We start from the raw sequence: 57671 nt of genomic DNA, 5'->3' as shown, positions 1-57671 counted from the left end.
CCGAGGCCGCCGGCGGCGTGCCGCCGAGGTCGCGGATGGTCCGGGCCGCGGTCTCCCGGCGCGCGCGGTGGGCCTCGTACGCGGCGCGCGCCTCACCGGCCCGGTCGTCGCCGATCCGGGCGCCGATGACCCCGTAGCCGTAGACGGCGGCGTGCTCGCCCGCGAGCACGGCCTGGGCGGCGGCGAGCGACGCGCCGGACGCGTCGGCGGCGGCGGCGTCACTCATCCGGCGGCTCCCTTGCTGAGCAGATACGCGTGGACGGTACCGGCCGCCGAGACGGAGGCCAGCAGCCGGGCCAGCTCGCCGGGGGCGTCGGCCAGGGTACGGGCGTGGGCCTCGGCCGCCCGCCTGGCCGCGGCGGCCAGCTCGGTACGGGCTTCTCCGGGCTCCGCGGGGACGACCGGCGCGGCCGGCGGTGTGGGGCTCGGCGAGGGGGACGCGGAGCCCTTGGCGTCCTGCGTGCCGCCCTTGCCGCCCTTGCCGCGCTCCCCCAGCGCGGCCACGTGCGCGGCCGCCTCCGCCCGCAGCGGCGTCAGGCGCGCCGCCAGCGCGGGATGGGCGGCGATCGTCGCGTCGTACCGGCGCAGCAGCTCCTCGGCGTCCGTCCGCGCCTGCCGCCGCAGCCGCTCCTCCCGCGAGGGCCCGGACGGCCCCCGGGCAGCGCTCCCGCCCCGCTCCGCCGACTGGCAGCCGGTGACCAGCGCCGCGGCGCCGACGGCGGCGCCCTGCAGCAGTCTGCGGCGGCCTGTGGGCCGCGTCGTCCCCGTGATCAGCACGACCCGAGCGTACCTGTGGGCGTCGCCGACGTCGTGGAGCGGATACCCTTTGACCTGACACGACTGTCTGAGACCCGATCCCACAACAGCACACGCGGCCGAGGAGTCACCCGGATGAGCACCACCCAGAACGAGAGGCTGCGCGGGCTGCTTGACCCGCTGGTCGCCGAGTTCGCACTGGAACTGGAGGACCTCGAGGTCGCCACGGTGGGGCGGAAGCGCATCCTGCGGGTCGTCGTGGACTCCGAGGACGGTGTGGATCTCGACGCGTGCGCCGAGCTGAGCCGTGCCGTGTCGGAGAAACTCGACGAGACGGGCGTGATGGGCGAGGCCCCGTACGAGCTGGAGGTCGGGTCCCCCGGCGCCGAGCGGCCGCTGAAGGAGCCGCGCCACTTCGAGCGCGCCCTGGGCCGGCTGATGCGGGCCAGGCTGACCAAGGAGGCCGGCGGCGAGGAGATCGTCGCGCGGATCCTCGGCGTGGACGAGGACGGCCTGGACACCGAGGTGCAGGGGGTCAAGGGACGCAAGTCCAAGCCCCGCCGGCTGGCCTACACGGAGATCGACAAGGCCCGGGTCGAGGTCGAGTTCAACCGCAAGAACGACGAAGAGAAGGGCGAGGAGGCGTAGCCGTGGACATCGACATGAGCGCCCTGCGCGGTTTGGTGCGGGAGAAGGAGATCTCCTTCGACCTGCTGGTCGAGGCCATCGAGTCGGCCCTCCTGATCGCCTACCACCGCACCGAGGGCAGCCGGCACCGCGCCCGCGTGGTGCTGGACAAGAACAACGGCCATGTGACCGTGTGGGCCGTCGAGGACGACGAGGACGTGCCGGAGGGCCAGGAGCCCCGCGAGTTCGACGACACCCCGACCGGCTTCGGCCGGATCGCGGCGACCACCGCCAAGCAGGTCATCCTGCAGCGGCTGCGGGACGCCGAGGAGGAGGTCACGTTCGGCGAGTACGCCGGGCGTGAGGGCGACGTCGTGACCGGCGTGGTCCAGCAGGGCAAGGACCCGCACAACGTGCTGGTCGACATCGGCAAGCTCGAGGCGATCCTGCCGGTGCAGGAGCAGGTCCCGGGTGAGGAGTACTCGCACGGCACGCGGCTGCGGACGTACGTCGTCCGGGTGGCGAAGGGCGTGCGCGGGCCGTCCGTGACGCTGTCGCGGACCCATCCGAACCTGGTGAAGAAGCTCTTCGCGCTGGAGGTTCCGGAGATCGCGGACGGCTCGGTGGAGATCGCCGCGATCGCCCGCGAGGCGGGGCACCGGACGAAGATCGCCGTCCGCTCGACGCGCTCCGGGCTGAACGCCAAGGGCGCCTGCATCGGTCCGATGGGCGGCCGGGTCCGCAACGTGATGGCCGAGCTGGGCGGCGAGAAGATCGACATCGTCGACTGGTCGGACGATCCGGCGGAGCTCGTCGCGAACGCGCTGTCACCCGCTCGGGTGACGAAGGTCGAGGTCGTCGACCTCGCCGCGCGGTCGGCGCGGGTGACCGTCCCGGACTACCAGCTGTCGCTGGCGATCGGCAAGGAGGGCCAGAACGCCCGCCTCGCCGCCCGGCTGACGGGCTGGCGGATCGACATCCGCCCGGACACCGAGACCGCCGACTGACGCCGGTCGGGCCGCCCCCGGCGGTGTACAAATGAGGGACAACCGTTCGATCTCCCCCCCGGAGGGGTGAGGTCTCGCCGGGGAGGTAGACTTAAACGTGTCTGGCCGGACGCACGCCCGAGCGCGCCCAGAACGCACCTGCGTGGGCTGCCGGGAGCGAGCGGCGAAAGACGGCCTGCTGCGTGTGGCGAGAGCCGAGGACGCCTGCGTCCCCGATCCTCGCGGTACGCTGCCCGGCCGGGGTGCCTATCTGCACCCCGCCAAGGCATGCCTTGACCTGGCGGTCCGCCGCCGGGCGTTCAACCGGGCCTTCAAGGCCGGTGGCCCGCTCGGCACCGAGGCGCTGACCGCGTTTCTGGCCGAGGCGGCAGAAACACCGTAAGAGCACCGCGCGGATCCCCCGCGCGGTCGGTACCTCGCGAGTTGGAAGTAGGTCGAGATTGCGATGAGCACTCGATGAGTACGCGATGAGTACGCCCATGCAGAAGTAGCGAAGGTCCGGCGGACACCCCGGACCAGAAGGAGCGATGTGGCTAAGGTCCGGGTATACGAGCTCGCCAAGGAGTTCGGAGTCGAGAGCAAGGTCGTGATGGCCAAGCTCCAAGAACTTGGCGAATTCGTCCGCTCGGCGTCCTCGACTATCGAGGCGCCGGTTGTACGGAAACTGACTGACGCATTCCAGGCGGGCAATGGCTCTCCCGCCACCAAGAAGGCTGCCGCGAAGCGGCCGGCCGCCCCCGCCAAGAAGACCGCTGCGGCCCCCCGTCCGGGTGGCGCCGCGGCCCCCGCAGCCCCGCGACCGGGTGCCCCCACTCCGGGCCCGGCGAAGAAGGCTGCCCCTGCAGCTCCGACGGCGGCCGACGCCGTCGCGTCCAAGGCCGCGCCCACCACGGGTGCAGCCCCCGCCCCGGGCCCGCGCCCGGGTCCCAAGCCGGCCCCGGCGACGCCCGCGCGTCCCGCCCCGGCCGCGCCCGAGTTCACGGCCCCGCCGGCGGCTCCGGCCGAGCGGCCGCAGGCCGCCGCGCCCGGTGGTCCGCGTTCCGGTGGCGCCCGTCCCGGCCCGGCCCAGCCGCGCCAGCAGGGCGGCGGCCAGCAGGGTGCCGCCCAGCGTCCGGGCGGTCCGCGTCCCGGTGGCGCACGTCCGGCGGGTCCCCGTCCGGGCAACAACCCGTTCACGTCCGGTGGCTCCACCGGCATGGCCCGCCCGCAGTCGCCGCGACCGGCCGGTCAGCGTCCGGGCGGACCCCGCCCCGAAGGCGCCGGCCAGGGCGGTCCCCGTCCCCAGGGCGGCGCACGTCCGACCCCGGGCGGCATGCCCCGCCCGCAGGGCGGCGCCGCGTCCCCCGGTCCCCGTCCGGGCGGTCCCCGCCCGAACCCCGGCATGATGCCGCAGCGCCCCGCGCCGAGCGCCCGCCCCGGCGGCGGTCCCGGCCGTGGCGGTCCCGGCGGTCGTCCCGGTGGCGGTGGCGGCGGCGGTCGTCCCGGTGGCGGCGGCTTCCAGGGCCGTCCCGCGGGTCCCGGTGCCGGTGCCCGTCCCGGCGGCGGTGGCGGCGGCTTCGCCGGCCGTCCCGGTGGTGGCGGCGGCGGTGGCGGCTTCGGCGGTCCCGGCGGCGGTGGCCGTCCGGGCTTCGGCGGCCGTCCCGGCGGTCCCGGTGGCCGTGGTGGCACGCAGGGCGCCTTCGGCCGTCCCGGCGGTCCGGCGCGTCGTGGCCGCAAGTCGAAGCGGCAGCGGCGCCAGGAGTACGAGGCCATGCAGGCCCCGTCCATCGGCGGCGTGATGCTCCCGCGCGGCAAGGGCGAGACGGTCCGTCTCTCCCGCGGCGCGTCCCTGACCGACTTCGCGGAGAAGATCAACGCCAACCCGGCGTCGCTGGTCCAGGTGATGTTCAACCTGGGCGAGATGGTCACCGCGACCCAGTCGGTCTCCGACGAGACGCTCACGCTGCTCGGCGAGGAGATGAACTACGTCGTCCAGATCGTCAGCCCGGAGGAGGAGGACCGCGAGCTGCTCGAGTCCTTCGACATCGAGTTCGGCGAGAACGAGGGCGGCGAGGAGGCCCTGGCCTCGCGTCCGCCGGTGGTGACCGTCATGGGTCACGTCGACCACGGTAAGACGCGACTGCTCGACGCGATCCGCAAGACCAACGTCATCGAGGGTGAGGCCGGCGGCATCACCCAGCACATCGGCGCCTACCAGGCGACGACCGAGGTCAACGGCGAAGAGCGCCGCATCACCTTCATCGACACCCCGGGTCACGAGGCGTTCACCGCCATGCGTGCCCGTGGTGCGAAGTCGACCGACATCGCGATCCTCGTGGTCGCGGCCAACGACGGCGTCATGCCGCAGACGGTCGAGGCGCTCAACCACGCCAAGGCCGCGGACGTGCCGATCGTCGTCGCCGTCAACAAGATCGACGTCGAGGGCGCGGACCCGACCAAGGTGCGCGGTCAGCTGACCGAGTACGGCCTGGTGGCCGAGGAGTACGGCGGCGACACGATGTTCGTCGACATCTCCGCCAAGCAGGGTCTGCACATCGACTCGCTGCTGGAGGCCGTGGTCCTGACCGCGGACGCCGCGCTGGACCTGCGGGCCAACCCGGACCAGAACGCGGAGGGCATCGCGATCGAGGCCCACCTCGACCGCGGCCGCGGCGCCGTGGCGACGGTCCTCGTCCAGCGAGGCACGCTGCGGGTCGGCGACACGATCGTCGCGGGTGACGCGTACGGCCGTGTCCGTGCGCTCATCGACGACAAGGGCAACGCGCTGGAGGAGGCGGGTCCGTCGACCCCGGCGCTGGTCCTGGGTCTGACGAACGTGCCGGGTGCCGGCGACAACTTCCTCGTGGTCGAGGAGGACCGTACGGCCCGCCAGATCGCCGAGAAGCGTGCGGCGCGCGAGCGCAACGCGGCCTTCGCCAAGCGGGTCCGCCGGGTCAACATCGAGGACCTGGACAAGATCCTCAAGGCCGGCGAGATCCAGTCGCTGAACCTGATCATCAAGGGTGACGCGTCCGGTTCCGTCGAGGCCCTCGAGTCCGCGCTCATGCAGCTCGAGGTCGGCGAGGACGAGGTCGAGATCCGCGTCCTGCACCGCGGTGTCGGTGCGGTCACGGAGTCCGACATCAACCTGGCCATGGGCTCCGACGCCGTCGTCATCGGCTTCAACGTCCGCGCCGAGGGGCGTGCGACGCAGATGGCCGAGCGCGAGGGTGTCCAGGTCAAGTACTACTCGGTCATCTACCAGGCGATCGAGGAGATCGAGGCGGCCCTGAAGGGCATGCTGAAGCCGGAGTTCGAAGAGGTCGAGCTCGGTACGGCGGAGATCCGCGAGGTCTTCCGCTCGTCCAAGCTGGGCAACATCGCCGGTGTCCTCATCCGCTCGGGCGAGGTCCGCCGTAACACCAAGGCGCGCCTCATCCGTGACGGCAAGGTCGTGGCGGAGAACCTCAACATCGAGGGCCTGCGCCGCTTCAAGGACGACGTCACCGAGATCCGCGAGGGCTTCGAGGGCGGTATCAACCTCGGCAACTTCAACGACATCAAGGTGGACGACGTCATCGCCACCTACGAGATGCGGGAGAAGCCGCGCGGCTGACCCCCGTCCCGTCCGTCGGACCGGCGCCCCGGTCCCTGCCCCTTCGGGGGCGGGGGCCGGGGCGTCCGGCTTTCACGGCGGTACCCGGCCGGCGGATCGCAGCGGTGGGCGCCGGCGGATCCGGCTTCCCGGGCGCGCTGCCGGGGACCCGGGCCCGCGGCGCACCCGGGTCCGCCGGTAAGGCAGAATTGACCGTGGCCGTTCGTACGCGACGGCGATAAGCAGGGTCCGTTCGAAATCGACCCGCCGAAGGCGGAAAAGGTGCCATGCCCACGCTCTCCTCACTCGTCCACCACTCCGCCCTCAAGCTGGGCGTGCTCGCCGGTGCCCACCGGCTGGAGGCCGAGGTGCGCTGGGCGCACACCAGCGAGCTCATCGACCCGGTGCCGTATCTGGAGGGCGGGGAGCTGCTCCTCACCACGGGGATGAAGCTCGGCGTCGACGACCTCGACGCCATGCGGCGGTACGTCAAGCGGCTCACGGACGCCGGTGTCGTCGGGCTCGGGTTCGGCGTCGGGGTCAATCTGGACGCCGTGCCGGAGGCCCTCGTCACGGCCGCCGACGAGGCCGGGCTGCCGCTGCTGGAGGTCCCGCGCACCACGCCGTTCATCGCCATCTCCAAGGCCGTCTCCGCCGCCATCTCCGCGGACCAGTACCAGGCCGTCACGGCCGGCTTCGAGGCCCAGCGCGACCTCACCCGCGCCGCCCTGGGCGCCGGGGGCCAGGACGCCGTCGTGGCGCGGCTGGCCGCGCACCTCGGCGGCTGGGCCGCCCTGTACGACACCAGCGGCGCCCTCGTCGCCGCCGCACCGGACTGGGCCCTCGCCCGGGCCCAGCGCCTCACCGCCGACGTCGAGCGGCTGCGGGACCGGCCCGCGCCGGCCAGCGCGGTCGTGGCCGGCGAGTCCGCGGGCGACGGGAACGAGGACCGCGTCGAACTGCAGAGCCTCGGCTCCGGACGGCGCTGCTGCGGCGTCCTCGCCGTGGGCACCGACGCCGCCCTCGGCACCGCCGCCCGCTACGCCGTGCACGCCGCCGTCGCGCTGCTCACCCTCACCGCCGAGCGCTCGCAGTCCTTCCAGGCCGCGGAGGAGCGGCTGGGCACCGCGGTGCTGCGGCTGCTGCTCTCCGGGCATCCGGGGCACGCCCAGGCCGTCGCCGGGCAGCTGTACTCCGGGCTGCTCGACGCCCCGCTGCGGCTGATCGTCGCCGAGGCGACGGAGCCGGAGGCCGACGGCGACCCCCTCGCCGAGCTGGCCGACGCCCTGCAGACCGCCGCGCTCACCGCCGGGGAGCCCGTGCTCGCGGTGCCCGACCGCGGCCGGCTGCTGGTGCTCGCCGCCGACAGCGGTGCCGTGGCGCGGGCCGCGGAGGAGCACGCCGCGCTGATCGAGGTCCAGTACCCCGGATCCGTCGGCCCGCCCGGCGGGGCGCGCGCCGCTGCCGCCCGTACGCCGCTGCCGCTGACGGTGGGCGTCTCGGCGCCCGCCGGGCCCGCCGCCGTACCGGCCGCGTACAAGCAGGCCGAGCAGGCCCTGTCCGTCGCCCGGCGGCGCGGGCGGGTGCTGGTGGAGCACGAGGACCTGGCCGCCGGGTCGGTGCTGCCGCTGCTGGGCGACGACGCGGTGCAGGCGTTCGCGGACGGGCTGCTGCGGGCGCTGCGCGAGCACGACGCGACCGGCCGGGGCGATCTGGTGGAGTCCCTGCGGGCATGGCTCTCCCGGCACGGGCAGTGGGACGCGGCGGCCGCCGACCTGGGCGTACACCGCCACACGCTGCGCTACCGGATGCGGCGGGTGGAGGAGATCCTCGGTCGGTCCCTGGACGATCCGGACGTACGGATGGAGCTCTGGCTCGCCCTGAAGGCGACCAGCGCGTCCGCGTCCTCCTGACAGCGGCCCGCCCGTCCACGTACTCCCGACCGCTGTGGCCGTTTCGGCGTATCGGAGACCCCCAGTGGGACGTGAGGGACAACAGCGCCGCGCCCTGCGACCGCCTACGGTGGGCAGGAGAACCGAACCGCGTTCCTTAGCCCCCCGGAGGGACACCGTGACTGCCCCGCACCCGTTCTGGCTCGCCGGCCGTCAGGCCACCGGCGACGACACCCTCGACGTCACCTCGCCGTGGGACGGCCGCCCGGTCGGCAGCGTCAGCGTCCCGACCGACGCGCAGGTCGAGGAGGCCGTCGCCGCGGCCCACGCGGTGGCGGACGAGTTCGCCGCCACCCCGGCGCACGTCCGGGCCGCCGCGCTGGACCACGTCTCGAAGCGGCTGGCGGAGCGCACCGAGGAGATCGCCCAGCTGATCTCCGCCGAGAACGGCAAGCCCGTCAAGTGGGCCCGCGGCGAGGTCGGCCGCGCGGTGTCCGTGTTCCGCTTCGCCGCCGAGGAGGCCCGCCGCTTCAACGCCGGCGACGCCCAGCGACTGGACACCGACGCCGGCGGCGTGGGGCGCCTCGCGCTCACCCGCCGCTTCCCCAAGGGCCCGGTGCTCGGCATCGCGCCGTTCAACTTCCCGCTGAACCTCTGCGCCCACAAGGTGGCCCCGGCCATCGCCGTCGGTACGCCGATCATCCTGAAGCCCGCTCCGGCGACCCCGCTGTCGGCGCTGCTGCTGGGTGAGCTGCTCGCGGAGACGGACCTGCCCGCCGGTTCCTGGTCGGTGCTGACCGTCGCCAACGACAGGATGCCGGCCCTCGTGCAGGACGAGCGGCTGCCGGTCATCTCCTTCACGGGCTCCGACAAGGTCGGCTACCAGATCCTGGACTCCGTACCGCGCAAGCACTGCACGCTGGAGCTGGGCGGCAACGGCGCGGCGCTGGTGCTGGACGACTGGTCCTCGGAGGCGGACCTGGACTGGGCGGCGCAGCGCATCGCCACCTTCTCCAACTACCAGGGCGGCCAGTCCTGCATCTCCGTGCAGCGCGTGATCGCGGACGCCTCGGTGTACGACCGGCTGGTGCCGAAGGTCGTCGCGGCGGTGGAGGCTCAGGTCACCGGTGACCCCTCGGACGCGGCCACCGACGTCGGCCCGCTGGTCAGCGAGGACGCCGCCAAGCGGGTCGAGTCCTGGGTGGACGAGGCCGTGGCGGCCGGCGCGAAGCTGCTCACCGGCGGCAAGCGCGAGGGCGCCTCGTACGCGCCGACCGTGCTGGCCGAGGTGCCGGGCGAGGTGACGATCTCCTGCGAGGAGGTCTTCGGTCCGGTCCTCACGCTGCAGCGGGCCGACGGCACGGACGCCGTCTTCGCCGCCGCCAACGCCTCCAAGTACGGCCTGCAGGCGGGTGTGTTCACCCACGATCTGCAGACCGCGTTCCGCGCGCACCGCGCGCTGGAGGTCGGCGGCGTGATCGTCGGCGACGTCCCGTCGTACCGCGCGGACCAGATGCCGTACGGCGGCGTCAAGCAGTCCGGCGTCGGCCGCGAGGGCGTGCGGTTCGCGATGGACGACTACACCTACGAGCGGGTCATGGTCCTCACGGGCCTGGACCTCTGAGAACGGCGCGGTAGCGGCGGCACGCCTGACGGCGCCGCCGCCGCAGCGACCACCGGCGCGGCCGGGAGGCGGTCAACTGCCTCCCGGCCGCGCTGTGTTCGCGGGGCGCCGGCGCGGGTACCCTCCGTTGCCGGGGCGCCGGGGCGGTGCTCCCGGCACGGCACTCGGGGGATGCCATGGCGCGTCGTCGGACCTTGCTGCGGCTGCTGGCCGCCCTCGCGGCCGTGCTCTGGCTGGTCAACGGCGGCTTCGAGGACATCGGCGACCAGTTCCGGTCCGAGCCGCGCCGCCCGCCGTCCCACGCCCTGGACCGGCTGTGGACCCGGGAGGAGCCGCAGAGCCGGCTGCCCGCGGTGCTCTGGTCGGCGGGTGACACCGTCGTGCTGCGGTACGGCGACACGCTGACCGGATACCGGATCGACGACGGCCGGACCGCCTGGCAGCGTCCGCTCCCACCCGGGGCCGAGGGCATCTGCGGGGTCTCCCCCACGGCCGGCAGCGACGGCGCGGGCGCCGTCCAGTACCTGATGCGCGGCCGCGGCTGCACGCGGCTGGAGCTGCTGGACGCCGCGACCGGCGTCGTGCGCTGGCAGCGCGACGTGGAGCAGATCACCGGCCGGGACTGGCAGCCGCCGTCCGCGGGCCTGACGGGCGTGGCCCTGGGCCTGCGCGACCGGGACGCGCGCGACAGCCGCGTGCTGCGCTTCGCCCTGACCGACGGCCGCCCCCTGGCCCCGGTCACACCGGTGCCGGGCTGCGCGCTGGACTCGGCGGCGTACAGCTCGGCGCACGTGGTGCTCGGCGAGACCTGCGCCGGGGACCGGCGGATCACCGTCTACGCCGCGGGATCCGGGCGCCGGCTGTGGAACGAGCCGGTGCCGGCCGGAACGCTGGTCGAGGCGGTGGTGGCGGACGAGCCGCTCACCCTCGTGCTGGGCACGGTCCGCGGCGACCGCCGGATGGAGGTGTACGGCGCCGTCGGCGGCCCCGGGGTGCGGCTGGTGGACGCGGTGGACGCCCGGGACTTCGCGCCGCTGCGCAACTACTGGTTCGTCGACGCCTTCCTGCTCGCCGTCCGCACGAACGACGGCGTCGCGGCGTACGACCTGACCTCCCGGCGCCAGCTGTGGACGTACACCCACGACCCCGTCGCGACCCTGCTGGGCACCGACGCCGGCCGGGCGGTCGTGGCCGGCTGCCAGGGCGCCTCCCCCGCGCATCCGTGCTTCACCGCGATCGGGCTCGCCGACGGGCGGCCGTCCCTGGCGGGCACGCTGCCGGACGTCGGACCGGCGGGCACGCGTCCGCAGACGGCGTTCCATCTGCTGCGCCAGGGCGGTCTGCTGCTGATGGCGCAGCGCGCGGACGGCGGGGAGCGGATCGCGCTCACCGCGTACCGAATGTCGCGCCCCTGACAAAACAACGGTTCCGCCCCTAGGGTTCCCCCGACCGATCTCCGTACCCGCGAAGGGAGTTCTGGATGAGGGGGAAGAGCGCAGCCCGGCGGACCGGGCTCGCTGTCGTACTCCTGTCCCTGCTCGGCACGCTGCTCGTGGGCACCGCGAGCCCCGCGGCGGCCGTCACCAAACCCGTGGTCAACGGGCCCGTGTTCAACGACCCGCTGGGGTCCGCGGCCCAGCAGTCCGCGGTGTTCACCCAGCTGGTCGACCTGATCGACGCGACGCCCGCCGGGCAGACGATCCGAGGCTCGGTGCTGGAGCTGGAGGACACCGGCGTGGCCGACGCGCTGATCGCCGCCGCGCAGCGCGGGGTCGCGGTCAAGCTCATCGTCGACGACAACACCTCCGAGAAGGGCAGCGCCGCCTATCTCTCGCTGAGGAGCGCGCTCGGCACGACGGACACCGCGGCCTCCTGGATCGTGGTGTGCGACGACAAGTTCGAGGACGACGACGGGGTGGACGACGTCTCCCGCGGCTGCGCGGCGACGCCGCCGCCCTCTCCCGCGTACAACCACAACAAGTTCTTCGTCTTCTCGAAGATCGGGCCGTTCGACGACGGGACCAGCTACTCCAAGGTGGTCTTCCAGACCTCGTCCAACCTCAACGACTGGTACAAGAAGGAGTCCTACAACGACTCCGTGACCTTCGTGGACGCGACCGTGTACGACGGGTACGCCACGTACCACGACGATCTGCGGCGGCTGCGCTACCTGGCCGCCGGGAACAACTCCTACTACCGGTCCACGCCCACCGGCTCCACGTACCGCGCCTTCTTCTTCCCGCGCGCCGACCCGAACTACTACAACGGCGCGTCCGACACCGTCGTCAACGCGCTGGACGAGGTCTCCTGCGCCTACACCGGCACGGACGGGCTGCGGCACCAGACCGACATCAGGGTCGTGATGTGGTCGTTCCTGGGCTCGCGCAAGCAGGTGGCGTCCAAGCTGGCGGAGAAGCGGGCGCAGGGCTGCTGGGTGGACATCGTGTACAGCGGCACCGACTCGACGGTCACCACGATCCTGGACGGCGCGGGGATCCAGCACCTGTACTGCAACTTCAGCAACGGGCCGGGTATCGACGTCCGTACGCACACCAAGTTCTGGATGATCGACGGCGACTACGGCGGGGACATCACCCCGCGTGTCTACACCGGCAGCCACAACTGGATCGGCTCGGCGCTGCGGTCGGCGGACGAGGCCATGGTGCGGATCACCAGCGCGTCGTACCACGCGTCGTACCTGTCGTACTTCTACAAGATCCGGGACACCTGCCGGGCCAGGATGGCCGGCTGACACCCCAATGGTGCGCGCGGGCTGGTCGGATCTCCCCGAATCGGGTACATACGGACGAGTAGCACTCTCCGGTAACCCGTCGGCGAGAATCCCCGTGGCGTCCGAGGTGAGTCCCTCATGGCCCAGCCCGCGACTGGATCAACCAGAAACGTGTCAGAGAAGGAAGCCCGACAGGTCGCGGAAGCGGCCCGGGAACAGGACTGGCGCAAGCCCAGCTTCGCCAAGGAACTGTTCCTGGGACGCTTCCGACTCGACCTGATCCACCCGCACCCCGTACCGGCGGACGAGGACGCCAAGCGCGGCGAGGAGTTCCTCGCCAAGCTCCGCGACTTCTGCGAGACCCGCGTCGACAACGCCCTCATCGAGCGGGACGCGCGGATCCCCGACGAGACGATCAACGGGCTGAAGGAGCTGGGCGCCCTCGGCATGAAGATCGACACGAAGTACGGCGGTCTCGGCCTCACCCAGGTCTACTACAACAAGGCCCTGGCCCTGGTCGGCTCCGCGAACCCGGCGGTCGGCGCCCTGCTCTCGGCCCACCAGTCGATCGGCGTACCGCAGCCGCTGAAGCTGTTCGGCACCGAGGAGCAGAAGGAGAAGTTCCTGCCGCGGTGCGCCCGTACCGACATCTCGGCCTTCCTGCTCACGGAGCCGGATGTCGGCTCCGACCCGGCGCGGATGGCGACGACGGCCGTCCCGGACGGCGACGACTACGTCATCGACGGCGTCAAGCTGTGGACGACCAACGGCGTGGTCGCCGACCTCCTCGTGGTGATGGCACGGGTCCCGAAGTCGGAGGGCCACAAGGGCGGCATCACGACCTTCGTCGTCGAGGGCTCCGACCCCGGCGTCACCGTGGAGAACCGCAACGCCTTCATGGGCCTGCGCGGGCTGGAGAACGGCGTCACCCGCTTCCACCGGGTTCGTGTCCCGGCCGCCAACCGGATCGGCCCCGAGGGCGCCGGCCTGAAGATCGCGCTCACCACGCTCAACACCGGCCGCCTCTCGCTGCCCGCGTCGTGCACCGGCGCCGGCAAGTGGTGTCTGAAGATCGCCCGCGAATGGGGCGCGGCCCGCGAGCAGTGGGGCCGGCCGATCGCCAAGCACGAGGCGGTCGGATCGAAGATCGCCTTCATCGCGGCGACCACCTTCGCCCTGGAGGCGGTCCTGGACCTGTCCTCGCAGATGGCCGACGAGGACCGCAACGACATCCGGATCGAGGCGGCGCTGGCCAAGCTGTTCGCGTCCGAGATGGCGAGCCTGATGGCCGACGAGCTGGTGCAGATCCGCGGCGGCCGCGGCTACGAGACGGCCGCCTCCCTCGCCGCGCGCGGCGAGCGCGCCGTACCCGCCGAGCAGGTGCTGCGCGATCTGCGCATCAACCGGATCTTCGAGGGCTCCACGGAGATCATGCACCTGGCCACCGCCCGCGAGGCCGTCGACGCCCATCTGAAGGTCGCCGGCGATCTGATCGACCCGGAGAAGGCACTGTCCGACAAGGCGCGGGCGGGCGCCAAGGCGGGCGCGTTCTACGCCCGCTGGCTGCCCAAGCTGGTGGCCGGTCCCGGCCAGGTGCCCGGCATGTACAACCAGTTCCACCCCAAGGGCCACGTCGACCTCGCCGTCCATCTGCGGTACGTCGAGCGCACCGCCCGCAAGCTGGCCCGGTCGACCTTCTACGGCATGTCCCGGTGGCAGGGGCGGCTGGAGACCAAGCAGGGCTTCCTCGGGCGGATCGTGGACATCGGCGCGGAGCTGTTCGCGATGAGCGCCTCGTGCGTACGGGCGGAGCTGCTGCGGCGCGACGGGGAGCACGGCAAGCAGGCGTACGAGCTGGCGGACGCGTTCTGCCGGCAGTCGCGGATCCGGGTGGAGGAGCTCTTCGGCCGGCTCTGGACCAACACCGACGACCTGGACCGCAAGGTCGTCAAGGGCGTGCTGGACGGGGCGTACACCTGGCTCGAGCAGGGCATCGTGGACCAGTCCGGCGACGGGCCGTGGATCGCGGACGCGACGCCGGGGCCGTCGGAGAAGGAGAACGTGCGCAGGCCGATCCGCTGAGGGCGGCGGGGAGGGGCCGGCGATCAGCGTGAGGTGTCCCACACGTCACGCCGATCCCTCCCCATTACCGACTCTATGACGTGAATAAACCCGTTCGTTCGACCGGTGGGGCGCTTTCTACTGTCGGCACATGACAAGCGCCCCGCCCGGTACTGCCGCCTCAGCGGACTCACCTGCCTCATCCGACGAAACGCCGCTGCTCAGAGGGTGGTGGCCGGTCGACCCGGTCCTCCGCCAGCTCGCGGTCAACACCCTGCTGACCCGCTTCGGCGGCGGTCTCCTCATCGCTGTCAACGCCCTGTACTTCTCGCAGGTCGTGGGGCTCGGGGTGACGGCTGTCGGTTACGGTCTGACGCTCAGCGGTGTGGGCTCGATCCTCTCCGGGATCCCGGCGGGACGCCTGTGCGACAAGTACGGGGCGCGCTATGTCTACTCCGCCGCCTACGCCTGGACGGGACTCGGCATCCTCTCCTACCTGCTGGTCGACTCGGTGCCGGGCTTCCTGATCGCCACGACCGTCGTCGGCGTCGGCTGGGGCACGGTGCACACCGCCAACTCGACCTGGATGGCGGTCATCATCCCGGCGCACGCCCGCACCGAGAGCCGCGCCTACCTGCGGATGCTCACCAACGTGTCGATGGCCGTCGGCACCACCCTCGGCGGTGTCGCCCTGCAGCTCGACTCCGCGCCCGTCTTCCGCGCGCTGATCACGGTGAACGCCGTCTCCCTGCTGCTCGCCCCCGTCCTGCTGTCGCGGGTGCCCAAGGACCGCGAGCTGGCGGCCGCGGCCGAGACGCCGCCGGCCGGGAAGGAGGACCGCTGGAAGGCGGTGCGCGACCTGCCGTTCTTCACGATGACGGTCATCATGGGCGTCTTCGCGATGCAGTTCACGCTGATCGAGGCGGGACTCCCGCTCTGGATGGCGGAGTACACCGACGCCCCGACCTGGATCTACGCGGCCGTGATGGTGCTCAACTGCGTCCTGGTCGCCCTGTTCCAGATCCCCGCGTCCCGGCTCTCCGTGGACGGCCCGCGGGCCGCGCGGGTCACCCGCTGGGCCGGTTTCACGATGGCGGCCGCCTGCGCGCTGTGGGCGGCGGCGGCCGGTGCGGGGGTGTGGGCGGCGGCGGTGTTCATCGTGCTGGGCATGCTCGCGCAGATCGCCACCGAGGTGCTGCAGCAGGGCGCGAGCTGGACGCTGGGCTACGCCCTGGCCGACCGTCGCTCCCAGGGCGTGTACCAGGGCGTCTTCGCCTCGGGCTTCTCCGCGGCGGTCATGCTCTGCCCGGCCCTGTTCACCGCGACGGTACTGGCGTTCGGTGCACGCGGCTGGCTGGTCCTGATCGTCCTGTTCCTGGCCGCGGGCCTGTCGGCCCCGTCAGTAGCCCGCTGGGCAGACCGCCAGGGCGGCGAGTGGCGGGGCGAGCCGGCATAGACAAACCAAACGCCGCCCGGGCTTGAGGCACGAAGCACCACTCAAGCCCGGCCGGCGTCAGAGGCGCGAAGCGCCGATACAGCCCGGCCGGCGTTTGAGGCCGAGGCGCGAAGCGCCGACACAGCCCGGCCGGCGTTTGAGGCCAGAGGCGCGAAGCGCCGATTCGGGGGCCCGGGGGCGAAGCCCCCGCAGCGGTACGCAACCAGACCGCCGCGGGGGCACCCCACGCACACCTCAGAGCTGCGCGGCAAACGCCTCTTCGATGATGTCGAGGCCCTCGTTCAGAAGGTCCTCCCCGATCACGAGCGGCGGCAGGAACCGCAGCACATTCCCATACGTACCGCACGTGAGCACGATGAGCCCCGCCGCGTGACACGCCTTGGCGACCGCCCCGGTCAGCTCCGGGTGAGGCTCCTTCGTCACAGGGTCCTTCACCAGCTCGACCGCGATCATCGCCCCGCGCCCCCGCACGTCGCCGATCACGTCGTACTTCTCCTGCAGAGCGGTCAGCCGCCCCTTCATGACCGCCTCGATCCGCTTCGCCGCGGCGTTGAGGTCCAGCTCCTTCATCGTCTCGATGGAGCCGAGCGCGGCGGCGCAGGCCACCGGGTTGCCGCCGTAGGTGCCACCGAGGCCACCCGCGTGCGCGGCGTCCATGATCTCGGCGCGGCCGGTGACGGCGGCCAGCGGCAGACCGCCGGCGATGCCCTTGGCGGTGGTGATCAGGTCCGGGACGATGCCCTCGTCCTCGGAGGCGAACCACTGGCCCGTACGGCAGAAGCCGGACTGGATCTCGTCGGCGACGAAGACGATGCCGTTGTCCTTGGCGTACTGCGCGATCGCCGGGAGGAAGCCCTTGGCGGGCTCGATGAAGCCGCCCTCGCCGAGGACCGGCTCGATGATGATCGCGGCGACGTTGTCGGCACCGACCTGCTTGCTGATCATGTCGATGGCCTGCGCGGCGGCCTCGGGGCCGGCGTTCTCCGGGCCGGTCGGCCAGCGGTAGCCGTAGGCGACCGGGACGCGGTAGACCTCGGGGGCGAACGGGCCGAAGCCGTGCTTGTACGGCATGTTCTTGGCGGTCAGCGCCATCGTGAGGTTGGTCCGGCCGTGGTAGCCGTGGTCGAAGACCACGACGGCCTGGCGCTTGGTGTACGCGCGGGCGATCTTCACGGCGTTCTCGACGGCCTCGGCGCCGGAGTTGAACAGCGCGGACTTCTTGGCGTGGTCGCCGGGGGTCAGCTCGGCGAGGGCCTCGGCGACCTCGACGTAGCCCTCGTAGGGGGTGACCATGAAGCAGGTGTGGGTGAAGTCCTGCAGCTGCTCGGTGGCGCGGCGTACGACGGCCTCGGCGCTGTTGCCGACGGAGGTCACGGCGATGCCGGAGCCGAAGTCGATGAGCCGGTTGCCGTCGACGTCCTCGAGGATGCCGCCGCCGGCGCGGGCGGTGAACACGGGCAGCGTCACACCGACGCCGTTCGCCACGGCGGCCTGCTTACGGGCGAGCAGCTCCTGCGACTTCGGGCCCGGGATGGCGGTGACGAGACGGCGCTCCTGGGGGAGCGAGGGGCCGCCACTGCCTGCGGCGGCGGGGATGCTGGTCATGAGCGCTCCTCGAGAGGGACGGACAAAGGGGGTTTCTACGGTGCAGGCTAGGTGCCCGCGCGCCCGCTGGGCATGCTCCGATCGGTAGGGATCGGCCGTGTCGCGTTGTCCACGCTGTCCAAGGGACGCCTCCGACGTGGTCACCCACCCGCGTACGGACCCCAAGTGCGGAGCCCGCGCGACCCGGGGGCGCTCAACCGCGGCGAAGCGGTCACGGTGCGTGGTCGGGGCGAGTAGCTTGGTGTGCGGGGTGGGTCGTCGGCCCGGGGGGTGTCATGACCGGCAAGGAACTCGCGTATCGCAGAGGCACGCTGTCCGTCGAGGAGCTGGACCGCGAGGTCGCCGCGTTCTGGGCGGAGCTGGCGGAGTCGGCGGAGCTGCGCGCGGAGGTGGCCGCGCACGGGGTGCCGCCGCGGGACGTACTGGCCGTACCGCCGGGCGAGGCGGTCCGCTTCCGGGTGGAGGGCGCCGGGCTGGACGCGTCCCACATCGCCCTCGTCGTGGCCCTCGCGCCCGCCGCCAACCACGCGCTGACCTCCCTGTGGGACACCGTGGTGCTTCCGTGGATCCGGGGCAGACGCGGCGAGGACGCCGTACGGGATGCCGGGCCCCGGTCCGTACCGGAGGCCGGAGACGACGGCGGGGAGCGGTGAGATGGCCGCGATCCGGCTCGCCCCGAGCGTGCGCAACGCCTTGATGGGGCGGTGGGTCGTCTACGAGGCGCTCGACGCCCTCAAGCCGCAGCTGGTGGCGCAGGGCTGCACGGCGCTCGTACGGGCCGTGGAGAGCGAGGTCGAGGGCCGCACCCGCTACGCCCTGGAGGCCGTCGACCGCACCCCGCTGCCCGACTTCCTGGACGGGCTGGCCGGTGGCCTGCGCGACGCCGTCGGCTACGCGTCGGCGGCGGACCGGCAGCGGCTGGTCGAGCTGTTCGACACCATCGACGCCCGCGTGGTGGTGCTGACGGCGGAGCCCGCCGATCCGCTGCAGCGGCTGTGTGAGTCGCTGCTGGACACGGCGGTGGCCGCGTACCGGCAGCTGCTGCCCCAGCCGCCGCCGCGGCTGCAGGACAGCACCGAGTTCACCATGATCTACGTCGTGAACCGGCCGGAGCTGTCCTTCGCCCCCTTCGCCGGCTCGGCGGTCACCCACGCCCAGGCCGGGCATCCGGACCTGTCCCGGGTGGAGCTGCGGCTCAGCGTGGGCGAGTTCGACCTGCTGTCCTTCAACTCCCTGCCGTACGCCATCTTCCACGAGTGCGTCTGCCATGTGCTGCAGGGCCCGTGGGACGACAGCCGCACCCTGCCCGATCCGGCGTCACGCTACGCGGAGGGCTGGATGGACTACGCCGCGCTGACGCTCTACCGACTGCTGCTGCGCGGCGGGCTGCCCCTGGTGGACCTGCCCGAGGACGACTTCCCCGAGCTGCGCCGCCCGGGATTCGAGGAGGCCGCGGGCGCGCTGCACCAGGCCCGGGTCCGGGAGCTGCCGCAGGACCGGGCCTGGGGCCACCGGTCGATGGGGGCGTGGGCCGCGCACGCGCTGCTGCACCGGCTCGCCCGGATGCCGGGACCCGGCCCCGGCGCGGACGTCGAACTCGCCTTCCTCGAACTGTCGTTCGCCATCAACGCCTCGGCGATGCGCCAGCAGGAGCGTGAGGAGTTCACCCAGCTGATGCACAGCGGGCTGCTGCGCGCCGAGCGGCTGGCGGCGCTGTGGCCGCTGCTCGCCGAGTACTACCGGCACCGGGATGTGCCCCACCTGCTGTCCGGTCTGCGGGCTCTGCAAGCGCGCTGGACGGCCCCGCCGCCCGTCGCCGCGGACGCCCGCAAGCCGTCGTCCAAGGTCTTCTCGTTCCAGCTGTGATCGGTGGTGACGCCGCATGGTGCCCAGGAAGTTCGCCGACGGGCCCGCCGCGACGGCGGCGGAGCTGTACCGGGTGCTGGGTGGGATCCTGGCGCTGGGCGAGTTCTCGCGAGCCGAACTGGCCCGGTTCGCCGACGTCACGACGGCCGTGGCGCGGCGCGTCCTCGACGCGGAGGGCGCGCGCTACGTCACCGGGCGCGGCGACGGTACGGACCCGCGGTACCGGCTGAAGTCCGGCCGGCGTCCCGCGCTCGTCGGGCGGCTGCGGGCGCTGGAGGACGCCGAGCGGGTCAGCTACTCCACCGAGGACGTGGCCGCGGACGGAATCCCCGCGGCGCTGGCCGTGGCCACGCAGATGCTGCTGGAGCAGCTCCCCCGGATCACGGACGCGCTGGAGCGGCAGCACACGATCGCGCTGGCCCGGCTCGCCCTCGACGACGCCCGGCACACGCCGCGGAGCGCCGTGATCGGCGGGTCGGCGCGGGCGGACGCGCACGAACAGGTGGTGGACTCCGCCCTGTTGCTGGCGCAGTCCGAGCTGAACGCCGTCCTCACCGGGTCCGCCGTGCGGCGGGAGTCGCTGGAGCCGCTGCGCGCCTCCTTCACCCGGGCGCTGCACGCGGCCGCGCGGGCGGGTGACGAGTGGCTGGCGGAGCGGCTGTCGATCCGGTATCTGTCCAGCCCCTTCGCCCAGTTCCTGGGCCGGCTGCCCGAACTGGGCGAGGTACGCGTCGAGTTGCGCACGCGGCCCGTGCTGCTCTTCGAGCCGGGCCGGGATCTGCTGCCGCACGGACAACTGGCGGACCTGGACCGGGTACGGGAGTTCATCCGGTCGGCGCTGTCGGCGTCGCGGGTGGCGTTCCAGCCGGTGGCGCTCACGGAGGAGGGGGCGGAGCTGGCCCTCGAGCAGGAGCCGGAGCCGAGCGCGCCGTATCTGACGCCGGACTCCCCGGTCTGCGTGCTGCCGGTGCTGAGCGGCTGGGCGGGCAGCGAGCGCATGCTGCGGGCGTTCAGTGCGGCGTGCGGTGATCAGCCGGACCGGCTGATCGTGAGCGAGGGCTTCGACCCGGGGCTCAACAGCCTCACGCACGAGGCGTACGCACGGTACGTGTCGATGGCGGGGCTGGGGGCGCCGGGCCTGCTGGGAGCGATGTTCCACGGGTGGCGCGCCGGGGGCGCGGGCGGCACGGCCGGCATGGGCGGCGCGGCCGGCGTCGGCCACGCGGGCGCGGGCGGCCCGGCGGGCACGGGTGGCGCGCCGGGAACCGGGGGGCCTGCCGGCGTACCCCTCGGAGGGCTTCGCCGTAAGCCGCCTTCCGGGGCGTACCCCAGGCTCGGCGGGGGCGGCCCCTCCACCCGGCGCCCAGGGGGCGTCCTCGGCGGCGTATCCGGCCCGGGCGTCCCGGCGCACCCTGCCGCCGCCGCGTCCGGACCCGGCATTCCGGCGCACCCGGCCGGCGGGGGGATCGCGAGTCCGCGGCCACTCCCCGGAACGGTCTCCGCGTTCGGAGGACAGCAGACCCCAGCAGTCAGCGGCACGGCAGGCATGACGGTCGGCGGAACGGCGGGTATGGCGATCGGCACCGCGGCCGGGTCGTTGATCGGCAGAGCCGTGGGCTCGATGGTCGGCGGTGTCGCCGGAGCCGCGTTCGGCGTGACGACGGGCTCCGGGGCCTCGCCCACGGGAACCGCCGCGGGCCATCCGGGCGTCAAGGGCACACCCAAGTACGGTGACCCATCGGCCTCCACGGGACTGCGCACCAGCGGACAGAACCCGGCGGCCACCCGGCCCGCAGCCAACCCCTCGCAAACCTGACACCAGCCCGTACGCCCCGCGCGATCACCTCCGCAACCTCGACGGTGACCACCCATCCCACCACCTCCCCCACAGGGTCCGGGGGCGAAGCCCTCGGATATCCCCCGCCGACGCGCAGCACCCGGTGCGCTCCCGCGCGTGACGGGGCGTAACTGTCGCCCTCAGTAGGTAAATTGGCCCCATGTCGACGGACGGTACGCACAGGTCACGCCCCTGGCGGGCGCAGGGGGCCGGGGACGGCCCCGGCGGGATCCCGGGGCAGCGGGGAGCCGCCCCGGCACCGCATCCCTTCGTGACCTGGCTGCGCACGCCACGGCCCGCCGCGCTGCCGGGCATCTGGCGCTTCGGGCACGCGCCGCGGCCCGCGCACGACCCCGACCGGCTGCCGCACCGGCAACTGCTGGGCGGAGCGCTGCTGTCGCTGCTGGGCGCCCTGTTCGTGTGGTCGCTGTACCGCAACGGCGTGATCCCCTTCCGCCGCGCCCCGCTGGAGTGGGTGACACCGGACTCCTGGTGGGAGGGCGACGACCGGCCGAAGGCGGCGGGCATCGCGCGCAGCCTGTACGACACGGGGGTCTTCGTCCTGGTCTGCTGGATCGCGGCCCGCGGCGGCCAGTGGCAGCAGGTCGTACGCCGGTACGTCGAACAGCAGCCGCCGCGCCCCCGCGCGTGGACCACGGCCGCCGCGGCGGGGTTCGTGCTGCTCCTCGTCTGGACGGGCTTCCTCCCCCTGCTGGACCTGGCGTTCACCCTGCTGCCGCAGAGCTGGCTGCGCGGCGGCGACAACCGCTATCTCGCCGCCCTGGTCAGCTACGCCGTGTACGCCGTCCTCGCGTTCGTCGTCCTGTGGCCCCTCGCCCGGCTCGGGCACTGGGCGCAGGTGCTGCGCGGGCACCCGGGTCCCCCCGCGGAGGCCGGTCCCAAGCAGCCCGCCGAGGAGGACCCGGCCGACTGGCCGCAGCTGCGCGCCGCCGGGCTCGCCGACATCGCCGCGCGGCTCGCGCACGACACGCGGTCCGGGACCATGACGGACGTCGACCACGCCCGGATCGGCCGCGCCTGGCAGGGCGTACAGGCGCAGCCGGCCCGCCAGCAGGCGTTCGCCAGCGCCGTGACGTACGACGGGGCCGCCGCCTGCCCGCATCCGTCGGGGCTGCGCGATCTGCCCGTACGCCGCTACGAGCACGATCTGCGCACCGGTCAGGTGCGCATCGGGACCGCGCCGGACAGCCAGCGCAACCCGCACGCCTTCCGGGGCGCGGGCATCGCGCTGGAGCCGGGGGTGCTGGGCACGGGGCTGGTGGTCGTCGGGCCGCCCGCGGCGGGGAAGACGGGGCGGGTCGTCGCCCCGGTCGTCGAGTCGCTGTGCCTGCAGGCCCTCGCCGGCCAGGCGGCCGTGGTGGCCGTCGGCGCGCCGGGGCAGCTCGGCCCGGACGAGGCGTACGACGTGGTGGTGCGGATCGGCGACGAGAGCTCCCCGCACGACCTCGACCTGTACGGCGGCACCAACGACCCGGACGAGGCGGCCGTCCTCCTCGCCGAGGCCCTGCTGGGCGGCGAGACGCCGGTGGTCCTCCGCCAGGCCGTGACGGCGCTCGCGCAGCTGCTCGGCGCGTACGCCGGGGCGTACGGCCGCTTCCCTGCGGTGCCGGAGCTGCGGGCGCTGCTCGACCACGACCCCGCGGCCTTCGACGCGCTGCGGGAGGCGGCTCCCGCGGCGGCGGCCCGCGACCTGGAGGCCCGGGAGCGGCAGGCCGGGCGCGCCGGGGACGTCGGCCCGCTGCTCGCGGACCGGCTGGCGGTGCTGGACCGCCCGGCGTTCGCGCGGTTCTTCGACACCTCGGGGCGCGGCCGGCAGTTCAGCATGCGCGCGCTGGAGTACCCGATGCGGGTGCGGATCGATCTGCCGGAGCGCGGCCACGCGGAGGCGTCGCGGCTGCTGGCCCGGCTGGTGCTGGCTCAGTTCACGGCCGCGGTGCCCGCGCGGGCCGACCACTCGCTGTTCGCCGCGCTGGTGCTGGACGACGCGTCGGCGACGGTCACGCCCGGCACGATCCGGGGCGTCCAGCGGCTGCGGACCGCGCACGCGGGCGTGGTGCTGTCGCTGCGCTCGATGGACGAGGTGCCGGAGGCCCTGCGCAGCACGCTGCTGGCTGCGGCGGGCTGCCGGATGGCGCTATCGGGCGTCTCCACCTGGGACGGCCGCCTCTTCGCCGAGGCCTGGGGCGCGGAGTGGGTGGAGACCCGGGACGTCACGCACACGCCGGACTACTCAGGGGGCGTACTGCGCCGGGCGCTGCGCTCGCTGCGGCGGCTGGTGACGGGGGCGGCGGTGACGACGGAGTCGGTGACGGTACGGAAGGTGCAGCGGGAGCGCTGGTCCGCGTCGGACCTGGCGAACGCGCTGCCGCCGGGGCACGGGGTCCTGTCGGTGACGACGGTGGCGGGCGAGCGGACACCGCCGGTGCTGGTGAACCTCCTCGGGTGAACCGCCGTCGCGGAATCCGCCGATTAAGCGATGCCCTACATCGGTTGGCGCCGGTGCCCGCCTGCCGTGGACTACTCCGACAGGACTCACCACAGGAGGACGGCCATGCGCATGCGGTGGAACCAGCTCGGGAAGAGCGACGTGCGGATCACCGAGCTCGGCTTCGGCGGCGGTCCGCTCGGCGGGCTCTTCGCACCGCTGGACGACAGGACGGCGGCGGGCGCCCTGCGGGCCGCCTGGGACGCCGGCATCCGCTACTTCGACACCTCGCCGCACTACGGCATCGGGCACTCCGAGCGCCGCACCGGCGAACTGCTGCACGGCAGACCGCGCGACGGGGTGACGCTCTCGACGAAGGTCGGCCGGCTGCTCGTACCGCAGGATCCCGCCGGCCGGATGGACAAGGAGGGCTTCATGGTGCCCGCCACCCACCGCCGGGTATGGGACTTCACGCGCGACGGCGTCCGGCGCAGTCTGGAGGACTCGCTGCGGCGGATGGGCGTGGACCGGATCGACCTGCTGCTCCTGCACGACGCGGAGGAGCACTTCGAGGACGCGCTGCGCGAGGGCTACCCGGCGCTCGCCGAACTGCGCGCCGAGGGGGTGGTCGGCGCCATCGGGGCGGGAATGTACGACCACGTCAGGCTGACCCGGCTGGTCGAGGAGACGGACGTCGACGTGGTGATGCTCTCCGGCCGCTACACGCTGCTGGACCACAGCGCGCTGGACGATCTGATGCCCGCCTGTACGGACCGGGGCGTCTCGGTCGTCGCGGCCTCCGTCTTCAACTCCGGGCTGCTCGCCACCCCGAGGCCGGCCGAGGACGCCCCGTACGACTACGCCAGCGCCCCGCCGCGGGTCCTGCGGCGCGCCCACCGCCTCGCCGACGTGGCCGAGGCCCACGGTGTGACGCTCCCGCAGCTGGCGATGGCCTTCCCGCTGCGCCATCCGGCGGTCGCCGGCGTCGTCGTCGGCATGCGGTCGGAGGGGGAGGTACGGCGGAACGCCGAGGCGTTCGGGGCCCGGATACCGGAGGGGGTCTGGTCGGACCTGCGGAGCGAGGGCCTGGTGGACGAGCGGGCGAGCTGACCGCCGCGCTTCGGAGCTGTCAGAGCAGTCAAAGGAGTCGGAGAGTCGGAGGAGTCAGAGCGGTCAGAACAGCACGCTCATGAACGCCCCCACCTCGCGGAAGCCGATGCGCTTGTACGCGGCCCGCGCGGGCGTGTTGAAGTCGTTGACGTACAGGCTCACCACCGGGGCGACCTCCGCGAGGGCGTAGCCGAGGACCGCCGTCAGGCCCGTCTCCGACAGGCCCCGGCCGCGGTGCTCGGGGGCGACCCAGACGCCCTGGATCTGGCACGCCTGCGAGGTGACCGCGCCGATCTCGGCCTTGAAGACGACCTTGCCGTCCTCGATCCGGGCGAAGGAGCGGCCGGAGCCGACCAGCTCCGCGACCCGGGCCTGGTAGATCAGGCCGCCGTCGCCCGCCATCGGGGAGACCCCGACCTCCTCGGTGAACATGGCCACGCACGCGGGCATGATCACGTCCATCTCGTTCCTGCGCACGCGGCGTACGAGCGGATCGGGGTGGATGTCCGGCGGCATGGACGTGGTGACCATGAGCGGCTGGTTGGCGCGGACCTCGCGGGCGGGGCCCCAGACCGGCTCCAGCAGCGACCACAGCCCGGCGGTGGCCTCCGCCGGGCCGACGATGGACGAGCAGCGCCGGCCCGTACGCCGGGCGCGTTCGGCGAAGCCGCGTACCGCCTCGGGGGTGGCGCAGATGGGGACGAGGTTGGCCCCGGCGTAGCAGAGGGACTCCAGCCGGCCGCCGGCGTACCAGCCCCACATCTCGCCGCCGAGGCGCCACGGGTCCAGCCCGGCGGCCGCCACCCGGGCCGCGACGAAGGCGTTAGCCACCGGCTCACGGTCGAGCACCGCCCGCGCGGCGGTGATCTCGGTGGGCTCCACCACCCTGGTGATACCGGTCGTCAACACAGCGGCACTGTACCTGTCAGGTGTTCCGGGTGCGCGACGGCGGGCCGACCCGTGGGGGGCGGCCCGCCGTCGTGCGACGTACGAGGTCGGTCGGGGTCTCAGCCCGCGACGCTGACCGTGGGCTCGCCGGAGGCGATGCCGTCCTTCTCCATCTGCTCGGCGATCTTCATCGCCTCGTCGATGAGGGTCTCGACGATCTTCGACTCGGGGACGGTCTTGATGACCTCGCCCTTGACGAAGATCTGGCCCTTGCCGTTGCCGGAGGCGACACCGAGGTCGGCCTCGCGGGCCTCGCCGGGGCCGTTGACGACGCAGCCCATGACCGCGACGCGCAGCGGCACCTCCATGCCCTCCAGGCCCGCCGTGACCTCCTCGGCCAGCTTGTACACGTCGACCTGGGCGCGGCCGCAGGACGGGCAGGAGACGATCTCCAGGGTGCGCTCGCGCAGGCCCAGCGACTGCAGGATCTGCAGGCCGACCTTGACCTCCTCGGCCGGCGGCGCGGAGAGCGAGACGCGGATCGTGTCGCCGATGCCCTGGGAGAGCAGCGCGCCGAAGGCGGTGGCGGACTTGATCGTGCCCTGGAAGGCGGGGCCCGCCTCCGTCACGCCGAGGTGCAGCGGGTACTCGCACTGCTCGGCGAGCAGCCGGTACGCGGAGACCATCACGACCGGGTCGTTGTGCTTGACGGAGATCTTGATGTCGCGGAAGCCGTGCTCCTCGAACAGCGAGCACTCCCAGAGCGCGGACTCGACGAGCGCCTCCGGGGTGGCCTTGCCGTACTTGGCCAGCAGCCGCCTGTCGAGGGAGCCCGCGTTGACGCCGATCCGGATCGGCGTGCCGGCCGCGGCGGCGGCCTTGGCGATCTCCTTGACCTTGTCGTCGAACTGCTTGATGTTGCCCGGGTTGACCCGGACGGCCGCGCAGCCCGCGTCGATCGCCGCGAAGACGTACTTCGGCTGGAAGTGGATGTCGGCGATCACCGGGATCTGGGACTTCCTGGCGATGGTGGCCAGGGCGTCGGCGTCGTCCTGGGTGGGGCAGGCCACCCGGACGATGTCGCAGCCGGTGGCGGTCAGCTCGGCGATCTGCTGCAGGGTGGCGCCGATGTCGGAGGTCCGCGTCGTGGTCATCGACTGGACGGAGATCCGGGCGTCACCGCCCACGGCGACCGAGCCGACCTGCAGCTTGCGGCTCTTGCGGCGCTCGGCGAGCTTCAGCGGTACGGACGGCATTCCCAGCGAAATGGCAGTCATCTGGCGGCAACCCCACGGTTGGTTTTGATCGGCCCCCGGCGAGCGGGCTCAGCCTTCGAGATTACGTCACGCGGATGTCGGACAGCACACCGCGGCCGGAACGTCACCGGTTCTGTCGACGAACCGCGACACAAACCCGGCAGGAGCCCGACAGTCCGCTCCGGGCCTGTCTTCCGGATCTTGCCGGGGTGCGCGCCGCCCGGCACGCGCATCTGCCGCGTTGTCGTCGGTCGCCGACGCTCCGCGTCGACTCCCTCCTCCGCCTTGCAGCTGCACGCACCGGACGACGCGCCCTTGCCTGACCCGTCGCGGTCAGCCACCCCGCACCACATGACCCAGTCACAGGCGACAAGACCCGAAAGACAGGCCCTACCCCGTCAGCCGCACCGGGTTCACCACGTCCGCGACCAGCACCAGCAGCGTGAAGCAGACGAAGATCCCGGCCACGACGTACGCCACGGGCATCAACTGCGCGACGTCGAACGGGCCCGGGTCCGGGCGGCGGAACAGGCGCGCGGTGTTACGGCGGACGGACTCCCACAGCGCACCCGCGATGTGGCCGCCGTCCAGCGGGAGCAGCGGCAGCATGTTGAACAGGAACAGGGAGAGGTTGAAGCCCGCCACCAGCTGCAGGAAGAAGGCGATCCGCTCGGACGCGGGCAGGTCCAGCGCCGCGACCTCGCCGCCGACACGGGCCGCGCCCACGACGCCGACCGGGGAGTCGGCCTTGCGCTCCTCGCCGTTGAACGCGGCGTTCCACAGGTCCGGGATCTTCGACGGCAGCGCGAGCACCGCGTCCACGCCCTGGGTGACCATGTCACCCATCCGCTCGACGGACTCCCCCGCGGACAGGGCGACGATGCCGCGGCCGGGGGTGAAGCCGAGGAAGCCGGCCTTGATGGTCTCCGGGTCGTCACCCGGGTTATCGGTGTCCTTGACGACCTCGTTCAGCTTGACGGTGGCGTGCAGCTCCTTGGGCTGCCCGTCCCGCTCCACGGTGATCGCCACGTCGCCGCGGCTGTCGCGGATCAGCCCCTGCAGGGTCTTCCAGTCGCTGACGGGGACCCCGTCGTACGCGACGATCTTGTCGCCCGCCTTCAGCCCGGCCAGCGCGGCGGGGGCCTTGGGGTCGCTCGCCTTGCAGGTGTCGCGGTCCTCCTTCTGGGAGATCACGCAGTCGGCGACGGAGGAGACCGTGGTGGTCTGCTTCGGCACGCCGTACAGCATCCACACGCCCATGAAGATCGCGACCGCGAGGATGAGGTTCATGAACGGGCCGCCGAACATCACGATGACGCGCTTCCACGGCTTGCGCGTGTAGAACATCCGCGTCTCGTCGCCGGGCTTCAGCTCCTCGTACGCCGCGGCCCGGGCGTCCTCGATCATCCCGCGGAACGGGGAGGTGGAGCGCTGGCGCACCTTGCCGTCGTCGCCGGGCGGGAACATGCCGATCATCCGGATGTAGCCGCCGGCCGGGACGGCCTTGATGCCGTACTCGGTGTCGCCCTTCTTCCGCGACCAGATGGTCGGGCCGAAGCCGACCATGTACTGCGGCACGCGGATGCCGAACAGCTTCGCCCACGAGAGATGGCCGAGTTCGTGCCACGCGATCGAGAAGAGCAGCCCGATCACGAAGACCACGACACCGATCAGCCACATCAGGGTTGCCATCTCAGTGTGCCTCCGCTGCTGTCACGGGAATCCCGGCGAGTTCACGGGCCCGGGCGCGCGCCCAGGTCTCCGCTTGGAGGACGTCCTCGACGGTGAGCGGGGTTCCCGTGGCCGGTGTGCCGTGCTCGGTCACGACGTCAGTAACAGTGTCCATGATTCCGTTGAAGGCGAGACGGCCCGTGAGGAACGCGGCGACGCATTCCTCGTTCGCGGCGTTGAACACCGCCGGCGCCGTACCGCCCAGCGCTCCGACGTGGCAGGCCAGCGGGACGGACGGGAAGGCCTTCTCGTCCAGCGGGAAGAACTCCCAGGTGGACGCCTTCGACCAGTCGAACGCGGGCCCGGCGTCGGGCACCCGGTCGGGCCAGCCCATGCCCAGCGCGATCGGAACGCACATGTCGGGCGGTCCGGCCTGGGCGAGGGTGGAGCCGTCGATGAACTCGACCATGGAGTGGACGTAGGACTGCGGGTGGACGACGACCTCGATGCGGTCGAAGGGGATGTCGAAGAGCAGATGGGCCTCGATGACCTCGAGCCCCTTGTTCACCAGGGTGGCGGAGTTGATGGTCACCACCGGCCCCATGTTCCAGGTGGGGTGGGCCAGCGCCTGTTCGGGTGTGACGCGCTCCAGCTCCTCGCGGGTACGGCCGCGGAAGGGGCCGCCGGACGCGGTGACCAGCAGCTTGCGCACCTCGGCCCGGCTGCCGCCGAGCAGGGCCTGGTAGAGCGCCGAGTGCTCGGAGTCGACGGGGATGATCTGGCCGGGCCGGGCGACGGCCTTCACCAGCGGACCGCCGACGATCAGGGACTCCTTGTTGGCGAGCGCGAGGGTCCGCCCCGCCCGCAGGGCCGCGAGGGTGGGCGCGAGGCCGATCGATCCGGTGATGCCGTTCAGCACGGTGTGGCACACGGACGCGGCGAGCTGCGTGGCCGCGTCGGGCCCGGCCAGGATCTCCGGCAGCGGCTCCGCGCCGTAGAGCGCCGCGAGCGCCTCCCGCAGGTCGCCCGCCTTCGACGCGTCGGCCACCGCCACCGCGGCCGGCCGCAGCCGGTGCGCCTGCTGGGCCAGCAGCCCGACCCGGCCGCCGGCGGCGGCGAGGGCGGTGACGCGGAACCGGCCGGGGTTGCGCAGCACGATGTCGATCGCCTGGGTCCCGATGGATCCGGTCGACCCGAGGATGACGATGTCCCGGGGCCCGGCGGGGTCGCGCTCGGCGGCAGGACGCAGATGGGGATCGGCGAGCGAGGTGGCGCTCTGTGAGCTGACGGTCATCCCCCCATTCTGTCGTTTCCGTGTGGCGGGGTGAGAGGGGCATGGCGGTTTACTCCGGTCACGGTCGCCCGGTCTTTGACATGCAACCCCTGGGTTGCGTATTTTCGAAGGAAAGGAGGCGCCCCGTGGACCGCCGTACGGACCCCCGCATGGACACCGTCTTCCGCGCGCTCGCGGACCCGTGCCGGCGGCAGCTGCTCGACCGCCTCAACGCCCGCGACGGACAGACGCTGACCGAGCTGACCGGCGATCTGGCCATGAGCCGCCAGGCGGCCACCAAGCATCTGACGGTCCTCGAGGCCGCCGGCCTCGTCACGACCGTCCGCCGGGGACGGGAGAAGCTGCACTACCTCAACCCCGTCCCGATCCACGACATCGCCGACCGCTGGATCCGCGGCTTCGAGCGCGGCCGGATGGCGGCCCTGGCGAATCTGAGAGAGGCCCTGGAAACGGGGGCCACCCCGAAGGGAACACCCATGAGCAAGCCCGAGTTCGTCTACAGCCTGTACATCCACACCACGCCCGAGAAGCTCTGGGAGGCGCTCACCACCCAGGAGTTCCTCGACCAGTACATGACCGGCTGGGCCCCCCGCTCCACCTGGCGCGAGGGCGACACCGTCTACTGGCCCACCGAGGAGAACGGCGAGCCGCAGGACCTCGGCCAGCGGGTGACGGAGTCCGTCCCCGGCAAGCGGCTGGCGTACACCTGGCACACGCTGATGCCGATGCACCAGGAGATGTTCGGGATGAGCGACCAGGAGTTCGCCGAGGCGCGCAAGGAGCGCTCGAAGGTGGCGTTCGACATCGAGCCCGCCGAGACGCCGGAGCCGGGCGTGAAGCTGACCATCACGCACGACGGCTTCGACACCCCGGAGAGCAGGATGCTGGAGGGCGTCAGCGGCGGCTGGGTGATGATCCTCTCCGAGCTGAAGACGGTTCTGGAGAAGCAGCCCGCGTAGCGGCCCGCCGGGCACGAAGCCGCGGCCCCGTTCGTCGTACGCGACGTGAAGAACGTGTGGGGGCCCGATGATGGACAGGTGATGCGCCTGTCCGTGGGCGGCGAGCTGCCGTACCGTTTCCGTACAGAACCTCCTCACCGATCGGAACCCCGCTCGCCCCACACCCCCCGGGGCGAGCGGTCTGTAAGGGCCGTCCGCCCGCGAGCTGTCCCCCCGGCTCCCGTGCGGACGGCCCTCTTCTTGCGCGTGGTGCCGTGGTGCGCCGCCGCGCTGCTGGCTGTGATCAGCTGGCAGGTCGGTGCGGGCGGGCCGCTCGTGGACTCCGACGAGGCGCTGGCCGAGGGGATGGGGCGGCACGCGCCGCCGGCCGGCTTCGGCGAGTTTCTGGCCGATCTCGGCAACGGACTCGTCGCCGTCCCGTTCCTCGTGGCCGCCGTCGCGTACGCCGTGCACCGAGGGCAGCGCCGCGCCGCGTTCGCCGCGGGGGTGGCGATGGCGCTGGTGCCCGCGCTCGTCGTACCGCTGAAGGAGGCGTTCGCCCGGCCCGGGCCGACCGTCGATGTCGTCACCTCGTACGCCGGCTTCTATCCGAGCGGCCACGCCGCCACCTCCGCGGTGGCCTACGGGGGCGCGGCCGTGCTCGTCGCCGGGTGCGCGACCCGCCCCTGGGTGCGGCGGCTCGCGGTGGTCCTCGCCGCGGTGCTGGTGGCGGCCTGCGGTCTCGGGCTGGTGTGGCGCGAGTACCACTGGCCGCTGGACGTCGTGGCCAGCTGGTGCCTGGTGGCGGTGCTGCTGCCGGGTGTGGCCCTCAGTCTGCGGCGGTCCGGCCCAGCAGCGCCGCCGCCTCGTGCATCGCCAGCTCCAGCAGCACCGGATCGGTGAGCGTGCCGGAGCCGTCGGGCGGCACCACCCAGCGCACGCCGCCGCTGGACCGTCCCGGATAGGGCACCACGATCCAGGTGCCCCGGCCCGCGCCGCGCACCCCGGTGGCGAGCCAGCGGGCGGCGGTTCCGGGCGGTACGAAGAAGCCGAGCCGGGAGCCGCCGAAGTCGGCCAGCACCGGACCCGGGCGCTCCACGCACCGGACGATCACATCGAGGGTGGGATGGCCGAGCTCGCCGGGCACGATCAGCACGTCCCAGAGGCGTCCCGCCGGGAGGAGCGCCACCCCGAGGGGGTTGCGCTCCCACTCCCACCGGCAGGACTCCGGATCCGTTGCCGCCGCGACCAGCCATTCGACAGCGGTCTTCGCCCCCGCGCCTGTCATGTCAGTGCCCCTCTGCCGTCGCCGGTCCTGGCTGGACCGGCCGTCACGAGGGAGAGGGCGCCGGGCCCGGTTCCTTACACACCTTCGCGGAAATCCCCCGGTGGCGTGCGTCACACGGCCCGGATCAGGCGTACGCGGGGGCGTACCCGGGGCGCGCGGGGGTCAGCGCGGACTGCTGGACGCCGTCGGCCGCGGCGGCGTCCGTCGTCCAGTACGCGTAGTCGTACGCCACGCCCGGAGCCAGCTCGATCTCGACCTCGCCCACGTCGGAGGGCAGATCGAAGACGTAGGTGCCGGTGACGGTCTCGTCGTCCGACACCTGCGACGGCAGGCCGTCGGTGTCGTCCGTGCCGAGCAGGTCGCTGGGGTCGTCGGTGTCGTACGCGTACACCTCGGCCTGGGAGAGGCTGACCGAGAAGCCGGTCTCGTTGTGGACGCTGACCTGGACGACGAGCGCGTCCTCGGACCGCAGCTCCTCCGTCACCGTGACCTCGACCCCGTCGTCGTACGTGACGGTCTCGCCGAAGGGCTGGGACGAGGTGGTGTCGGGCTGGATGGTGCTGAAGTTCTCGCTGAAGCCGTAGACGAGGAGGACGAGCACCGCGGCCGAGACCAGGAGCGCGATCGGGCCGAGCACGACGCCGCTGATCGCCTGGCCCTTGTTGGTGGCCTGGCCGCGGCGGGCGCGGCGCAGGCCCACGATGCCGAAGATCAGCGCCAGGATGCCGAGGGGCAGACCGATCAGGAAGATCGACAGCACCACGCCGACGATGCCGACGATCATGGCCGCGGTGCCGATGCCGTTCTGCGGGGCGGGCGGCAGCTGCATCCACGGGTAGGGGTACGGCGCGTACGGGCCGCCGGGCTGCGGGCCGCCCGGGTACGGGTAGGGCTGCGGGTACGGGCCCGGGCCCTGCTGCGGGTACGGGCCGGGTCCCTGCTGGGGGTACGGGCCGGGGCCCGGGTGGGGGAACGGACCGGGTCCCTGCTGCGGGAAGGCGCCGGCGCCCGGCTGCGGGTACGGGCCGGCCGGCGGCTGGTCGGCGGGCTGCCGCGGGCCCTGCCGGTCGGGGGCGAGCGGCACGGGGGGCACCTCGTACTCCGGGCGCGCGGGCGGCACGGCGCCCAGCGGTGCCGGCGGGTCCTGGGGTGCCGGCGGGTCCTGGGGTGCCGGAGCCCCCACAGGTGCCGGGGCGTCCCCGGACGCCGGTATCTCCTTGGACAAGGAGACGTTCTCCTCGCTCGGCTGCTCGCTGCTCAACGGATCCTCCTGGTCGACGCCCCCAGCGTACGGTCGTACCCCCGCGCGGGGGTACGCCGGTGCGCGGGGGTACGCCGGTGCGCGGGGGGTACGACCGTACGCGCCCACCCGTGCGCTCTACCATGGCGGTGATCACCGAAGCCGCAAACGCAAGGGGTGCCCGCCGTGCTCGAGTCGTTCATCGCCGGACTGCCGAAGGCGGAACTGCACGTCCACCACGTCGGCTCCGCGTCCCCGCGCATCGTGGCCGAGCTGGCCGCGCGCCACCCGGACTCCCCGGTGCCCCAGGACCCGGAGGCCCTGAAGGAGTTCTTCACCTTCAAGGACTTCGCCCACTTCATCGAGGTCTACCTCGCCTGCGTCGACCTGGTGCGCGACGACGAGGACGTGCGGCTGCTGACGTACGAGGTGGCCCGCGACATGGCGCGGCAGAACATCCGCTACGCCGAGCTGACCGTCACCCCCTTCTCCTCCGTCCGCCGGGGCATCCCGGACCTGGCGTTCCTGGAGGCCATCGAGGACGCGCGCAAGTCCGCCGAGTCCGAGCTGGGCGTGGTGCTGCGCTGGTGCTTCGACATCCCCGGCGAGGCGGGCCTGCGGTCCGCCGAGGAGACCGCGCGGATCGCGCTGGACCTGGGCTGCGACGGACTGGTGTCGTTCGGCCTGGGCGGACCGGAGATCGGCGTGCCGCGGCCGCAGTTCAAGCCGTACTTCGACCGCGCCCGCGCCGCCGGACTGCACAGCGTGCCGCACGCCGGCGAGACCACGGGCCCGCAGACGGTGTGGGACGCGATCCGCGAACTGGGCGCCGAGCGCATCGGGCACGGCACCAGCTCGGCGCAGGACCCCGAGCTGCTGGCGTACCTCGCCGAGAACCGGATCGCGCTGGAGGTCTGCCCCACGTCGAACATCGCCACCCGGGCGGTGCGGGTGCTGGAGGAGCACCCGATCAGGGCGTTCGTGGACGCCGGGGTGCCGGTGACGGTCAACAGCGACGACCCGCCGATGTTCGGCACGGACCTCAACAAGGAGTACGCGGTCGCCGCCCGGCTGCTGGACCTCGACGAGGCGGGCGTGGCGGGTCTGGCGAAGAACGCCGTCGAGGCGTCCTTCCTCGACACCGCCGCAAAGGCCCGGCTGACGGCCGAGATCGATGATTACCTGACCTCGTGGACACCATCGCGGTAGCGCATCGCGGCGACCCGTACGCCGCCCCCGAGAACACCCTGCCCGCCCTGCGCGCCGCGCTCGCGGCGGGTGCGGACGCCGTCGAGTTCGACGTACGCATGACGCGCGACGGCGTCCCCGTACTGCTGCACGACGCGACGCTGAAGCGGATCTGGGGGCACGACGTGCCCCTGGCCTCGCTCACGTTCGTCGAGATGGAGCGGCTGACCGGGGGGCGGGTGCCGACGCTGCGCGAGGCGCTGAACCTGATGTCGACGGCCCCGCCCGGGGTGCGCTCCTTCATCGATCTGCCCGAGGTCGCCGCCGCCGCGCCCACCGCCACCGAGGTGGCGGAGTGCGGGGCGGGCGACCGCGTGTACTACTGCGGCAGCACCAGCGCCATGCTCGCCGTGAAGCGGGCGGACCCCGCGGCGGAGACGGCGATCCCCTGCAAGAGCTGGGCGGTGTACCGCCCGCCGCTGCTGGCCGAACTGGCGCCGCGCTGGCTGAACTACCGCTTCGGCCTGATCACCCCGGACGTCGTGCGCCACGCGCACGACAACGGGTACCGCGTCTCCGCCTGGACGGTCGACTGGCCGCGCAACATGCGGCGGCTCGCGGCGATGGGCGTCGACTCCATCACCACGAACCGCGTCGCGACCCTGCGCAAGGTCCTCGGCTAGCGCACGGGCACTACTGCTCCCGCAGCCCCCACGGCGACCCGTACGCCGTCAGCAGGTCCAGGAACGGCTTCGGGGGCAGGGCCTCCGGGCCGAGCACGCCCCGGCCCGACCAGGCGCCGGACGCGAGGAGTTCCAGGGCCACCACCGGGTTGATCGCCGTCTGCCAGACGACGGCCTGGCTGCCGTACTCGCGCATCGTCTCCTGGTTGTCAACCACGTGGTACAGGTACACCTCGCGCGGTGCCCCGTCCTTCACGCCCTTCACCCAGGTGCCGGCGCAGGTCTTGCCGTGCATCCGGTCGCCGAGCGTCGCCGGGTCGGGCAGGCACGCGGCCACGACGTCGCGCGGGGAGACCTTCACGTCGCGCACGGCGACCGGGTCGGTGCGGTCCAGGCCCAGCTTGTGCAGGGTCTTCAGGACCTCGATGAACTCGTCGCCCAGGCCGTACTTGAACGTGACCCGCCTGGCGTCCACCCAGCGCGGGATCAGCAGCACCTCCTCGTGCTCGACGTTCACGCACTCCACCGGGCCGATGCCCTCGGGGAAGTCGAAGACCTCGGGCTCGGAGAAGGGGGCGGTGGTGAACCAGCCCTTGTCCTTCTCCCAGACGACCGGCGGGTTGAGGCACTCCTCGATCGTCGTCCAGATGGAGAAGGACGGCGCGAAGTCGTAGCCGTCGACGGTGAGGTTGGCGCCGTCGCGGACGCCGATCTCCTCGATCTCGTCGAAGAGCTCGTCCGCGGCGTACCGGGCGAAAATGTCCGACAGGCCCGGCTCGACGCCGATACCGGCCAGCGCGAGGAGGCCCTTGCCCTCCCAGTCGGCCGCGGCGGCGAACTGCTCGTCGCCGAGCTTGACCCCGCACTCCTCGTACGGCCGCGCGGGGTGCGGCCGGGACAGGGACATCGCCATGTCGAGGTAGTGGGCGCCCGCGTCGTACGACGCCTCGAACAGCGGCATCACGAAGCGCGGGTCGGTGGCGTTGAGCAGGTGGTCGCAGCGGTGCTCGCGCAGCAGCGCGGCGACCGCGGCGCGGTCGGAGGCGTCGACGCGGGCGGCGGTGAAGCGGGCGTCGCCGACGGCGGCGACGGCCGCCTCGGCGCGGGCGAGGTCGTAGTCGGCGACGACCATCGCCTCGAAGAAGTCACGCCGCGCGGCTATACGGGTGACCGCGGTGCCGACGCCGCCGGCGCCGACGAGAAGGATGCGCATGAGGTGTCCCTAGAGCGAAGGAAGACGGTGTCAGGAGTCGAAGCCCAGACCGACCCGGTCCAGGGCCTTGAGCCACAGGTTGCGCCGGCCCTCGCGGGCGTCGGCCCGCGCCAGCGACCAGCGGGTGAGGCCGATCCCGGCCCACGCGAACGGCTCCGGCGGGAACGGCAGCGGCTTCTTGCGCACCATCTCCAGCTCGGTGCGCTCCGTGCGCTCCCCCGCCAGCAGGTCGAGCATGACCTCGGCCCCGAAGCGTGTGGAGCCGACGCCCAGACCCGTGTAGCCCGCGGCGTACGCCACCTTGCCCTTGTGGGCGGTGCCGAAGAACGCCGAGAAGCGCGAGCAGGTGTCGATCGCGCCGCCCCAGGCGTGGGTGAAGCGCAGGCCGTCCAGCTGCGGGAAGGTCTGGAAGAAGTGCTCGGCCAGCTTCAGCTGCGTCTCCGGCCGGGTCTCGTACTCGGCCCGGACGCGTCCGCCGAAGTGGTGCACGGCGTCGTAGCCGCCCCACAGGATGCGGTGGTCGGGGGTGATCCGGAAGTAGTGGAACTGGTTGGCGCTGTCGGACAGCCCCTGCCGGTTCTTCCAGCCGACCGCGGCCAGCTGGTCCGCGCTGAGCGGCTCGGTCATCAGCGCGTAGTCCCAGACGGGGACGATGTACGGGCGCACCCGCCGGACCAGGTTCGGGAAGGCGTTGGTGCCCAGCGCCACCCGGCGCGCGCGGACCCGGCCGTAGGGCGTGCGCACCGCCATACCCGCGGCGGTCTCGGCGAGGGCGGTCGCGGGGGTGTTCTCGTAGACGCGGACCCCTGAGTCCAGGCACGCCTGCTTCAGGCCCCACGCGAGCTTCGCCGGGTTGACCATGGCGACGCCCTCGCGGTCCCACAGGCCGCCCAGGAAGCGCGGCGAGTCGACCTCCGCCCGCAGGGCGTCGGCGTCCAGCCACTCCCCCGCGTCCAGGCCGTGCTCCTTCGCCTCGGCGGCGAACTCGCGCAGCCCGTCGACCTGGTACGGCTCGGTGGCCACGGTCATGTCGCCGGTGCGCTCGTAGTCGCAGTCGATGCCGTGGCGGGCGACGGCCTCCCCGATCGCGTCGAGGTTGCGGGCGCCCAGCTCCTCGAGCTTCGCCAGCTCGCCCGGCCAGCGGGCCAGGCCGTTGCCCAGCCCGTGGGTGAGGGAGGCGGCGCAGAAACCGCCGTTGCGGCCGGAGGCGGCCCAGCCGGCCTCGCGGCCCTCGACGAGGACGACGTCCCGGCCGGGGTCGCGTTCCTTGGCGATCAGCGCCGTCCACAGTCCGCTGTATCCGCCGCCGACGACGAGGAGGTCCGCCTCCTCGTCGCCGGCCAGCGCGGGCTGCGCGGCGGGCCTGCCGGGGTCTTCCAGCCAGTACGGCGTGGGCTTCGCGTCAGCGAGCGACCGGGCAGGATCCATCTCTTTCACGACCCTTGGGTGTCGGTGTTGTGGTGGTGCGGTGGTGCTGTGGTGCGTCACGGGCGTGGCGTCACGCCCGTGCCTTCTTGCGCCCTCCGATCAGCTGGGCGCCCAGGACCAGGGCGACGGCGATGAGGAGCATCGCCGAGCCGATCACGTTCACCTGGACCGGGATGCCGCGCTGGGAGGCACCCCAGACGAACATCGGGAAGGTGACCGTGGACGGTCCCGAGTTGAACTGCGTGATGATGAAGTCGTCCAGCGAGATCGCGAAGCTGAGCATCGCGCCGGCCGCGATGCCCGGCGCCGCCAGCGGCAGCGTGACCCGCAGGAACGTCTGCAGCGGACCCGCGTACAGGTCCCGCGCGGCCTCCTCCAGCCGCGGGTCCATGCTCATGACCCGCGCCTTGACCGCGACCACCACGAAGCTGAGGCAGAACATGATGTGGGCGATCAGGATGGTGGCGAAGCCGAACTCGAAGCGCATGTTGAGGAACAGCGTGCCGAGCGAGGCCGCCATCACGACCTCCGGCATGGCCATCGGCAGGAAGATCATCCCGTTGGCCGCACCCTTGAGCCGGAACCGGTAGCGGCCCAGCGCGAACGCGGCGGCCGTACCGAGCACCGTGGCGCCGATCGTGGCGTACACCGCGATCTGCAGGCTGAGGTTCACCGAGGTGCAGATGTCGGAGACACCGCAGGGCTTCTGCCACGCCTCGGTGGAGAACTCGTTCCACTCGTAGTTGTACTTGCCCACGGGGTTGTTGAACGAGAACAGCAGCACCACGAGGTTCGGCAGCAGCAGATAACCGAGGGCCAGCAGGCCGGCAAGGACCACGAGGTTGCGTCGTATCCAGCGCATCAGACGACCTCCTCCGTTCCGGCCTTGCGCAGGTACACGGTGACCATGACCAGGATCGCCGCCATCAGTACGAACGACATCGCCGCGGCGGTTGGGTAGTCGCGCACGTTGAGGAACTGTTTCTGGATGGCGTTGCCGACCATCTGCTCGCTCGGCGATCCCAGCAGCTGCGCGTTGATGTAGTCACCGGACGCCGGGATGAAGGTGAGCAGCGTGCCCGCCACCACACCGGGGAGCGACAGCGGGAAGGTGACCTTGCGGAAGGTCGTGGCCGGGTTGGCGTACAGGTCCTGGGACGCTTCCATCAGCTTCGGGTCGATCCGCTCCAGCGAGGTGTACAGGGGCAGGATCATGAAGGGCAGGAAGTTGTACGTCAGACCGCAGACCACCGCCAGTGGCGTGGCCAGCACCCGGTCGCCGGTCGTCATGCCGAGCGTGCTGGTGAAGTCCAGGATGTGCAGCGTGTCCAGGGTCGACACCAGCGGACCGGAGTCGGACAGGATCGTCTTCCAGGCCAGCGTGCGGATCAGGAAGCTGGTGAAGAACGGCGCGATCACCAGCACCAGCATCACGTGCCGCCAGCGCCCCGCCCGGAAGGCGATGGTGTACGCCAGCGGGTAGGCGATGACCAGGCACAGCAGGGTGGCGATCGCCGCGTACCCGAAGGAGCGCAGGAAGTGCTCGCCGTACTCGCTGAGGGCGTTCGTGTAGTTCGACCACTCCCAGGTGATCTCGAAGCCCTTCTCGATCGACCCGGACTGCACCGAGGTGGAGGCCTGGTAGAAGAGCGGGGCGGCGAAGAACACCGCGAGCCACAGCATCGCCGGCAGCAGCAGGAGGTACGGGGTGAGTCCCCGGCGCCGGGCCGGCGGCGGTTCCGCCCCGGCCCCGGCCGCGGGCGTCACCGGGGTGGCGACGGCCGTCACAGCGCGCCCTCCCCCGTACCGGCGTCGATGTCCTGGTGTCCGTCGAGGCCGAAGGTGTGCTCCGGGTCCCAGTGCAGGACGACCTCGGTGCCCGGGGCGAAGCGGTCGCGCTCCACGTTCTGGGCGAAGACGGCCAGCTCGGGGCACCAGGGGCTGTTCACGACGTACTGCGTGGAGACACCGGTGAAGGAGGTGTCGACGACCGTGCCGGTGAGCCGGTTGCGGCCGGCGGGGATGCCCGCCTCCTCGCTCCGCGCCACCATGGCGATCTTCTCCGGGCGGATGCCCGCGAGGACCCTGGCGCCGACGGCGGTGGAGCCCGCGTGGGTACGGGCCCGGGGCAGGGTCAGCTTGGCGTCGCCGACCCGCAGCAGCAGGTCGGACCCGCCGGTGCCGGCTATCTCGGCGGCGATCAGGTTGGACTGGCCGAGGAAGTTGGCGACGAACGCCGTCTTCGGGTTCTCGTACAGCTCCACCGGCGCGCCCAGCTGCTCGACCTGGCCGGCGTTCATCACCGCGATGGTGTCGGCCATGGTCATGGCCTCCTCCTGGTCGTGCGTGACGTGCACGAAGGTGATGCCGACCTCGGTCTGGATGCGCTTGAGCTCCAGCTGCATCTGGCGGCGCAGCTTGAGGTCCAGGGCGCCGAGCGGCTCGTCGAGCAGCAGCACCTCGGGCCGGTTGACGACCGCGCGGGCGAGCGCCACGCGCTGCTGCTGGCCGCCGGAGAGCTGGCTGGGCCGGCGGCGGGCGAGGTGCCCGAGCTCGACGAGCTCCAGCACCTCCTCCACCTGCTTCTTCACGGACTTGACGCCGCGGCGGCGCAGGCCGAAGCCCACGTTGTCGAACACGTCGAGGTGCGGGAAGAGCGCGTAGCTCTGGAACACCGTGTTGACCGGCCGCTTGTGCGGCGGCAGCGCGGTGACGTCCCGCTCCCCGAGCACGACCCGCCCGGTGGTCGGCTGCTCCAGCCCGGCGATCATGCGCAGGGTGGTGGTCTTACCGCAGCCGGAGGCCCCCAGCAGGGCGAAGAAGGAGCCCTGCGGGATGGTCAGGTCGAGCGGCTGTACGGCGGTGAAGTCGCCGAAGGTCTTGCTGATGCCGGTGAGGGTGACACCGGCCCTGGTGCTGGCAGCCATGTATCAGGCCCCGATCAGCTTCGCGAATTTGTCCTCGTACCCGGACGCCTTGTCCTCGGCGAGGTTCATGAACACATGACCCTTGGAGATCATCGCCTCGTCGGGGACGATCAGCGGGTCGGAGGCGAGCGCCTCGTCGATCTTCTTCAGCTCCGGAACGACCTTGTCCGCCGACAGCGGGCAGATGTAGTTGATCCAGGCGGCGGCCTCGGCCGCGTTCTTGGGGTCGTAGTAGAAGTTGATCAGGGCCTCGGCGTTCGCCTTGTGGCGGGCCTTGACCGGGATCAGCATGTCGTCGGTGGAGTAGAGGTAGCCCTTCTCCGGGATGACGAACTCGATGTCCTCGTTCTCCGCCTGCATCTGCACGACGTCGCCGGCCCAGGCCAGGCACGCGCCGATGTCGCCCTTGGAGAGCTCCTCGATGTAGTCGTTGCCGGTGAAGCGGCGGATCTGCTTGGAGTCGACCGCCTTCTGCACGGCGGCGAGCGCGGCGTCGAAGTCGTCGTCGGTGAAGGACGCGGTGTCCTTGCCGAGGTCGAGCATCGTCATGCCGATGGTGTCGCGCATCTCGGTGAGCAGCGCGACCTTGCCCTTGAGGGAGGAGTCGCTCAGCAGCTGGGTGACGCTCTCGACCTTCTTGCCGTTGGTGGCCTTCTTGTTGTACGCGATCACCGTGGACAGACCCGTCCACGGGGCGGTGTAACGGCGGCCCCGGTCGTGCGCGGCGGCGAGGAACCGGGGGTCCATGTTGGCCTGGACGTTCGGCGTGTTCGCCTGGTCGATCTCCAGCGCCCAGCCGGAGTTGATGAAGCGGCCGGCCATCCAGTCGGTGACGACGATCAGGTCGCGGCCGGTGTCCTGGCCGGCGGCCAGCTGCGGCTGGATCTTGCCGAAGAACTCGACGTTGTCGTTGATGTCCTCGGTGTACTTGACCTTGATGCCCGTCTCCTGCTGGAAACGGTCGAGCGTCGGACGCTTGTTCTCGTCCTTCTCGTCCACGTCGATGTAGAGGGGCCAGTTCGAGAAGTTGAGTTCCTTCTCCGTCTTGGAGTAGTCCTTCCCCTTCTCCTTGGTGGCACCGCCCTTGTCAGAGCTGTCATCGGTGCCGGGGATACCGCAGCCCGCGAGGGCGGTGCCGGCGGCTATCGCACCGGTGGCGGCGAGGAAACGACGGCGGGAACTCGCGGCGCGGCCGCTCGTGAGACTGCGCTCCCACGCCTTGGCGAGGGGCTCGGGCAGTCCAGCGAACAGATCCATGGGGTCGGCCTTCCAGGGAGGGAGGGACAAGGAGCCGTGGGGGGTGTCCTGGCCAGGGGTTTTCCGTCGGGTTCCCGTCGGAAGACCTCTGAGCGGAACGGATCGCTCAGAGAGCGAAGATCGTACGGTGCCAGTCCTTGCGGGCGGCACCCGTTGTGTCCTGCATCACATGCTTGACCTGCGTGTATTCCTCGAAGGAGTACGACGACATGTCCTTGCCGTAGCCGGAGGCCTTGTAGCCCCCGTGCGGCATCTCGCTGATGATCGGGATGTGGTCGTTGACCCACACACAGCCCGCCTTCAGTTCTCGGGTGGCCCGGTTCGCGCGGTAGAGGTCGCGCGTCCAGGCGGAGGCGGCGAGGCCGTACGCCGTGTCGTTGGCCAGCGCCAGGCCCTCGTCGTCGGAGTCGAAGGGCAGCACGGCGAGCACGGGTCCGAAGACCTCGCTCTGCACGATCTCGCTGTCCTGCGCGGCATCCGCGACGAGGGTGGGCTCGTAGTACGCGCCCTTGAGGTCCGCGGGGATACGGCCGCCGGTGACGATCCGGGCGCCCGCGGCGGCGGCGCGCTCGACGAAGGCGGCGACGCGGTCGCGCTGGGCGTACGAGATCAGCGGGCCGAGGTCCGTGGCCGGGTCCATCGGGTCGCCGAGGCGCACGCCGGCCATCAGGTCCGCGACACCGGCGACGAAGGCGTCGTACAGGGGGCGCTGCACGTACGCGCGGGTGGCGGCGGTGCAGTCCTGGCCGGTGTTGATCAGCGCGCCGGCCACGGCGCCGTGGACGGCGGCCTCGAGGTCGGCGTCGTCGAAGACGACGAAGGGGGCCTTGCCGCCCAGCTCCAGATGGAGCCGCTTGACGGTGCGGGTGGCGATCTCGGCGACGCGCTTGCCGACGCCGGTGGAGCCGGTGAAGGAGGTCATCACCACGTCCGGGTGGCCGACCAGGCGCTCGCCGGCGTCCGCGCCGGCCCCGCTGATGACGTTGACGACGCCGTCGGGGATCCCGGCCTCGCTGGCCGCCTCGGCGAACATCAGCGAGGTGAGCGGGGTGAGCTCGGAGGGCTTGAGCACGATGGTGTTGCCCGCGGCGATGGCCGGGAGAATCTTCCAGGCGGCCATCTGCAGCGGGTAGTTCCACGGCGCGATGGAACCGATGACGCCGAGCGGCTCGCGGCGGATGTACGAGGTGTGGTCGCCGCTGTACTCGGCGGCGCCCTTGCCCTCCAGATGGCGGGCGGCGCCCGCGAAGAAGGCGGTGTTGTCGATCGTGCCCGGCACGTCGAACTCGGTGGTCAGCCGGATCGGCTTGCCGCACTGCAGCGATTCGGCGTACGCGAAGTCCGCCGCCTGTGCCGCGAGCACGCCGGCCAGCCGGTGCAGCGCGTCGGAGCGCTCGCCGGGGGTGGCGCCGGACCAGCCGGGGTAGGCGGCGGCCGCCGCCGCGACGGCCTCGTCCACGTCGGCCGGGGAGGCCAGTTCGTAGCTGAGGACGTCCTCGCCGGTCGCCGGGTCGACGACGGACTGCGGACGGCCTGCGTTGCCTGCGCGGAGCCTGCCGCCGATGTACTGAGCGCCCGCTGAGAAGCGTGCCTCCACATCGAAGCGATGTGCCATGGGATGAACACTCCGGGATGTCGTATCGGCCGGGGTTGATGGCTGATCCTGACAGGCGAAGTGGCGTCCGGCAAGGGATTCCGTCGTTTCCTTTTGGTTACGCGACGAATTTAGTCTTGGAGCGAGCCCACGAGCCTTGGCATCGAAGGCCCAACAACCCTTCCGGAACCGGCTTCCCCCTACGACCCCCCACATCCCCGTGGATCCACGGCACTACGGATCCGGTTGCCCCCACCCGCCCCGGCGCCCGCGTCACACCCCGGGACGGCCCACCAGTCGCCCCGTAACGGCGCTCCCGGCGCCCCCGAACCCCGCCCCCGACACGCGGCTCAGCGGCGACCCGCAGCCCCCAAGCAACCCACCCTGCCCCGCAGGGTCAGCGGGAAGGAGCCCCACAGGGACTCGGGCCGAGCCCCGTCCCCTTCCTCCAGCGCAATCCGCCGGAGGTGCCGCGCGCCCGGCGGCGTACAGGGGGTCAGCGGGCGGCGTCGCCGCCTGTGTCGGGGTGGAGGGACCACTGGATGCAGCGGCGTTGGAACTCGCGTTCCTCGCCGAGGGCCGTGAGGCGCTGGCGGCCGAAGGCGCGTACGTCGCGGGTCATCCGGACCGCCTCGCCCCGGCCCACCAGGAACTGCCTGCGCCGCAGCCCGTCGAAGGCGTGTCCCACACCGGCGGCGGGCAGCCGCTCGTCCGCGCACACCTCGGCGGCCCCGGCCCGGGTGAACGTGCCGGGGAAGACGCTGGCCCGCGCCCACAGCAGCCGCTCGTCGGCCGTGCACAGCCGCAGGCTCCAGCGCAGCGAGTCGGCGAGGGTGCGGTGGCGCTCCGGTCCGCTGCCCTCGGGGGCGTCCATGACCAGGCCGTTCTCGGGCCGCGACAGCTCCGCGAGCAGGTCCTCCGCCGTGCGCCGGGTGAGCTGCTGGGCCACGACCCGCGCGGCGAGCGGCAGCCCGTCCAGCAGCTCGCAGATCTCCCGCACCGGCTCCTCGTCGTCGATCCGGCGGGGCGCGTTGAGATGGAAGATCCGCAGGATCTCCTCGAACTCCAGCGGCCCGAGCACCACCTGCGACGGCACGTCCACCGGCGCCCGGCTGGTCAGCACCGCGTGCAGCCGGGGATTCTCCGCCACCATCCGGGTCAGCGTGCCCGCGACCGCCCCGGCGACCCGGTCGCAGGTCTCCGCGACGATCAGCACCGGCCGGCCCCCCTCCGCCGCGCGGGTGCCGCGCAGCGCGTACGAGAGCCAACGCGTCACCAGCGCGGGATCGGACACGGGAGCGAAGTCCACCATGCGCACCTGCGGCCCGGGCCGCCAGGCCAGCCGCCGCACCACCTCGGCCACCAGCGCGCTCTTGCCGATCCCGCCGGGCCCGACCACGGCGACCAGCCGCTCCCTGCGCAGCAGCCGGTCGAGTTCCTGGCACTCCGCCCAGCGCCCGATGACACCCATGGGGTCTCCAACCTCCGTGGCCGTGATCCGTCCACAGGCCACGATCGGGGCGCGGACGGTGCCCGGGCATCGGTGTCCGGCGGGAATCGGTATACGTACCTTCGCGGGGGACGGCCGCGGGTTACGTACGTAGGGTCAGGTGTTCGGCCCCGCCGGCGGGCTGACCAGCCCGCCGTCGCGGGACACGAGCGCCGCGATCTCGGACCGGGAGGAGAACCCGAGCTTCGCCAGGATGTGCTCGACGTGCGCGTCCGCCGTCCGCTTGGAGATCACCAGCCGCTGCGCGATCTCCCGGTTCGACAGCCCCTGCGCGACCAGCGCGGCCACCTCGCGTTCGCGGCGGGTGAGCGCGTCCGTACGGCCGCCCGAGGCGCCGCGCGGAGCGCCCGGCGGCTGGTCGGCGGGCAGCGCGTCCGCGTCGCCCGTGACGAACTCGACGGCGCGCGCCAGGTCCAGCCGGGCGCCCTGGGCGTAGAGCTGGACGTACCGCTGCTCGCCGAGGTGCTCGCGGGCGGCGGACACCAGGTACTCGTGGGTGCGCAACTGCAGCCGGTTGCCAGCGAGTATGCGCTGGCCGACCAGCGCCCACTGGGCGCCCGCCGCCCCGAACAGCCAGGCGGCCCGCCGGTGCCTGCCCTCGCGTACGGTGATCCAGCCGAGGTAGGACAGCGCGTTGGCCAGCCCGTGCACGTCGTCGCGCTGCCCGTGCAGCTCCGCGCAGCGGCGCAGGGCACGGCCGGCCTCGGGCAGCTCGCCGCGCAGCATGTGGGCGACGCCGCGGACGTTCAGGGAGTACGCCTGGACGAAGGACTCGGGGCTGCCCTCGCCCAGCACCTCCATCGTGCGGTCGCAGGCCGCCAGCGCCTCGTCCGGGCGCAGCGCGTGCAGGTGCACGATGCTCAGCCGCAGCGAGGTGTTGGCGAGGACCAGCGGATCGCCGTACGCCCGGGCCAGCTCGTCGGCCTGCCGCAGCAGCGCGGTGCCGGAGCGGGCGTCGCCCGCGTAGGTGCGCGCGATGCCGAGGGCCGCGCAGGCGGCGGCGCGCAGTCCGTCGTCGCCGAGGCCGTCGGCGATCCGCACCGCCTCCTCGGCGGCCCCGGTGCCGTCGGAGGCGGCGGCCAGCGCGGTCTGGAACGCCGAGTACCAGACCAGCGTGGCGACGCGGTCGGCGGGCGCCCCCGCGTCCGCGGCCAGCGCGGGGCGCATCCAGTGCACCGCCTCCGCCGGGCTGCCGGTCAGCGTCCAGTGCGCCCACATCACGGCCGTGAGGGCCAGTGGCCGGCCGCCGCCCGCCTCGGCGGCGTAGCCGAGGGCCGCGCGCAGGTTCTCCTGGTCGGCGGCCAGCTCCCGGTGCAGGGTGAGCTGCTCGGGGGTGAGGAAGCGCTCGACGAGGTGCCTGAGCCGCGAGCGGTACAGCGCGATGTGCCGCAGCCGTACGGCCTCGCCGCCGCCGGCGGAGGACAGCCATTCGGCGCCGTACTCGCGGATGGTGTCCAGCAGCCGGTAGCGGGTGCCGTTCTCCCCGACGCGCAGGACGACGGACTTGTCGACCAGGCTGATGAGGTGCTCCAGCACCGAGCCCGCGGGCAGCTCCGCGTCGGCGCACACCGCCTCCGCGGCGGCCAGGTCGAAGGAGCCGGCGAAGACCGACAGCCGTGCCCACAGCAGCCGCTCCTCGGGGCTGCACAGCTCGTGGCTCCACCCGATGGTGGTACGCAGCGTCTGGTGCCGCGGCAGCGTCGTCATCCGCCCGCCGTCGAGCAGCGCGAACGTGTCCGTCAGCCGGGCGACGAGCTGCTCCAGCGGCAGGGCGCGCAGGCGTACGGCGGCCAGCTCGATGGCCAGCGGGATGCCGTCCAGCCGGCGGCACAGGGCCGTCGCCTGCTCCCGGTTCGCGTCGGTGAGGGTGAAGCCGGGGACGACGGCGGCGGCGCGCTGCGCGAAGAGGGTCAGCGCCTCGCAGCCCGTCCCGCTCCGGTCCGGCAGGGTGAGCGGCGGTACGGGGAGGATGTGCTCGCCGGGCACGTCGAGGGCCTGGCGGCTGGTGGCGAGCAGGGTGAGCCGCGGCGCCTGGGGCAGCAGCAGGTCGGCGAGCAGCGCGCAGGCGTCGAGCAGATGCTCGCAGGTGTCCAGGACCAGCAGCAGCTCGCGCTCGGCGACGTGCTCCACGACCGCGTCGATCTGCGGGCGCCCCGCCTGCTCGGGCAGCCCCAGCGCCTCGGAGACGGCGTTGGCCAGCAGCCCGGCGTCGGAGTGCCCCGAGAGCTCGACGAGGTGGACGCCGTCGGCGTACGCGTCCCGCAGTTCGCGCGCGGCGCGCAGCGCGAGGCGGGTCTTCCCGACGCCGCCGGGGCCGACGAGGGTGATCATCCGCGCTCTGCGCACCAGGCCGTGCACCTCGGCCAGTTCACTCTCGCGTCCGACGAAGCTCGTGACGTCCGCCGGAATCCGACCGCCCCGCGCGTACCCCATGCACACCTCCGCCCGCGCCCCGTTGGAGCCCTTCCCCAGCGTAGCGATCGACACACGCTGAGCGAGTGGTTTGCATGGGGGCTGCACCCTTGCAGTTGACGGGAGTTGGGAGGTCTGGTTCAGATGTTGCGGGCCCCGTCCGACACCCCGCGCCCGGACACCAGCGCGGCGATCTCCGAGCGGGAGGAGAAGCCGAGCTTGGCGAGGATGTGTTCGACATGGGCGTCGGCCGTCCGCTTGGAGATCACCAGCCGCTCGGCGATCGCCCGGTTCGACAGTCCTTCCGCGACGAGGGCCGCCACCTCCCGCTCCCGGCGGGTCAGCGCGTCGGTGCGCGGTTCGGGCAGCGGGGCGCCGGTCTCCGCGGCGGCCGGCGGCGTGTCCAGGTCGGCCACGGCGCTCTCCACCGCGCGCGGCGACGGGAGCGCGGCGCCCCGCTCGTACAGCGTGTCGTACCGGGGCGCGCCGAGGGCGTCGCGGGCCGCGGCGACCGCCTCGGCGCGCAGCGCCTGCAGGCTCCGGATGCCCGCGAACCGTTCCCTGCCCAGCAGCGCGAACAACCGGTCCGCGGCGCCGAACAGCCAGGCCGCACGGCGGTGCCGGCCCTCGCCGACGGCGACCCAGGCGAGGAAGTCCATGGTGTTGGCGGTCCCCAGGACGTCCTCCCGGGCCCCGTGCAGCTCCACCCCGTGGCGCAGCTCCGCCCCGGCGCCCGGCAGATCCCCGGCCAGGAACAGGGCCGTGCCGCGGATCAGGCAGGAGTAGCCGTACAGATAGCTCTCCTCGCTGGTACGGCCGATCAGGGCCCGCAGCTCCTCCGCCGCCGCGAGGGCGCCGTCGGCGTCCGCCGCCAGCCGGATGACGCCCCAGTGGGTGAGCATCAACTGCAGCTCGTAACGGGCTCCCAGCCGCTCCAGCGGGTCACGGACCTCCTCGAACACCGCGCCCGCCGCGGCCGCGTCGCCGCCGAAGCCGAGGGCGGCGCCCTCGAAGCTGCGCGCCACGACGGCCGTGAACTCGTCGCCGTGGGCGCGCGCCATCGCGCCCGCCTCGCGCGCCAGGCGCGCGGACTCGCCGTGCGCTCCGAGCTGGGTGAGGAACTCGGCGTACCAGGCCAGCAGCTTGGCCCGCCCGGCCGAGGGCTCCGGGGCGGCCTCGAGCGCCTGGGCCAGCCAGTGCCTCGCCTCTGTGGGCTGCCCCGAGCACAGCCAGTACGGCCACATCGCCCCGGCCATCGCCGGGAGTTCGCCGGTCCCGGCCGCGTACCCCAGCGCCGCGCGCAGCTCCTGGACGTCGGGGCGCAGCGAGCGGTAGTACGTCAGCTGCTCCGCGGTGGCGAACCGCGCCTCGAACTCGCGTACGAGCGAGCCGTAGTACGCGGTGTGCCGCCGCCGCAGCCCGTCCGGGCCGCCTGCGTCGCGGAGCCGTTCCGCGCCGTACTCACGGATGGTGTCGAGCAGGCGGTAGCGCGTGCCGCGCTCGCCGACGCGCAGGACGACGGACTTGTCGACCAGGCTGATGAGCTGGTCCAGCACCGAGGCGGCGGGCAACTCGTCGTCCGTGCAGACGGATTCGACCGCCGCGAGGTCGAAGGTCCCGGCGAAGACGGACAGCCGCGCCCACAGCAGGCGTTCGGGCGGGGCGCACAGCTCGTGGCTCCAGCCGATGGTCGTCAGCAGCGTCTGGTGCCGCGGGAGGGTCGTCATCCGGGAGCCGGTGAGCAGGGCGAACGTGTCGGTGAGCCGGGTCACCAGCTGGTCCAGCGACAGGGCACGCAGGCGTACGGCGGCCAGCTCGACAGCCAGCGGGATGCCGTCCAGCCGGCGGCACAGGGCGGCCGCCCGCGCCCGGTCGCCCTCCTGCAGCGCGAACCCCGGCACGGCGGCGCGGGCGCGCTGCAGGAACAGCTCCAGGGCCTCGCAGTCGCCGTCGTCCTCCCCCGGTACGGCGAGGGGCGCCACGGGCACGACGTGCTCGCCCGGTACGTCGAGGGCCTGGCGGCTGGTGGCGAGGATCGTCAGCCCCGGCGCCTGCGGGAGCAGCAGGTCGGCCAGCAGCGCGCAGGCGTCGACGAGGTGCTCGCAGGTGTCCAGGACGATCAGCAGCCGGCGGTCGGCGACGTACTCCACGACGGCGTCGACCTGCGGCCGCCCCGACTGCTCGCGCAGCCCGAGGGCCTCGGAGACGGCGTGCGGCAGCAGATCGCTGCTCTTCACGCCGGAGAGCTCGACGAGGTGCGTGCCGTCCGGGAACCGTGCCGCGGCCTGCGCGGCGCCGCGCAGCCCGAGCCGGGTCTTGCCGACGCCGCCGGGGCCGACGAGGGTGACCATCCGGGCCCGGGTGAGCAGCTCCCGCAGGTCGGCCAGCTCGGCCGCGCGTCCGACGAAGCTGGTCACCTCGGCGGGCAGTTGCCCGCTGCGCCGCCACGTCGCCCCGAAAGCCATCCGCCCCCACCGCCTCCGCCTCCGCGCGACCTCCTACCACCGAGCGTAGCCAGCGGGACACCCCCGAACACCCTATTCCGGCCAGGGCTTGCACCCTGGGACGCAGTGTGCGCAGGGCGCCCGGTCACTGGGCGCCAGGGCGCCCGGTCACTGGGCGCGCCAGGGCGCCCGGCGCCGCCCGGCGCCTTCGGCGCGGGGATCGCCCCCACCCACACACCACCCGTGACTGCCCAACCGGGTGACCGCCGGCGCCTCCACCCGAGCCCGCACCGACACGAAGCGCAGGCGGGCACCGCCTTGCGCACCAGACCACCGCAGCCAGGGCACCCGCGCGCAGGCCCCCGCGAACACACCGCCCCCGAGGCCCGCCAACCCCCAGCGCCGCCACGGTGACCCCGTAGACCGGCGCACGGGCGGGTGGGCGGGACATCAACCCTGCGCCGAAGGCGCGGGGGGCGGCGCGCCACCAACGCACCCGCCCACACCGCACAACCGCCCGCGCGGACGGCACCGCACCGCACAACGCGCCGCGCGAGGGCCACCGTACAAACAACAACGAGGGCGGCCGCGGCCGCAGGCCGCAACCACCCCCGCTGAGGGGACGACCGCCCTACAGGGCGGTCATCACGTGCTTGATCCGCGTGTAGTCGTCGAAGCCGTACGCCGACAGGTCCTTGCCGTAACCCGACTTCTTGAAGCCACCGTGCGGCATCTCCGCGACCAGCGGAATGTGCGTGTTGATCCACACACAACCGAAGTCCAGCACCTTCGACATCCGCATCGCCCGCCCGTGGTCCTTCGTCCACACGGACGAGGCCAGCGCGTACTCCACACCGTTCGCCCACTGGGTGGCCTGCGCCTCGTCCGCGAAGGACTGCACGGTGATGACGGGGCCGAAGACCTCGTTCTGGACGATCTCGTCGTCCTGCTTCAGACCGGACACGACGGTCGGGGCGTAGAAGTAGCCCTTGTCGCCGACCCGGTGACCGCCCGCCTCGACCTTCGCGTTGGCCGGAAGCCGGTCGATGAAGCCCGCGACCCGCTCCAGCTGGCCCGCGTTGTTCAGCGGCCCGTACAGCGGGTCGTCCGCGTCGGCGCCGGTCTGCGTCTCCGCGGCGGCCTTCGCCAGCGCGGCGACGAACTCGTCGTGCACCGACTCGTGCACCAGCACGCGCGTGGCCGCGGTGCAGTCCTGGCCCGCGTTGAAGTAGCCCGCGACGGCGATGTCCTCGACGGCCTTGGCGATGTCCGCGTCCTCGAAGACGATGACCGGCGCCTTGCCGCCCAGCTCCAGGTGCACCCGCTTGACGTCCTTCGCGGCGCTCCCCGCGACCTCGATGCCGGCGCGCACCGACCCGGTGATGGACGCCATCGCCGGGGTGGAGTGCTCGACCATCAGGCGGCCCGTGTCGCGGTCACCGCACACCACGTTGAAGACGCCCTTGGGCAGCACGGACCCGAGGATCTCGGCCAGCAGCACCGTGGACGCCGGCGTCGTGTCGGACGGCTTCAGCACGACCGTGTTGCCCGCGGCGAGGGCCGGCGCGAACTTCCACACGGCCATCATCATCGGGTAGTTCCACGGCGCGACCTGCGCGCAGACACCCACGGGCTCACGCCGTACGAAGGACGTCATGCCGTCCATGTACTCGCCGGCGGACTTGCCCTCGAGCATCCGCGCCGCGCCCGCGAAGAAGCGGATCTGGTCGATCATGACCGGCAGCTCCTCGGAAGCGGTGAGCTCCCGCGGCTTGCCGGTGTCCTGGCACTCGGCGTCCAGCAGCTCCTCGCCCCGCGCCTCGATCGCGTCGGCGATCTTCAGCAGGGCGAGCTGCCGCGCACCGGGCGTGGCGTCACGCCAGGCGGGGAACGCCTCCGCCGCGGCGGCCATGGCCGCGTCGACGTCCGCCTCACGGGACAGGGGGGCGGTGGCGTACACCTCACCCGTGGCGGGGTCGACCACCTCGGTGGTCCGCCCGTCGGCGGCATCCCGAAACTCTCCGGCGATGTAGTTGCGCAGCCGGCGCAGCTCAGTGGTCACTGCACCCCTCCTTGTGAATCGTCATCGAAACCATGTCGGTGAACCCACCCTAACCTGGGACATTCATCCGCTGATACGCCTCGCGGCCGAAGATTCTCCGGCCTGCGCCGAAAAGCCCACGGCCTGGGCCGACGTATCACCGAGTGTCCTCCGTCACTCACGAGATTGTCAGCGAACCATGTCCCCCGCAAGGGATTCCATCGAAACGGAGCCGCAACACAACGGATTCAGTCGCATCCACCCTTGCCAGGGCACCAGCCCGTGAGGCAGAGTGACGCTCGTGACCACTCGCGACAAGAACACCTCGGCCCTGGACGCCGTCTCCCGCGCGATCATCGAACAGCTGCAGGAGGACGGCCGCCGTCCCTACGCGGCCATCGGCAAGGCCGTGGGCCTCTCCGAAGCCGCCGTGCGACAGCGTGTCCAGAAGCTCATCGAGCAGGGCGTGATGCAGATCGTCGCGGTCACCGATCCTCTCACCGTCGGTTACCACCGCCAGGCGATGGTCGGCATCAACGCCGAGGGCGACCTCGAGCCGATCGCCGACGCACTCGCCAAGATGCCCGAGGTGGACTACGTGGTCCTCACCGCGGGCAGCTTCGACGTCCTCGTCGAGGTCGTCGTGGAGGACGACGACGAGCTGCTGGACGTCATCAGGCGGATCCGCCTGCTGGCCGGCGTCCGCTCGACCGAGAGTTTCGTCTACCTCAAGCTGCGCAAGCAGACCTATCAATGGGGAGCAAGATAGCCGTGAGCAAGGACCTCAACCGGACCGCTTACGACCACCTCTGGATGCACTTCACGCGGATGTCGTCGTACGAGAACAACCCCGTACCGACAATCGTCCGCGGCGAGGGCGCGCACATCTACGACGCCGGCGGAAAGCGCTACATCGACGGCCTTGCCGGCCTCTTCGTCGTGAACGCCGGCCACGGGCGCCACGAGCTGGCCGAGACGGCGTACAAGCAGGCGCAGGAGCTCGCGTTCTTCCCGGTCTGGTCGTACGCCCACCCGAAGGCCGTGGAGCTGGCCGAGCGGCTGGCGCACCACGCCCCCGGCGACCTGAACAAGGTCTTCTTCACCACCGGTGGTGGTGAGGCCGTGGAGACCGCGTGGAAGCTGGCGAAGCAGTACCACAAGCTCACCGGCAACCCCGGCAAGTACAAGGTGATCTCCCGCGCGGTCGCCTACCACGGCACCCCGCAGGGCGCGCTGTCCATCACCGGCCTGCCCGCCCTCAAGGCGCCCTTCGAGCCGCTGGTCCCCGGCGCGCACAAGGTGCCCAACACCAACATCTACCGCGCCCCGATCCACGGCGACGACCCCGAGGCGTACGGCCGCTGGGCCGCCGACCGGATCGAGGAGGCCATCCTCTTCGAGGGCCCCGACACCGTCGCCGCGGTCTTCCTGGAGCCGGTGCAGAACGCCGGCGGCTGCTTCCCGCCGCCGCCCGGGTACTTCCAGCGGGTCCGCGAGATCTGCGACCAGCACAACGTGCTCCTGGTCTCCGACGAGGTCATCTGCGCCTTCGGCCGCCTCGGCACGATGTTCGGCGCGGACAAGTTCGGCTACGTGCCGGACATGATCACCTGTGCCAAGGGCATGACCTCGGGCTACTCGCCGATCGGCGCGTGCATCGTCTCCGACCGGATCGCCGAGCCCTTCTACAAGGGCGACAACGCCTTCCTGCACGGCTACACCTTCGGCGGCCACCCGGTCTCCGCGGCGGTGGCCCTCACCAACCTCGACATCTTCGAGCGCGAGGGCCTCAACCAGCACGTGCTGGACAACGAGGCGGCCTTCCACGGCACGCTCTCGAAGCTGCTCGACCTCCCGATCGTCGGCGACGTCCGCGGCAACGGCTTCTTCTACGGCATCGAGCTCGTGAAGGACAAGGCCACGAAGGAGTCCTTCACGGACGAGGAGTGCGAGCGCATCCTGTACGGCCACGTCTCGAAGAAGCTCTTCGAGAACGGCCTCTACTGCCGCGCCGACGACCGCGGCGACCCGGTCGTCCAGCTGGCCCCGCCGCTGATCGCGGACCAGCCCCTGTTCGACGAGATCGAACAGATCCTCCGCGACGTCCTGACAGACGCGTCCAAGCTCCTGTAGCAAACCCCCTTGGGGGACGCCACCCCGGCGTCCCCCAAGGACAACCAGAGCCACAACCCGGCATGTGAGACCGAGGCGAGCCGCACACAACAGCCCGACTGGCGCTTGAGACCGAGGCGAGCCACGCACAACAGCCCGACTGGCGCTTGAGACCGAGGCGAGCCACGCACAACAGCCCGGCCGGCGTTTGAGGCCGAGGCGCGCAGCGCCGATATAGCCCGGCCGGCGTTTGAGGCCAGAGGCGCGAAGCGCCGATTCGGGGGCCCGGGGGCGAAGCCCCCGCAGCGCAACAGGACCAGCCGCCCCACGCAGTGGACCGTATGAGCGCATAAGTCGGCGCGCCGCAGACCACCACCCAACCCCCCAAGCGCCGCAGGCCTATCGTGCGCCGAGTGCGAGTGACTCAACACGACTTCGATCGTTCCCCCGTCGAGGGGCGAGGTCCGGCGACCCCGTCCGACGACGAGGCGACCGAGGTGTCCGACATGGCTCCGCCCGACAACGACGTCCTGTGGTCCCGGACCCTGTACTACTCCCACGGCGCGACCCGCGCGCTGAACGGGGTCTCCATCGGCGTCGCCGAGGGCGAGATCCTGGCGATCACGGGCCCCCGAGGCAGCGGCAAGACGACGCTGCTGCGCTGCCTGTCCGGCCAGCTCGCGCCCGAGCAGGGCGAGATCTGGTTCAACAGCCAGCCCGTACACACCCTCTCGACCGCCAAGCGCGAGCGCCTGCGCCTCACCCGCTTCGGCTGGATCGACACGGAACCGCAGCTCGTACCCGAGCTCAGGGCCTGGGAGAACGCCGCGCTCCCCCTCCTCCTCGCCGGCGAGTCGCACCGCCACGCCAAGCGCGCGGCCTGCGAATGGCTGGACCGCCTGGACGTCGGCGATCTGGCGAAGGCCCGCCCCCGCTCCCTGGACCGCTCGCAGGCGCAGCGCGTGGCGATCGCCCGCGCACTCGTACACGATCCGGCAGTGCTGTTCGCCGACGAGCCGACGGCCGCGCTGCACTCCACGGAGGGCGCGCAGGTGCTGCGCACGCTGGTCGCCGCGTGCCGGTCGCACGGGGTGACGGCGGTGCTGGCCAGCCATCTGGCGGAGGCCGTCGAACTGGCGGACCGCGCCGTGGCGCTGGTCGACGGCCGGCGCAGCTCCGGGGTGCCCGTACCGGTGTACTCGGCCGATCCCTCGGGGGCGTCGTGCTCGCTCTCCGTCTAGCCCGCGGCGCCGGTTCGACCGTCACGCTCCGCCGGCTGCTGGTGGCGTGCGCGTCGGCCGGGGTCGGCTTCCTGCTGCTCACGGCGCTGGGTAAGGCGTCCGTTCCGCTCCTGCTCTGGTGCGTCGTGCCCATGCTCGCGGCGGTGCACTTCGCGGTGGCGGTGGCGCGGGCGGACCCGTACGCCCGGCCCTCGCGGGGGATGTCGGCGGTGGCCTTCGGCCCCGTGAACGTACCGCTGCTGGCCGCCGTGTCCACGCTCGTCTCCTGTCTGCTGGGCAGCTCGGTCGCCCTGCTGCTCTTCCTCCACCTCCGCGGCGAGATCGCCGGCCTGCCGTTCGACGGCGCGGCGGCCCGGATGCTGGGCGCCGGCGGCTCCCTGCCGCTCGCGGCGGCGCTGACGCTGCTCTTCTCGCTGCCGGTGGCGGCCGCGGCGGCCAGCGCGTACAGCCTGCGCCCGGCGCACACCAAGGCGGCTCCCCGCCCGGCCGCCGAGGCGGACCGGGCCGAGCCGCTGGCCCTCCCGACCCCGTCGGACCTCCCCTGGGGCGCGGCGATGGCGGCGACCGGGCTGGCGATCGGGGCGTACGCGAGCCGCTCCACGGACACGGCCGCCGCGCTCACCCTGCCGGGCGGGTTCGGGCACGTGCCGCCCGCGGTGCTCGGCAGTTGGGGACTGATCGCGCTGGGCATGGTGCTCGCCGGTCCGGGCCTGGCGCATCTGGCGGGCCGGGCGCTGTGCGTTCTGCGGCCCGGCGCGGTACGGCTGCTCGCGGGCCGCGGCCTGCAGGAGGAGGCGCGGCGGATCGGCCGCCCGCTGGGAGCGCTCGCGGCGGTCGTCGCCGGGGTGCTGGTGGCGGCGCAGCTGCGTGCTGCGGAGGACGGCGGCCGGCTGGGGCCGATCGCGGCGACGGGCGCGCTGATCGTGGTGGCGTGCGCGGCGGCGACGACGCTGATGGCGGCCCTGGAGATGCGTCGTGCGCGCCGGGACACCACGGCGGCGCTGCTGCGCCTCGGCACGTCCCGCAACACGCTGCGCGCGGCGGCCGCCCTGCGGGTGGCGGCGCTGGCCGCGGTGTTCCTGCCGCTGGCGGTCGTGGTGGCACAGCTGGCGGCGCTGCCGCTGCGGTGAGGGCGGTAAGGGGCTGGACCCGCGCGGGTGTTCGCGCCGGCGCGGGCCGGGGACCTACGGTGTACGGGTGTCGCACTCACCGTACGAGATCGAGACCCTCGAGGAATTCGACCAGGCCGTCGCCGCCGGACTGCCGCTGAGCGGCTTCCGCGTGCAGTCCGTCGACCTGACCGAGCGGACCGGGATACTGCTCGGGGCCGACGTGCACGGCGCGGTGTTCCTGGGCTGCGCGATGCCGTGGGAGGCGGAGTTCCGGCTGCAGCAGGCGGGCGCGCTGGTCTTCCCGGTGATCCCGGACCTGCCGTTCGACCCGTACCGGGGATCGCTCTACTCCCCCGGCGAGCTCTACGCCGGGCTGGACGAGGACTACGCCGCGACGCCGGACGCCTGTTCGTACGACTGGTTCCAGCGGACGAAGGCGGAGCACGACATCTTCGGCGCGGTGGTGCGCGGGATGCACGACGAGTCGATGTCCAACGCGCTGGACGAGTTCCTGCGCGGCTGCGAGGTCGTCGGGGTGATGGGCGGCCACGCGCTGGCCCGCGGCAGCTCCGGCTATCTGGCGGCGGCCGAGCTGGGCCGCACGCTCACCCGCACCGGCTTCACCATCGCCACCGGCGGCGGTCCGGGCGCGATGGAGGCGGCGAACCTCGGGGCGTACGCGGCGCCGTTCGAGGACGGCATGCTGCCGGAGGCGGCGCGGCTGCTGGCGAAGGACCCGTCGTTCGAGCCGTCGGTCACGGCCTGGGCGCGCTCGGCATTCGAGGTGCGGGAGCGCTGGCCGGGCGGGGGCGGTTCGGTGGGCATCCCGACGTGGTTCTACGGCCACGAGCCGCCGAACGCGTTCGCGGGGCACATCGCGAAGTACTTCGCGAACGCGGTACGGGAGGACGGCCTGCTGGCCCGCTCGACGGCGGGCGTGGTGTTCCTGCCCGGCGCGGCGGGCACCGTACAGGAGGTCTTCGACGCGACGACCCCGAACTACTACGGCTCACGCGGCGAGCCCCGCCCGATGGTGCTGGTGGGCCGCGCCCACTGGACGGACCACCTCCCGGTGTGGCCGCTACTGCGGTCGCTGGCGGCGGGGCGGTCGATGGAGCGCCGGATCGCACTGGTGGACGACGTGAGCGAGGTGCCGGGGGCGTTGGGGGGGATGGTTCGGAGGGGGTGAGGGGGTGGGGGCCGGTGGGCGGTTGCGCGCTGGGGGCTGGGCGGGGGTTCGGGGGCTCTGCCCCCCAGGGCGCGGCGCTGGGTGCGGTGCGGGCTTCCGGGCCGGCGCCTCCGGATATGCGCGAGTGAGGGACAGCTCACGCTTCGTCGCTCC

General features: G+C 72.7%; 44 protein-coding genes (1 of these 44 running past the window's edge). 24 read left to right on the top strand and 20 right to left on the bottom strand.

Annotated elements, in window-relative coordinates; genetic code table 11:
• Both AB0M28_RS13935 and AB0M28_RS13930 read right to left on the bottom strand, forming a co-directional pair.
• A protein-coding gene (locus AB0M28_RS13935; RefSeq protein WP_365402908.1) for a ferritin-like domain-containing protein crosses the window boundary here: on the bottom strand, positions 1 to 226 show its 5' end (the start). Its footprint begins 230 nt before the window's first position; 226 of the gene's 456 nt are visible here — the first part of the coding sequence; the start codon lies at positions 224 to 226; its stop codon lies beyond the left edge, outside the window.
• Positions 223 to 777: a hypothetical protein gene (locus AB0M28_RS13930; RefSeq protein ID WP_365402905.1), complete on the bottom strand. Its 555-nt coding sequence runs from the start codon at positions 775 to 777 to the stop codon at positions 223 to 225. The genes AB0M28_RS13935 and AB0M28_RS13930 overlap by 4 nt, the downstream gene beginning before the upstream one ends.
• Positions 778 to 891: 114 nt before the next feature.
• Between AB0M28_RS13930 and rimP the strand changes: the two genes are divergently transcribed.
• The 10 genes from rimP (at position 892) to AB0M28_RS13880 (ending at position 15728) form a co-directional block, all read left to right on the top strand.
• Positions 892 to 1404, top strand: a complete 513-nt coding sequence (rimP, locus tag AB0M28_RS13925; protein ID WP_365402902.1) for a ribosome maturation factor RimP — start codon at positions 892 to 894, stop codon at positions 1402 to 1404.
• A gap of 2 nt (positions 1405 to 1406) precedes the next feature.
• Positions 1407 to 2390 carry a transcription termination factor NusA gene (gene nusA, locus AB0M28_RS13920; RefSeq protein WP_365402899.1) on the top strand — a complete coding sequence of 328 codons (984 nt, stop codon included), beginning with the start codon at positions 1407 to 1409 and terminating at the stop codon, positions 2388 to 2390.
• Positions 2391 to 2487: 97 nt separating this feature from the next.
• Entirely contained in the window at positions 2488 to 2772 is a 285-nt protein-coding gene (locus AB0M28_RS13915) for a YlxR family protein (RefSeq protein WP_365402896.1), read from the top strand.
• A 147-nt stretch (positions 2773 to 2919) separates the two neighbouring features.
• Positions 2920 to 5985, top strand: coding sequence for a translation initiation factor IF-2 (infB, locus tag AB0M28_RS13910; protein WP_365402894.1), 3066 nt, complete (start codon positions 2920 to 2922; stop codon positions 5983 to 5985).
• Between the two features lie 266 nt (positions 5986 to 6251).
• Positions 6252 to 7877, top strand: coding sequence for a PucR family transcriptional regulator (locus tag AB0M28_RS13905; RefSeq protein WP_365402891.1), 1626 nt, complete (start codon positions 6252 to 6254; stop codon positions 7875 to 7877).
• 157 nt (positions 7878 to 8034) lie between these two features.
• Positions 8035 to 9480 carry an aldehyde dehydrogenase family protein gene (locus AB0M28_RS13900; protein ID WP_365402888.1) on the top strand — a complete coding sequence of 482 codons (1446 nt, stop codon included), beginning with the start codon at positions 8035 to 8037 and terminating at the stop codon, positions 9478 to 9480.
• 176 nt (positions 9481 to 9656) lie between these two features.
• Complete coding sequence (locus AB0M28_RS13895; RefSeq protein WP_365402885.1) at positions 9657 to 10895, top strand: PQQ-binding-like beta-propeller repeat protein; 1239 nt, start codon at positions 9657 to 9659, stop codon at positions 10893 to 10895.
• 65 nt (positions 10896 to 10960) lie between these two features.
• The gene (locus tag AB0M28_RS13890; protein WP_365402882.1) at positions 10961 to 12232 is read left to right on the top strand and encodes a phospholipase D-like domain-containing protein; all 1272 of its coding nucleotides are present in this window, start codon (positions 10961 to 10963) and stop codon (positions 12230 to 12232) included.
• A 117-nt stretch (positions 12233 to 12349) separates the two neighbouring features.
• Positions 12350 to 14293 (top strand): acyl-CoA dehydrogenase family protein, encoded by a 1944-nt coding sequence (locus AB0M28_RS13885; protein WP_365402879.1) that lies wholly within the window; start codon positions 12350 to 12352, stop codon positions 14291 to 14293.
• A 130-nt stretch (positions 14294 to 14423) separates the two neighbouring features.
• On the top strand, positions 14424 to 15728 hold the full coding sequence (locus AB0M28_RS13880; protein WP_365402877.1) for an MFS transporter: 1305 nt from the start codon (positions 14424 to 14426) through the stop codon (positions 15726 to 15728).
• A 234-nt stretch (positions 15729 to 15962) separates the two neighbouring features.
• Here AB0M28_RS13880 and gabT read toward each other — a convergent pair whose 3' ends face one another.
• Positions 15963 to 17333, bottom strand: coding sequence for a 4-aminobutyrate--2-oxoglutarate transaminase (gene gabT, locus AB0M28_RS13875; protein ID WP_365402873.1), 1371 nt, complete (start codon positions 17331 to 17333; stop codon positions 15963 to 15965).
• Between the two features lie 275 nt (positions 17334 to 17608).
• On the opposite strand from gabT, the gene AB0M28_RS13870 reads away from it, so the two are divergent.
• The 5 genes from AB0M28_RS13870 (at position 17609) to AB0M28_RS13850 (ending at position 24592) form a co-directional block, all read left to right on the top strand.
• Positions 17609 to 17986: a hypothetical protein gene (locus tag AB0M28_RS13870; protein WP_365402870.1), complete on the top strand. Its 378-nt coding sequence runs from the start codon at positions 17609 to 17611 to the stop codon at positions 17984 to 17986.
• Position 17987: 1 nt separating this feature from the next.
• Positions 17988 to 19199: a hypothetical protein gene (locus AB0M28_RS13865; RefSeq protein WP_365402867.1), complete on the top strand. Its 1212-nt coding sequence runs from the start codon at positions 17988 to 17990 to the stop codon at positions 19197 to 19199.
• Positions 19200 to 19215: 16 nt separating this feature from the next.
• The gene (locus tag AB0M28_RS13860) at positions 19216 to 21015 is read left to right on the top strand and encodes a hypothetical protein (RefSeq protein WP_365402864.1); all 1800 of its coding nucleotides are present in this window, start codon (positions 19216 to 19218) and stop codon (positions 21013 to 21015) included.
• 181 nt (positions 21016 to 21196) lie between these two features.
• The gene (locus AB0M28_RS13855) at positions 21197 to 23503 is read left to right on the top strand and encodes a hypothetical protein (RefSeq protein WP_365402861.1); all 2307 of its coding nucleotides are present in this window, start codon (positions 21197 to 21199) and stop codon (positions 23501 to 23503) included.
• 111 nt (positions 23504 to 23614) lie between these two features.
• Positions 23615 to 24592 (top strand): aldo/keto reductase, encoded by a 978-nt coding sequence (locus AB0M28_RS13850; RefSeq protein ID WP_365402960.1) that lies wholly within the window; start codon positions 23615 to 23617, stop codon positions 24590 to 24592.
• A 63-nt stretch (positions 24593 to 24655) separates the two neighbouring features.
• On the opposite strand, the gene AB0M28_RS13845 is transcribed toward AB0M28_RS13850, so the two are convergent.
• The 4 genes from AB0M28_RS13845 to dxr form a co-directional block, all read right to left on the bottom strand.
• A complete protein-coding gene (locus AB0M28_RS13845; protein WP_365402858.1) occupies positions 24656 to 25501 on the bottom strand; it encodes a GNAT family N-acetyltransferase in 846 nt (281 codons plus the stop codon).
• Positions 25502 to 25599: 98 nt separating this feature from the next.
• Positions 25600 to 26757: a flavodoxin-dependent (E)-4-hydroxy-3-methylbut-2-enyl-diphosphate synthase gene (ispG, locus tag AB0M28_RS13840; protein WP_365402855.1), complete on the bottom strand. Its 1158-nt coding sequence runs from the start codon at positions 26755 to 26757 to the stop codon at positions 25600 to 25602.
• A 369-nt stretch (positions 26758 to 27126) separates the two neighbouring features.
• On the bottom strand, positions 27127 to 28428 hold the full coding sequence (locus AB0M28_RS13835; protein ID WP_365402852.1) for a site-2 protease family protein: 1302 nt from the start codon (positions 28426 to 28428) through the stop codon (positions 27127 to 27129).
• Position 28429: 1 nt separating this feature from the next.
• Positions 28430 to 29701 (bottom strand): 1-deoxy-D-xylulose-5-phosphate reductoisomerase, encoded by a 1272-nt coding sequence (dxr, locus tag AB0M28_RS13830; protein ID WP_365402850.1) that lies wholly within the window; start codon positions 29699 to 29701, stop codon positions 28430 to 28432.
• 149 nt (positions 29702 to 29850) lie between these two features.
• On the opposite strand from dxr, the gene AB0M28_RS13825 reads away from it, so the two are divergent.
• Positions 29851 to 30660 (top strand): metalloregulator ArsR/SmtB family transcription factor, encoded by an 810-nt coding sequence (locus AB0M28_RS13825; protein WP_365402957.1) that lies wholly within the window; start codon positions 29851 to 29853, stop codon positions 30658 to 30660.
• Between the two features lie 246 nt (positions 30661 to 30906).
• On the top strand, positions 30907 to 31542 hold the full coding sequence (locus AB0M28_RS13820) for a phosphatase PAP2 family protein (protein ID WP_365402954.1): 636 nt from the start codon (positions 30907 to 30909) through the stop codon (positions 31540 to 31542).
• On the opposite strand, the gene AB0M28_RS13815 is transcribed toward AB0M28_RS13820, so the two are convergent.
• Together AB0M28_RS13815 and AB0M28_RS13810 are read right to left on the bottom strand one after the other, a co-directional pair.
• Complete coding sequence (locus AB0M28_RS13815; protein ID WP_365402847.1) at positions 31469 to 31927, bottom strand: hypothetical protein; 459 nt, start codon at positions 31925 to 31927, stop codon at positions 31469 to 31471. The two genes, AB0M28_RS13820 and AB0M28_RS13815, sit on opposite strands and share 74 nt — an antisense overlap.
• Before the next feature lie 124 nt (positions 31928 to 32051).
• A complete protein-coding gene (locus AB0M28_RS13810) occupies positions 32052 to 33188 on the bottom strand; it encodes a DUF4190 domain-containing protein (RefSeq protein WP_365402845.1) in 1137 nt (378 codons plus the stop codon).
• Between the two features lie 165 nt (positions 33189 to 33353).
• On the opposite strand from AB0M28_RS13810, the gene AB0M28_RS13805 reads away from it, so the two are divergent.
• Entirely contained in the window at positions 33354 to 34376 is a 1023-nt protein-coding gene (locus tag AB0M28_RS13805; protein ID WP_365402842.1) for an adenosine deaminase, read from the top strand.
• Positions 34358 to 35038 carry a glycerophosphodiester phosphodiesterase gene (locus tag AB0M28_RS13800; protein ID WP_365402839.1) on the top strand — a complete coding sequence of 227 codons (681 nt, stop codon included), beginning with the start codon at positions 34358 to 34360 and terminating at the stop codon, positions 35036 to 35038. The genes AB0M28_RS13805 and AB0M28_RS13800 overlap by 19 nt, the downstream gene beginning before the upstream one ends.
• 10 nt (positions 35039 to 35048) lie before the next feature.
• Here AB0M28_RS13800 and AB0M28_RS13795 read toward each other — a convergent pair whose 3' ends face one another.
• From AB0M28_RS13795 to AB0M28_RS13745, 11 genes are all read right to left on the bottom strand, one after another.
• Entirely contained in the window at positions 35049 to 36251 is a 1203-nt protein-coding gene (locus AB0M28_RS13795; protein ID WP_365402836.1) for a saccharopine dehydrogenase C-terminal domain-containing protein, read from the bottom strand.
• 30 nt (positions 36252 to 36281) lie between these two features.
• The gene (locus AB0M28_RS13790) at positions 36282 to 37679 is read right to left on the bottom strand and encodes an FAD-dependent oxidoreductase (protein ID WP_365402832.1); all 1398 of its coding nucleotides are present in this window, start codon (positions 37677 to 37679) and stop codon (positions 36282 to 36284) included.
• A 70-nt stretch (positions 37680 to 37749) separates the two neighbouring features.
• Positions 37750 to 38541 (bottom strand): ABC transporter permease, encoded by a 792-nt coding sequence (locus AB0M28_RS13785; protein WP_365402829.1) that lies wholly within the window; start codon positions 38539 to 38541, stop codon positions 37750 to 37752.
• Positions 38541 to 39467: an ABC transporter permease gene (locus AB0M28_RS13780; protein WP_365402826.1), complete on the bottom strand. Its 927-nt coding sequence runs from the start codon at positions 39465 to 39467 to the stop codon at positions 38541 to 38543. Before AB0M28_RS13780 ends, AB0M28_RS13785 begins: the two co-directional genes overlap by 1 nt.
• On the bottom strand, positions 39464 to 40606 hold the full coding sequence (locus AB0M28_RS13775; protein WP_365402823.1) for an ABC transporter ATP-binding protein: 1143 nt from the start codon (positions 40604 to 40606) through the stop codon (positions 39464 to 39466). Before AB0M28_RS13775 ends, AB0M28_RS13780 begins: the two co-directional genes overlap by 4 nt.
• Positions 40607 to 40609: 3 nt before the next feature.
• Positions 40610 to 41863, bottom strand: coding sequence for a spermidine/putrescine ABC transporter substrate-binding protein (locus AB0M28_RS13770; RefSeq protein ID WP_365402820.1), 1254 nt, complete (start codon positions 41861 to 41863; stop codon positions 40610 to 40612).
• Between the two features lie 106 nt (positions 41864 to 41969).
• On the bottom strand, positions 41970 to 43478 hold the full coding sequence (locus AB0M28_RS13765) for a gamma-aminobutyraldehyde dehydrogenase (protein ID WP_365402817.1): 1509 nt from the start codon (positions 43476 to 43478) through the stop codon (positions 41970 to 41972).
• A gap of 475 nt (positions 43479 to 43953) precedes the next feature.
• Complete coding sequence (locus AB0M28_RS13760; protein ID WP_365402814.1) at positions 43954 to 44928, bottom strand: hypothetical protein; 975 nt, start codon at positions 44926 to 44928, stop codon at positions 43954 to 43956.
• 135 nt (positions 44929 to 45063) lie between these two features.
• Complete coding sequence (locus AB0M28_RS13755; protein WP_365402811.1) at positions 45064 to 47454, bottom strand: LuxR C-terminal-related transcriptional regulator; 2391 nt, start codon at positions 47452 to 47454, stop codon at positions 45064 to 45066.
• Between the two features lie 65 nt (positions 47455 to 47519).
• On the bottom strand, positions 47520 to 49844 hold the full coding sequence (locus AB0M28_RS13750; RefSeq protein WP_365402808.1) for a LuxR C-terminal-related transcriptional regulator: 2325 nt from the start codon (positions 49842 to 49844) through the stop codon (positions 47520 to 47522).
• A 610-nt stretch (positions 49845 to 50454) separates the two neighbouring features.
• Positions 50455 to 51885: a gamma-aminobutyraldehyde dehydrogenase gene (locus AB0M28_RS13745; RefSeq protein WP_365402805.1), complete on the bottom strand. Its 1431-nt coding sequence runs from the start codon at positions 51883 to 51885 to the stop codon at positions 50455 to 50457.
• A gap of 280 nt (positions 51886 to 52165) precedes the next feature.
• Between AB0M28_RS13745 and AB0M28_RS13740 the strand changes: the two genes are divergently transcribed.
• The 5 genes from AB0M28_RS13740 (at position 52166) to AB0M28_RS13720 (ending at position 57518) form a co-directional block, all read left to right on the top strand.
• A complete protein-coding gene (locus AB0M28_RS13740) occupies positions 52166 to 52633 on the top strand; it encodes an Lrp/AsnC family transcriptional regulator (protein ID WP_365402802.1) in 468 nt (155 codons plus the stop codon).
• Complete coding sequence (locus AB0M28_RS13735; RefSeq protein ID WP_365402799.1) at positions 52618 to 53997, top strand: aspartate aminotransferase family protein; 1380 nt, start codon at positions 52618 to 52620, stop codon at positions 53995 to 53997. The genes AB0M28_RS13740 and AB0M28_RS13735 overlap by 16 nt, the downstream gene beginning before the upstream one ends.
• Before the next feature lie 485 nt (positions 53998 to 54482).
• Positions 54483 to 55217 carry an ATP-binding cassette domain-containing protein gene (locus AB0M28_RS13730; RefSeq protein WP_365402796.1) on the top strand — a complete coding sequence of 245 codons (735 nt, stop codon included), beginning with the start codon at positions 54483 to 54485 and terminating at the stop codon, positions 55215 to 55217.
• Positions 55199 to 56347, top strand: a complete 1149-nt coding sequence (locus tag AB0M28_RS13725) for a hypothetical protein (protein ID WP_365402793.1) — start codon at positions 55199 to 55201, stop codon at positions 56345 to 56347. Before AB0M28_RS13730 ends, AB0M28_RS13725 begins: the two co-directional genes overlap by 19 nt.
• A 67-nt stretch (positions 56348 to 56414) precedes the next feature.
• Entirely contained in the window at positions 56415 to 57518 is a 1104-nt protein-coding gene (locus tag AB0M28_RS13720; RefSeq protein ID WP_365402790.1) for an LOG family protein, read from the top strand.
• The last annotated feature ends 153 nt before the right edge of the window (positions 57519 to 57671 follow it).

The organism is Streptomyces sp. NPDC051940 (genome assembly GCF_040680895.1).
GTDB lineage: Bacteria > Actinomycetota > Actinomycetes > Streptomycetales > Streptomycetaceae > Streptomyces.
Note: the sequence above shows the minus strand (reverse complement) of the source record. Positions and strands in the feature narration are given on the sequence as shown.

Bases quoted from the DNA above. Each gene is read 5' to 3' on its own strand.
- AB0M28_RS13865 (WP_365402867.1), top strand. From the start codon at position 17,988: ATGGCCGCGATCCGGCTCGCCCCGAGCGTGCGCAACGCCTTGATGGGG.
- AB0M28_RS13870 (WP_365402870.1), top strand. From the start codon at position 17,609: ATGACCGGCAAGGAACTCGCGTATCGCAGAGGCACGCTGTCCGTCGAG.
- AB0M28_RS13730 (WP_365402796.1), top strand. From the start codon at position 54,483: ATGGCTCCGCCCGACAACGACGTCCTGTGGTCCCGGACCCTGTACTAC.
- AB0M28_RS13785 (WP_365402829.1), bottom strand. From the start codon at position 38,541: ATGCGCTGGATACGACGCAACCTCGTGGTCCTTGCCGGCCTGCTGGCC.
- AB0M28_RS13750 (WP_365402808.1), bottom strand. From the start codon at position 49,844: ATGGCTTTCGGGGCGACGTGGCGGCGCAGCGGGCAACTGCCCGCCGAG.
- AB0M28_RS13860 (WP_365402864.1), top strand. From the start codon at position 19,216: ATGGTGCCCAGGAAGTTCGCCGACGGGCCCGCCGCGACGGCGGCGGAG.
- AB0M28_RS13765 (WP_365402817.1), bottom strand. From the start codon at position 43,478: ATGGCACATCGCTTCGATGTGGAGGCACGCTTCTCAGCGGGCGCTCAG.
- AB0M28_RS13775 (WP_365402823.1), bottom strand. From the start codon at position 40,606: ATGGCTGCCAGCACCAGGGCCGGTGTCACCCTCACCGGCATCAGCAAG.
- AB0M28_RS13795 (WP_365402836.1), bottom strand. From the start codon at position 36,251: ATGCGCATCCTTCTCGTCGGCGCCGGCGGCGTCGGCACCGCGGTCACC.
- AB0M28_RS13890 (WP_365402882.1), top strand. From the start codon at position 10,961: ATGAGGGGGAAGAGCGCAGCCCGGCGGACCGGGCTCGCTGTCGTACTC.
- AB0M28_RS13905 (WP_365402891.1), top strand. From the start codon at position 6,252: ATGCCCACGCTCTCCTCACTCGTCCACCACTCCGCCCTCAAGCTGGGC.
- gabT (WP_365402873.1), bottom strand. From the start codon at position 17,333: ATGACCAGCATCCCCGCCGCCGCAGGCAGTGGCGGCCCCTCGCTCCCC.
- AB0M28_RS13790 (WP_365402832.1), bottom strand. From the start codon at position 37,679: ATGGATCCTGCCCGGTCGCTCGCTGACGCGAAGCCCACGCCGTACTGG.
- AB0M28_RS13760 (WP_365402814.1), bottom strand. From the start codon at position 44,928: ATGGGTGTCATCGGGCGCTGGGCGGAGTGCCAGGAACTCGACCGGCTG.
- AB0M28_RS13815 (WP_365402847.1), bottom strand. From the start codon at position 31,927: ATGACAGGCGCGGGGGCGAAGACCGCTGTCGAATGGCTGGTCGCGGCG.
- ispG (WP_365402855.1), bottom strand. From the start codon at position 26,757: ATGACTGCCATTTCGCTGGGAATGCCGTCCGTACCGCTGAAGCTCGCC.
- dxr (WP_365402850.1), bottom strand. From the start codon at position 29,701: ATGACCGTCAGCTCACAGAGCGCCACCTCGCTCGCCGATCCCCATCTG.
- AB0M28_RS13835 (WP_365402852.1), bottom strand. From the start codon at position 28,428: ATGGCAACCCTGATGTGGCTGATCGGTGTCGTGGTCTTCGTGATCGGG.
- AB0M28_RS13770 (WP_365402820.1), bottom strand. From the start codon at position 41,863: ATGGATCTGTTCGCTGGACTGCCCGAGCCCCTCGCCAAGGCGTGGGAG.
- AB0M28_RS13885 (WP_365402879.1), top strand. From the start codon at position 12,350: ATGGCCCAGCCCGCGACTGGATCAACCAGAAACGTGTCAGAGAAGGAA.
- AB0M28_RS13735 (WP_365402799.1), top strand. From the start codon at position 52,618: ATGGGGAGCAAGATAGCCGTGAGCAAGGACCTCAACCGGACCGCTTAC.
- AB0M28_RS13855 (WP_365402861.1), top strand. From the start codon at position 21,197: ATGTCGACGGACGGTACGCACAGGTCACGCCCCTGGCGGGCGCAGGGG.
- AB0M28_RS13895 (WP_365402885.1), top strand. From the start codon at position 9,657: ATGGCGCGTCGTCGGACCTTGCTGCGGCTGCTGGCCGCCCTCGCGGCC.
- AB0M28_RS13825 (WP_365402957.1), top strand. From the start codon at position 29,851: ATGGACACCGTCTTCCGCGCGCTCGCGGACCCGTGCCGGCGGCAGCTG.
- rimP (WP_365402902.1), top strand. From the start codon at position 892: ATGAGCACCACCCAGAACGAGAGGCTGCGCGGGCTGCTTGACCCGCTG.
- AB0M28_RS13850 (WP_365402960.1), top strand. From the start codon at position 23,615: ATGCGGTGGAACCAGCTCGGGAAGAGCGACGTGCGGATCACCGAGCTC.
- AB0M28_RS13880 (WP_365402877.1), top strand. From the start codon at position 14,424: ATGACAAGCGCCCCGCCCGGTACTGCCGCCTCAGCGGACTCACCTGCC.